Genomic DNA, 57,671 nt, shown 5'->3' with positions numbered 1-57,671 from the left:
CTCAGCCTCGCCATCATCGGCGCCAAGGAGGCCGGCAAGAGCCACTTCATCGCCGTGCTGGTGGAGTGGATCAAGCGCAGCCCCCAGTTCAACTGGCACATCCGCCCCCTCAATGATGAAACCATCGACCGGTACCGCAGTGAATTCTACGGCCGGGTCTTCAATGACAAGCTCGTCATCGACGGCACCCAGTCCGGCCGCACCCACGGCCCCACCACCCGCCCCCTTCTCTTCAAGCTCTCCGTCAAGCGGGGCAACCGCCGCCCGGAGGTAGTGATCCTCTCCTTCTACGACACCGCCGGGGAGGACCTGAATGCCGAGGACGTCATGAGCAGGGTCAACAAGTACATCTACAAGTCCGACGGCATCATCCTGCTCATGGATCCGCTGCAGCTCACCGGCGTCCGCGAGACCCTCCCCTCCTCCCTCCACCTCCCCCAGCAGAACGGCAACGTGGAGGACATTATTTCCAGAACCGCCAACCTCATTCACAAGGCCTGGGACCTGCCGGAACGCAAGGACATCCCCATCCCCCTTGCCGTCGCCTTCACCAAGATCGACACCCTCCTCCCCACCCTGCCCCCGGATTCCGCCCTGCGCCATCCCAGCAAGCACGTCGGCAGCTTCAGCCAGGCCGAGTTCGACGACCTCCACGGGGAAATGCAGGCCTGCCTCCACGACTGGAAGGCCCACGGCGTCCGCAGCCAGGTGGAGGGGAACTTCCCTGAGCACGGGTACTTCGGCATCTCCGCACTCGGTTGCAACCCCGGCTCCTCAAACCAGATCCCGGAGGTCAACCCCATCCGCATCCTCGACCCCCTCGTCTGGCACCTCGGCCGCCGCGGCATCGTCCCCACCCAAAAGTAAAGCCCCGACCCCCCATGTCCAAGCCCTGGCTCCCTTTTGTCTACACCTCCTGCCCCCAGCGCGGGTTTGAGATCCACAGCGCCTCCCCGGATCTCACCGCTCCCGAGTTGCAGGAACTAACCCAGCTGGTGGAGTACAAGCCGGCCAAGTCCGCCCCACCCGCCCCCACGGATGAGCAGCTCCGCACCTTCCCCACCAAGCACGTCTTCTTCAAGCTCGCCTCCGGCCGCTATGGCGTGATGAAGTCCCAGTACATCGGGAAGGACTACACCGGCCGCTACGGTAATTTCATCGCCCAGGCCTTCATCTGGCACCAGGGCCTCCTCCCCGGCCTCCCCGCCCTCTATCTGGACAGCCCCGCCTTCCGGGACCCGCTCACCTTCCGCGATGAGATAGCCAGGGAAACCGCCGGTGGCTGGCCCCTGCCCGCCGCCAACCTCGCCGAGGAGGAGGTCTCGCCCTCCCTGCCCGTCTCCGACGAGGACCGCGCCGAAGCCGTCAGAAATTGCCGGGAGGAGATCGGCGACATCCTGCGCCGCCTGCCTTTGGGTAAAAGCCTCGTGCTGCCAGACTCCTTCACCAAGGGCTGGCTCTTCTACATGCAGTACTGGCAAAGCCTGTACCCCCTGAGCATTGCCCACCAGCTCACGGGCATCTCCTACTGCAACGATCCCCGGCCCCATGCCAGATTCGCCCTGCAGGCCCTCGCAGAGCCGCTCCCCCCCTACATCCGCAGCGAGATGGATCGCGGCCAGCAGTTCAGTTTCCTCGAATCGGCCCCCCCTCCACCGGCCGACCTCTATGTGGACTGTGTCGAAACACTGGCCGAACTCCCGGCTCAAAACACCACCGACTTCTTCGCCTTCCTGGACACACTCGGCAGTCCGGCCCTCGATCAGCAACTCCAGGACGGCACCCTCCTCTGGCGTCTGTTGGGCAGCCTCGACCAACCTTGCACCCCCCAGGCATTCACCTCCGCCCTGAACCTGGGGATCAAGTCAGGCGCTCCCGGATTCTTCCAACCCGCATACGACACGCTCTCTGCCCCAGCGTCACTGCAAACCTTCTTCTCCACCCCTGACCTGGAGAAGACTCAGGCCCTCACCTCACTGCTTGTGCACAAGGAAATAACCACACGCGACGGAGACGCCACCCTCCGCAAGCGCTTCTTCTGGGAGAGCCTGGCCGCCTTCCTGCGCCAGGGCAGGCCGGCAGACATCGTCCAGGCCATCACCCCCCTCATCAACTCCGGCCACGGCCTGGGTGCCGCAATCCTGGGTGATGTCGGCCTGATCAAACAACAGGACGCCATCCTCCGTGCGTTCAAGGACCCCCAGCTGGCGCCGCCCCTGCTCCAGGCCCTCTCCGTGCTCCTCGCCTCTGTCCAGGAGCCCTGGGGCCTCCCCGGCACCAGGGAGCTCGCCAACGCCTGCACCCACCTCACCAGGCACCGCCTCACCCTGCCCGCCGGTCAGCAGCCAGATGCCCTGTACATCTTCCTCGCCCTCACCCTGCACCAGGCGGGAGACAAACCCCAGGGCGCCGTGTTGGAAGAGACCCTTGCCGCCATCTTTGATCCCCTGGATCAGGAGACGAAAAGCCGGGTTTTCTCCAAGCTGGAGACCCTCGGCCTGGGGGAGATCATCATCCGCCTCTCCGCCAGCCCCGCCCGCTTCGACTCTCCCGAAGCCCTGCTCGGCCTCCCCCCCTGGTCCCCCAGAAATCGCAACGCCATCCTGCAACTCCACGACTATGCCCGGCGGTCCAGGCTGTCCAACGGCACCCTCGCCCTCGCCTCCTTCCTCTCAGACCCCCAACAGTTCCTCCAGCCGCTGGACCGCCTCCCCGGCCTCACCACCTCGTTGCTGGAGTTGGAGAAACTCACCACATCCTACTCCGCCTACGCCAAATACTGGACCCGCTCCCTCTGGAGACGCATCCAGTCTGAGGACCACCTCCACATCGTGTGCAGCAACCTCTGCCAGCGCCGTCACACCGACTACGCCCAGGTCTTCTCAGAGCTGCTCGATGACGGCCTCCTGCAGGATCCCGAGCCGGAAAAGAGCATCCCCCGCGCCGTGCGCATCGCACACAGCGTCTTCCCCCTGGATGCCCTGCCCTCCACCACCACCGCCCGCTCCTCCCCACCCATCTGGCCCCGGCTGAGCCAGTCATTTGTCTGCGCCTTCGAGGACCTGGGCAGGTCATCCTATGAACGCGGCACCCAGCCCCTGCGCCACAAGCCCAACTACAGCACCACCCCCTGGCGGGAGATCCTGCAGGAAGCAGACACCGCCATCGCCCACAGCCCCGCCGCCCCACCCTCTGCCAAACGGGGGCTCTGGGACAGGCTTCTAGGCAACAACCAATAGCAGACCATGGCCAACGACAAAGATTCTGAAGCTGTCTTCGTCTGCATCGGCGTGGTCCTCGCCATCGCCGCGGCCCTTGCCGTGCTGTACGTCCTTTTTGTCTTCGTCCTGCCCGCCACCCTCGCCCTGGGTGGCGTGCTGGGCCTGGGCATCGCCGGGACCAACTACGCCCGGGCCTTTATCAACAACGTCCGCCCCGAGGGGGATCACGACGGCATGACCGCCAAGATCATCCTTGGCGTCCTCACCTTCGCGGCCCTGTCCCTCATCGTCATCGCTTACTTCCGCTCCTGAACACCTCATGCCTGCCATCGAACAACCGGCAAAAAAGAGCTATTTCTTTGGGAAAGGGTACCGCGACCTCTGGGCCACCATCACGGAAAGCTGGAACCTGAACCTGGAATCCCTCGGCACCTGGACCGCCCTGGCCGGCAAGTACTTCTCCGAGGGGTGGTGGATGTGGATCGTGGGCATCCTCTGCGGGTGGGCCGGCATTTGCGTGCTCATCTTCGGCACCGTCGGTTTCACACTCGCCAGCATCGTCCACCTCATCACCCTGGCGGTGTTCTTCCTCACCGTTTACGTGATCTTCACCGCCTTCTACCTGGCAGAGCGTCTGGTCATGCTCATCTACCGGGTCTTCGTCGCGTGCCCTCATTGCCACCGCAAGTTCGACATCCCCGTCTACATCTGCCCCAACTGCGGCGCCCACCACAGCCGCCTCGTCCCCGGCTCCCACGGCATCTTCCTCAGAACCTGCCAGTGCGGTCATAAACTCGTCACCAGCTTCTTCACCGGCCGCTCCCGCTATCAGGCCTGCTGCCCCCATGAGGACTGCGGGCGCCCCATTGAAAACGCAGAGACCACCCCCTTCTGCATTCCCGTCATCGGCACGCCCAACTCCGGCAAGACCTGCTTCATCTTCGCCGCCACAGACTCCGTCGCCGCCCGCGTCGCCCCCTCCCTGCGCTGGCAGGCCATCCCGGCCGATGACCGCACCAGCACCAGTCTCGACCTCCTGCGCTCAGAGACCGCCGCCGGCAGGTACCCCTTCAAGACCTCCTCCCACCACGCCCAGGCCTACACCCTCAAGGTCAACACCGGCTCCCGCATCCCCCAGCTCCTCCATCTCTATGACTCCGCCGGCGAGGTTTTCACCGGCGGCAACTCGCTCGATACCCACCACTTCTACGGCTACAGCCACGGCTTCGTCGTCGTCGTGGATGCCCTGGCCGTGCTCAACTCCCACACCGGAAGGTTCAGCCCCACCCATGACACAGAAGACGCCTTCTCACGGATGCTGAACAAGTTCCAGAAGAACCACGACATCCGGTCCGGCGCCAAGGTCAACCGGCCCATGGCCGTTATCCTGAACAAGATCGACTCCCCCACCCTCCACTCAGAATTCGGCGCCGGCATTGGCAACCCCGCCACCATCACCAGCGACCAGTGCGAAAAGTTCCTGGAGAAGCACGGAGGTCATAATTTCATCGAACTTGCCCGCGGCTCCTTTCAGAATGTGCGCTTCTTTGCCGCAAGCACCCTCACCCAGGAAGGCCGCAGCCTCAAGTCCAGGGGCATTGACGAAGTCATGCGCTGGCTCATCAGCGAGACCCGCCTCGGCAGTCACGTCAAGCAACGCTCCTACAGCGCCATTCTGGCCCTGTTGCTTGTCCTGGGCCTCATGTTCGGTGTCGGCACCCTCATCCTCCCCAAGATCCTCGGGGTCATCAAGACAAAGCACGAAGTGGTCTACACCCCACCCACGCCCCCCTCACCCGCCCCGTCCGGAAAACCACGCCCGGTGAAGCCTTCTCCAGCACCCGCGTACAAGCCAGCACCCACTCCCGCGCCGGCGCCGGCACCTGTGATCGTGACGCCCTCGCCCGCCCTCCCCGCCCTCCCCGTACCCGCTCCGGTTCCGGTTCCCGTTCCCACCCAGGAGGAGCTTCTGGGCGGCACCTTCTCCAAGATGGGCCGGCCCTCCAGGTTCGATGAAAAATTTGGCAGCACCGTTGCCGGCATCATCTGGCCCGCCACCTTCTTCCCGGCCGACATCACCGGCGTCACCAACTGGGGCAGGGCCAATCGCGCCGGGCTCATGAGCGACGATCAGATCGAGGAAATCGACGGCCACCTGACCAGAAAACTCAACGCTCTGGAACTGCAGCAGGTCGTCTCCAATGCCCTGACCAAGCCCAGCTTTCTCGTGGGGTTCTACCGCTGGGGTGACCACCACTACGTCACCCGCCAAGTACGTCGCACCTTCAACAGAGAGCAGGCCACCGGGCAGCCCTGGGGCGTCGGCATGGTGGTGACCCACATGGTGGACAAATGCTCCTATCCCATGGTACACAAGGTGATTCCCGGCGGCCCCGCCGCACTCAGCGGCATACATCAGGGCGACGTCATCATTTCAGTGAACCGGTCAGAACTGCCATCTCGCTGTCGAGCGCACCCCCGCAATGTTGGACCCTCGCACTTGTAGCGAAGAAGCCGACCGTCAACAGAGTGTGGCTCTCGACAAACTGATCTCAAGACTCAGCGGTCCTTACGGCTCCGGCGTCAGCCTCGTCATTTGCCCACTACAGGCTGTCACCGTCCACCGATAGCCGGGCCGCCACCTCTCTATCAGAGCATGCTTTCTTTGGCGCAATCGCGCCAAAGCATTTGCCATCAAATAAAACTGGGGAACTCAGGAAACCAGTAGTTCAGGCTGCCAAAAAGATGGGCTGTCACCGACGGATCAAGCTGGCACATCATCACCGCCCCCTCTTCTTGGCTGCCACTTTCTTGGCCGCCACTTTCTTGGCCGCCACTTTCTTGGCCGCCACTTTCTTGGCCTCCACAGCCTTCTTGGCCGCCACTTTCTTGGCCTCCACAGCCTTCTTGGCCGCCACTTTCTTGGCCTCCACAGCCTTCTTGGCCGCCACAGCCTTCTTGGCCGCCACAGCCTTCTTGGCCGCCACAGCCTTCTTGGCCGCCACAGCTTCGATGGGAACTTCTGGGCGATGCTCTCGATTAATCGCAACCTCGTCATCTCCGAACACCGCCAGGAGCTTGTCCAATGCGTTCAGTTTTTCTTCGGCATAGCCCCGATCCTGGGGACGCGTCTTGCTGGTGCGCATGAGCCCTTCCAGGATCAGTCTCCGGCTCTTCGGATCGATCTCCTGTCGACCTGTGATCAGACGGACCTCCCTATCTGAGTTCAAGTAGAGGGGCGAATTGTGAGGCGCATCTTCGCGGGAATTGACATCCGCATCCAGGAAACAAAGTGTAGTCACCAGCACATTCGCAATGGCACTCCGGGTCAGATCACCAGCGGGGAGCTTCAGCTCATGGATCGAAGCGATCGCAAGGTTCGCATTTTTCAGCGGCGTCCAGATGTAGAGGTCCTGCCACTGCCGATCGTCATGGACGTCCCGGCGTCCAATCAGCCGGAGCGACGTAATGCAGGCCAGATACTGCACAGCCAGCTTGCGCGGTACGTTCTCGAACCGCAGCCCCAGTTTGTCACAGTCCAGCTCCTTCCCTTGCTTGAGCAGGGAGTCGAAGGGCAGGGACAGATCGACCAGGGCAAAGAAGTAAACACACTGGGCTTCGTTGAGCCGCTGCAACGTGTCACGCAGTTCCGGAAGCTGGTAGGTCACGTCCCACACAGCGATGCGGATGCGGTCCTGCTGGGCGGCACGTTTCACAGCAGGCGTGATGAGGGGGGATGTCATACGGACCGGGGTGGTTGAGGTGATGACAGGGCGTTCCGCCAGGCGGGAGTGCGGATCTCCTGCATAGACCACCGGCACGGCCCAGTCGATCGTATCTCCCTGAATGAAGCACTTCACGGCCAGGCGCGCCTCCCGCGCCGCCTCACCCACCGTAAGACCATTCGTTAGAAACCAGTAGAAGTGCTGGGCAAACGTCGTGGCAGAGAAATCAAGCACCTTGAACTGGTTCGCCACCACGGCGGGAATCCCTGCCTCCACAAGACGAGATGCCAGGCCGCTGTTGAATCTGCGCCTCCCCGCGCGGCCTGTCTCACAGGCATTCAGAAAGATGAGACGGATGCCCCGGTTCGCCAGCATCAGTTTCACGTGCTCCTCATCCATCGGCCAGCTGTTGCCATCCACATCCTGAAAGATGAGCCCACCCTGCTCATCACCTGAATCAAACTCCCCGTGACCGATGAAGTGCACCACATCATAGCGGTCCACGGCCACATACTGCTGAAGCGTCTCCGGGGTGGCCCGCGGCAGCACCCGCACCACCGCCAGGCCTGCTTCAATGAGAGGTTCAAACCCACGCCTGATGAAGGAGATCTCCTCCTCAATGGACAGCTTCGCCTCATGCAACGGTTGCGCGGCCACCACCAAGATGCGCAACGCCCCCTGCCGGGCTGGCACCACAGAGGGCATGGGGGTCACCACATTGCGTATGAACAATACCTCTCCCGTCGCCAGATGGCCCTGCCCCTGGGGATCAAAGACAAACTCCCACGGCTTGTCCGCCACCCAGGGGATGGTGGAAGTGAAGTTCACATACAACGGCTCCCCCGCACGTCGTGAACGCGCCAAATCATAGAGGCGCAGCACCTTTTCAGGCAGAAGCGTGCGGAACAGAAGATCGCCGTATTTCTTGAGTTCTTCTTCGTCAGGCATCGTCGCGTCGGCCATGCCATCCACCGCATTCCGTATCCGCTCATGCACAGCAATGATTTCCTGGAATCTGTATCCAGCCCCCGACCCGGGTTCCTGATCGTTGCTCAGAGGGAAGTTCACCATCACGCGAGCGCTTCCGTAGCTGGCCAGCAACTTGGGCGGCAGTGACAAGCCACCGTGTCGGCCCCGATCTGCCTCATTCTCATACGATCCACCGAAGATCATGAGATCCAGTGTATCCGGCTCCTCACGGAACGGCCGGATCTGGAACTGCGGAGGAGCCGGAGGTTGGATGGGATTGCCTCCCGCACCATGAGGCGCACCGGGCAAAGGCCCGTCGGGAGACGCAACGCCACCGCCACCACGCCGGACCCCAATCCTGGAGAGCGCAATTTCCTCCAAAGGATGCGGTTCCCCAGCAAGCGCCCGCTTGAGGAATTTCACCGTCTCCTCCTCCTTGAAGAAAGTCACATGGTTCACCACATTGGGCCTGTCCTGCAGGAGATTTCCCGAGGCCCCAAAGCACCCGATCTTTCCCGCCGGGATCACGGGCGCGTCTTCAGAACCAACGGCCCAGCCGCCTTCCGTAGGCACAACCAGATCGTTCGGCCCCTGGAAGAACCTGTCGATCCCCAGATCGAGAAACCGCTGCCAGAGGGCATCGCCGATCTGATAGTCAGACACCAGCGCAGAGTAATCACGATCCACCCGGTCCGCATCCCGCAGATCCGCCATCTGGGGGGAGTTCTTGTTCATGGAGGCGATCCCGGGCAGATCCTCACCCACACGGGTGGCCAGCCAGACCAGACTTTCCGACACCCAACTGGCCGCCTCCGACCAGGGTCCAGGGAACAGTTCTGCGATGTTCGCGACCATGCCGATAGTTTCCTCGAATCGCCCCGGGGTTGCCAGAGGCGTGCCTTCATTGGGCGAGGCCACCAGCACGGCCCGCCCCAAAACGAACCGCGCCCACGCCCCACCTGAACCCAGAGCTTTCTGCCGCTCCACCAGCTGCCTCAGGACCAGCCCGCCCCGGGAGTGCGTGATCACATCGAACCGGTGCGTGCCAGCTGGCAACGCCTTCAGAAGTGCACGCGCGTTCTCTTCCGGCGTCTCGCTGATGGTGAAGTGGTTGTATGCAAAGATGCGTCCCTCGTAGCGCGCATCCGCCCATTTGAAAAAGTCTGACGACTCCAGTTCTTTGAAGGCGGAATGCGCATGGGAAAATGTGCCGTGAATGAAGAGCAGAGACGGCTTCTCCACCGGCTTGATGGAAGCCGCACTCACCGGCTGCACCTGCAGTACACCGCCGGCACCCAGGGTCATGCGATGCCATCCCTGCACACGCCCCGCCTTGTTCCAGGAGGAGGTCTCCCACTTGTTCGCCAGTATCGGCAAGGCAGCAGACACAATCTTGTTCACCACCTTCAGCACTATCACCTTCACCAGCTTCGTCACCAGGGAGCGGCGCTCTCCTCCGCGCCTCTCGGACAGCGGCTCCATGGAGGGGGTCAGGCGGATGTGATAGATCTGCCGGGTGCCGCCCGGCTTGCCACCCCGCCGGGTCCGGCCTTCTTCACGGGAAGGACGGTGGAAGACCAATGCGCCTGACTCATGCCGGATGGCCACCAGAGAGGTTTCACCGGGACCGCTCGCCACCTCAAACTCCAAGGCCGGAGGCGGCTCTCCGCGACGGACCCCGCCAGTTACGTCAAAAGTCTGCGCATCAGCCACCTCCACATCGTCCGAAAGAAAATCGGGAGGCACCCCCTTCAAACCTGCCGACGAACCTCCCGCCCGGCGCCCTCGTCTGGCAGCTGTCGCAGTCGTGATCCCTTTCCAGGGAGAACGGTCTTTCAAGACGATCTTCATAGGCTCCTTACCTCAAGCTCGATATTGGATGACTCCGCGGCACACCCCATGCTCACCCATTCACTGCATAAACCTCAATCATCTTAATCCTGTTTGTCCATATTTTATTGCATACACACAACTTTTTCCTTAGAACTGATGCTGAAACGGACCCTGTAGCCAAGGGGTCATCCTGAAGCGTGACCCCAAGCTCATGAAACCCAATCCCTCAAAAAAGGCTGGCAGCGGCGGAACGCCAAGACCAACCCCCGGCAAGATTGCCAAGAAGGCCTCTAAAAAGGCTGCCAAAAAGTCCACCAGCAAAGCCGCTGGGAAGACAGACAAGAAAGGGAAAACCGGGGCCGCCAAAAAAACTTCGGAAAAGAAGAAGAAAATCACGCTACAAGACCTCCGGCGTGCAGCTCTCACATCCCCCGCCACCGTCACGTCAGCAGAAGCCCGCCTTCCTCGAGACTTTGTCAGGTTTGGTGGCACCGGAGGCACTCCCATTGAAGTCGCAAATACCCAGCCCGTCCCCACCACCTCCCGGCGCACGCGCCGGAGCGGCTCCGGTGGCACGTCTCGTGTCGATTCACCTCACGGTCAAAGCTTGGTCGTCGTCAGGGACCGGTTGACAGGCGTCTTCCGATTGGCATACCCGGAATTTTCGGTCACAAGCAAGCAAACCATCGGCAAAGCGATTGCCGACACCCGTTCACTCGCCAAACACATCAATCAGGAATTCGCCCTCAAAGGGCGCATGCAAGTCTTGTCAAAGCAGATCCAGAATGCCACGTTCAACAACCTGGCGGACATGGTGCAGGCAAGCCTCTCGGCAGGCTCCGGTGGCACACCCATTGGCTGAGAAACCCGCTGCCCAGGTGCGCCCTCGGCACAAAATCTGGAGAAGGACAGACGACACCTGTGTGGACAGCGCGATGTCGTGCTTGCGACAGCCGTTTAACGCGCCGCCGGATCAAGCAGCGAGTGACTCGACGGTCTGCAATGCAGACAACCGCGCCGCGGGATCGCCAAAGATCATGTAATTCTCCGCATCGAACCGCGCAAACGCGCGCCACGGAAACTCCTCCTGAAAGGGGTGTCCCGCGAGGTCCTTGTAGGGAAACGCCTCCTGATACTGCTGCAGCGTCGCATGGCGCCAGGGGATCATCGATGCCTCAAACGATGGCCCAACCGGCCACCCTCGCATCAACCGGCTGATGAGCGCCTTGAAGTGACTGGCAAAGTCCCGGCCCTCCAGGGTCTGGAAGGAGAAGGAGAAGGCACTGTTCACATGAGCCACCACAAAAGTGGCCGCTCCCCCACCGTGCGAAAGCAGCCTCTTCACCAGCAGCGAGGTTTGATTGTGATGCGCACTGGAGCAGAACTCAGCAAACAACCCACCCGTGTCAGAGCCAGACTTCTGCGAGCCTCCAGAATGACACGCGAAGCAGATCAACCCACGCCCCTCCAGCGAGACGTCTTTTTCCAAACCCGTGAACAGGCCTGCCGGTGCCTTTTTCACATCCTTCAATGGCGGAGCATGCCGGATGGCAGAACCGTCCCGCATGACCAGTGCTCCCTGATACCTGAGGTTCGGGTTGTTACCAGACCACTCCATTCCGTGGCTGGATGAGAAATACAGGCTCAGATCTTCGCGCTGTAAAAACGCATGCCAGTCCCGTTGGCACGTCTCCTCGGGATCCACATCCACCACCTCGATCCGTCTCTTCCCGACCGGCCTCGCGCGCTCCAGAGAGAGCTTCAGCGGCAGCATGAAGTGCTCCCGCGCCAGCGCCGTGGCGGCATCCCGCGGTTCCACCACGGGAAAGAGCCCCACCCTTGGTGCCCGGTCTGGTGCAATCGATTCCGCACGCAGGATGCTCCGCACATACCGGTCATACGCCTCCAACGCATCAGCATCGTTGATGCTCTCAGGCCTGGCGGGATCGGTGGAAAAATCCAGCCGCCCCACCGCATTCTGGATGGCCAGCCCACGCTGGAAGTCCCAGTCAAGATCATCCGAGGGCGCGCCAACCAGCAGAAGGTAATACGTAAAGTGATCCGGATCCACTGCTGCGCCCCAGCCAGTCCTGTAGTGCCCCAGATACTCCACCACCGTTCGGCCCTCCCGCCCTTGCAACCCCCTTCCGCCACGATGCTCCACCAGCGGGCGGAGCTTCTCCTTCAATGCCTGCCCCACCGCAGCGCCATAGATCACACCCCAGCCCACATCACGCGGCTCCAGCCAGTTCCCATCCGCCGCCCCCGCGTTCGCGTCCGGAGCCGCCATCTCCTGTATTTCCATGGCCTTGAGCGCCCGAAATGGCGCGGGCTTTGCGCACTTCCGCAGCGCTTCGATCAGGTCCGGCCGGAGGATCATGGGAGTCATTGGGCGTTCGCACCTTCCCTGGTCGTAATTTCCTCGAGCGGCACCACCGGCCACTTCGCAGGCGCACGCACCAGCACGGCCTCCCGCTTCAGCTCCCTGTCCAGAGTCCGGACCACCACGGCGATCACCTCCCCCGCCTCTGAGTAGGCCACGGCCTTGACTTCGGGAGCCTCAATGTCGCGCAGTTGACTGAGCATCCTGGGTGGGTGGTAGAGCAACGGATAGTCACTCTCCATGGTGACCTTCTGCAGGGCCTCACTCCACACCCTTGCATCCCTCCCATCGAATGATGCCAGGCGGCAGGGATCCGTTGATATGAACAAGAGATTCCGGATCGGCTGCCGCTGGCTCATGCCCCCCACATGATCCAGTGTCAGTTCACCCGCTTGAACATCCCCCATTCTGAAGACGTTGACATCCCCTCGTTCGCTCCCCGTCGCCAGCATCTTGCCGTCTTTAGACACTGCCAGAGTCGTGATCGTCTGGGATGACAGTGAGGACAACCTGCGCACCCGCCATCCTTTTTCACCGGATTCGGATGCCACGTCATAGATACCGTCAGCACGTAGCACCAGCCATCTCTCCGCAGACAACCGTGAAATACTCGAAAACCTCTCGGATCTTTGCGGATTGGCGGATATTGTTTCTTCTGCTGCCGACTCTGCAACTGGGACCTTCGTTGCACTGAACGCAGCAGTCTTCGTATTCAACTCACACGCGTAGATGGCACCCACCGACGTTTGACACATCACACGAAGCACTTCTTCGTTGATGGCCTCCACCGAGAGGGAGACGATTTTTGTCGTCATGGTGTTGGAGACCCTGAATCTCACCTCATCTTTTGCCGCGGAACTCCACGCCTTTCCTATTCGCTTGTAGATCCGGATTTTGCCGTTATCTCCGCCAGCCACCAACCACTTCCCGGTCGGGTCAAATGAAAGGGAGTGAAGGCAAACGTCTGTTTCAAATTTCTCTGGAGGGCCATGCGTGGTCAGGGAGTCTCCCACGTAAACTGCGTGTCTCATTCCATATGGCTCTTCGTTCGCTAGTTTCGGCACCGCTACAGCCGCCCACGCGGCATCCGAAGAAAGCGCGAAAATCGGTTTGAGCACCTGTTTGCCCGGCGCAGTGAATGCAGTCTCCACAGGCTTCCATTGCACACGTACCACCGCGTAGTCAGACATCGCCTGTTTCAGCTCGTACTTGTAGAGGCCACTCGTGGGGGAACCCAGATAGAAGGTACCAGCCTCAGACTCCGCAATACTCGCATCAGCAGCGAGGGTGAAGACGCTGCTTGGACACCATTGGCGGCAAGTTGCTTGCAGACTCTCCGCCTTCCAGACCGGCATCAAACTCACATCTCCAAAATCGATTTTCCCGACCGGCCAGCGCACTCCCACATAGCGGCCGGAAGCGTGCAATAGAGTGGGCATCCAATACTTGGATCCGGCGAATGCCACAGGCGGGAAAGAAGGGGTGACGGTGTATTGCGCATTTGATCCTATCAACATCTCGCAAGTGTGCAGGCAGGGGTAAGATTCTGTACCCTGCGCTGTCTCCAGTCCCAGAACGGCATGAAGGATCTTGCCATCTTTCTGGTACGAAAGCAGATCAAGAGGCTCGAACGCAGCACTGGGAAATGGGCAATCCCTCACACTCCATCGGTCTCCGTTTTGAGTCACCTCCACCAGGAAGAACTCTTGCGGCTTGACTGGATTGGGATCGAACTGTCGATGAAGAAGCAAACTGAATGTGAACCGGGACGGAGTACTATGGGTGGGTTCGCTCTGAACTGGCGAGAACAACCTGATGCCGCGTGCTTTTACGGTGGGGTCATCGTCACAGCTCTTGATTATGCCGTGAGGATCAGATTCGTCATTCCCATAGCTGTGAAATTTGACCACGAGCTTTGAGTTTTTGGGTTGTGAAAAGTCAGTTTCGACAATCATCTCCTCCCCTACAAGCAAAGCTCTTTGGGGATCAATAAACGCAACTCCGCGAAATCTTTGATTCAGAAAGGACATCTGCCCAGGATTCAACTCCGCCACCGCAGGGCGATCAGCCGGATCTGCGGTGAGATCCTTCCAGAGCAATCGCGTGCAACGGTCCTGGTAAAGCCAGACCAACAGGAGTTTGCCGCCATCTGGAGAGAGCGCGGTGCTGTCCGGGGCAGAAAGCGGCAGGCCATGTGCTTCCAACTTCAATGACCGCTTGTTCCCACTGGCTGGATACAGATCCACGATCTGGGTTCGGGGATTATAGGTGACCAGATCACCGCGAGAGTTGAGCGACCAGCAAACACCAACGGCATTGCGCAGCGGCTCGACCTTCGCCTTTAGATTTCTCAGCCCCGCAGTCTGAAGCCTGGTATTGAAGTCGATGTCCTCCCTGGCCAGCTTCCAGTTGGGATCGATTCCTTTGTTGGGAGAGCGGGGCACTTCCAGCATCACTTGCTTTAGCCAGTCGTTTCCGTCATTTTCGCCCACTGCAGCTTCTGATTCCGAAATTTGTTGAAACTCCTTCGGACTTTGAAACACCTCATTATAAAGCATTGAAGCTTCGAATCGTTCAAACAACGGAGATGCCGCAGACTGCCGAACCCGCGCCGTGGCAGTAATTACTGCGTTAGAAGACCTGTTGAGATTATGCCAGCTCCGGGCAGAAATAAGATTGGCCAAAGCTATCGTCTGATTCGCCTTCGAAACAACCGCACCTACTCTTCTCTTCGCTTCTCCAAGGTCCTGGTTTGTCTTGTTCAACTCATTGTTTGTCTTGTTCAGCTCTTTCGCCTGGTTCCATATCAGCAGCGAAATCAACGCCAGCCCAAAGGCCACCCCCAAGGGCAGCACCACCTCCAGCAGAGCGCGGATGGTGGCCACCCTCTTGTACTTCTTCTCCACCGGCAGCAAGGCCGCCCCTGTTTGCCACACCCAGTTCAGCAGAAACCGCATGCAGAGCATCAGTCCGATGCCCCTCCGGTTGCCGCCACCGATGGCATACTCCCGGAGCCCCGGCCAGACATGGCCCTTCCTCCAGCCAGAGTGGGCCCGGAAGTAGCGGTCATTGGCTTCTTGAAGCGCCACAATCAACCTGCCGTGGGAGAGCCGCCAGCGAACTCTGTTGCCCACCATCAGCCGTGCGAGCACATTCTTCCGCTCCAGTTCATGCAACACCAGCACACCCTGGAGCGAGAGAGGTTCAGCCAGTTTCCCAAGACACCCCAGCCATTCGGCATCCCCCACATGCCCCAGGTCCACCAGGCTGCCAGATCCCTCATTCACATCGTGACGCAGGCCAGACCGTGAAGCAGGAAGGATCAGCGAGGACTCCATCCACAACCGGATCCCACGCTCCAGTCGCTGGTCAGATTGGGCAATCTTTGCAACGGCTTCCTGTAGACAGTCATCCATGAAACCATTCAACCACATGCGAAACTGTTCGCGGGTCACGTCGCTCTTGTTTCCGCGGCGCCTCATCTCCCACAGGTTCGAGCACAGAATCGACAGATGCTGCGGCTCAATCATTTGATCCGAGTCGGACGAATCAGGAATTTGTGAATCCTCCAGGACCGACGAAGCGAGTGGCCCTGACTTCGCCGCCTCATTGGCAAGGGTAAGATGCGTGATCACGTTGTCGATGTCCTGGTCAGACAAAAACCCCACGTTCTTCACTCCCTCCCCGCCTGCTTGGCCCAGCTCAATTTCATGCGCCTCTCCTCCACGGTCCGTGTCAGCACTACCCTCTGCCTTTGCGCCCACCTCCGCTTGACCACCAGCCGGGGCGTCGTTGTTTCTTGTCCGGATCGCATCCTCAGCCTGCTTGCGGTCCATGCGCTGCAGCTCCACACTGGCGGAGAACTCTCCTGGAATCCACCTTCTCCACGGCTCCAGATGCCCCATGTAACTGCTTCTCACCACGAACAGGGAACGCAGCTGCCCCCCTTCCGCACGCAAGTTGTTCCACCCGTCCTCACCCACAAAATCCGCCTCGGAGATCGATGCCCTGAAGATCCTGTCGAACATCCGGAACAGTGCGCTCAATTCATCCACGTTGCGCTTGTACACCAGCTCGAACCCGTCGAAAATCAAGAGCGGATGGCGCTTCTTGTCTGGAGTGACAGGGAGTGTTGCTTGAGTTGTCTTGCCCCCAGGTTCACCAGCTGCATTCCCACACTCCCGCAGACGATGGCAGGCAAACCATCCCAGGAACCTGGCGACCTCCCCCCCTTCCATCCCGTCAAACCAAGGGCCCAATGCCAGCGCCACACAGACCGGGCTCACAGCCTCCCAGCGTTCATCGCTCGGCAGGCAATTGGGTTTCACCAATTGAACCTTGTCCATGTGTCCTGAGTTTGCTCCAGTCCCCTTACCAGATGCTTCAAGACCTGCCTGGGTGGGCAGCATGGCCTCCAGACGAAAGATGGGATGATACACCGAATCCAGTTGCGGAATGAGCCCCGCATTCACCAGCGAGGTCTTCCCCGCACCTGACGGGCCATGCAACAGCGCGTGACGGAACGCATGAATGAATCCTGCAAGCCGCTGGGTCGCCTCCCTGCGTCCCCCAATGGGAAGCCCGTCACAGGGGAGGGGCCGCGGCCCGGGGAAGGGATTGCGCAGCCCGCAGGATGCCAGATCGGTTTCAGGTTGCATGAGCAGAGCGGAGTTTAAATCTGGAGGACGTTGTCAAAGAGCAGCCGCCTCTTTCCGGGCAGCCCTTCCATCGCCCTTGCCGTCTCGACAAAAAGGCTCCCGCAGTTGCTCGTGAAATTGACCTGGGGCGTCGGCTTCACAAGACTCCGGGGCAGACTCTCGGCCGAAGACAGCCATGCGATCAACCCCTCGCGCCCGCTTGACTTTCGATGATCCGTCTCAATGCCGCTGTCATCCGGATCGAGGAAAAAATGCAGACCCGCATCCCGCTCACCTTCGGAGACATGAGATGGCATATGCCGGACGATCTCGGCCAGTTTGGCCAGCGTCAACCACGTCTCGATCGAGGCGGGGCTGAAACCCATCAGCAAGCAGTGCCTGTTTGCCAGTGTCTCAAACAACTTCCCCTGCAGGTCCACACTTCCGTTGTCAAACTTCATCAGGTCCGCAAGCAAACTCGACATCGTGAAATTATTCACGCGCGGGCTCACCACCGTGCACTTGCTGGTTGAGCCCGGCCCCCGGGCCTCCGCCACTGTCCCCGGGCTCATTCCAGCCTCCACCTCGGCATGGCCAAAAATGTGCAGCACCACTGGGGTGAGAGGGTCCGATCGGTTGATGTATTCCAGCACCGTTTCCGCCGCACGTTGGGAATGATCGGGAAGGCTCGCGATCACCGGATGCCTGCCCCGCTTGATCAGCGCACAGGAGAGGAAGTGATCACGATTTGCCGTCAGAAACAGAGGAAACGGCAGGCGCGACAGATTGAAGTACACTCCGCAATGTTGACCGTTCTCAAGCTGATTGAAGTCAACCTCTTGAACCTTGGAGACTGCGGAATTCAGCGCCAGACTGGTGGTGAGGGCATCAATGGGCGTCCCAGCTTCACTGTGTGACTGGCGCGCAGCTTCAAACACGAACGAACTCACCAGATTCAGGTCCCCTCTGATGGCACCCGACAGGGGAAACTTATACCTGTCCGCAAGTCGGTTTGCCGTGCTCCGGATGTCGCCCAGCAACTGGCTGTTCATCCCCGGCCCCAACACAGGAAGCGCCTTCAAAACAAAGGCCACCCTCCTCTCCGACAGCTCTGCACCAATATCCACCGTCGGCACGATGGGTGCAGGTGGCCTGTACGTCAGGCACGAGATCATGCCGCAGGATCGCGAGTACTCCGCCCCGGCGTGAAAGTGGGAGGCGATCGGGTCCGCCGCGCGCTGTTGCTCCCGTGCCCCTGCATGGCGGTCGCGCAAGAAATTCAACGTGGCAGACACCACCTTCAACCCCTCCTCAATATTGATGCTGGAGTGCGCCGCAAAGACATAGGGAATGCCCAGTTGCGCCACCACCTGGCGGGGCACCAGATCGTTGGCATCAAACATCGCACCGTTTGCTGCATCACAAACCAGCAGAAACACGAGACTCGGCCGGTTGTTCGGGGTCACCTCGCCCAAAGCCCCAAGGAGCTTGTTCAACGACACCAGCTTGCAGGAAGCTCCCGTCCCCAGCATCACATTCAATTGTGAACGCGTGCCAGCGTCGTCATCAATGTCAACATTCACGCCATGCGCGAGCAAGACGAGGGTGTCAAAGGCCAGACCGGACGGGTCTGCCATGACATTGAAAATCTCCTTGAAGTCACTGATGCCCTGCAGACGGCGCTTGGGCAATTCCCCATTGGGAAAGGCCGCAAAGGCCTTGTCCGCAATCTCTCTTTGCTCCTCGGTAAGATTTCCGGTGGCGAAAAGCAGCCGACGGGCAAAGGACGAAGGCACGGAGGGCGTGGACAAGCCACCAGTCAGCCCCACCCTCCGCACGACCGTCACAAAGGGCGTCAATGCGCGGGGGTCGAGAACCGCCGTGAGATCGAGATCCCTGTCCATGGGGGTAAGCCCCAGCGACTCCCAGACGGGATGCTGGATGCTCTGCGCCTGCTCAGAGACGACATTGATACGCAGTGTTTCAACCGCCCCGGCGGATCTAAGAAAGTGCTCACCAAGCGTCACCGTCCAGGCATTCTCATCCAGATGGCCTTGCGCGCGCCACAAGGCGTCCCACAGCTTCCGCCCATATTCAACGGTGCCCGAAGCTGTCCTCCATTCCTCCTCGTGAGAAAACCTGACCTCCCCCTTCCAGCCAGCCATCATGGCGACTTCGCCGTTGGCTTCATTCGTGACGCGCAGGTTGAACGAGTCCCCTACAGGGTTTACACCTTCAATGGCAAATCTCAGCTGCATGACTTCGACAATGATGAATCCCCTTCGAGCAACCAACACTGCGCCCCCCAATCGCCTCCAATCCTGCCAGGACCCTCGGAACAGATGCCGTATTGGTTGAGGCAACGCCTCAGGACATCCAAGCACCATCGCAACAGCCGGGCTTGGTCAATCCCCTTCCCCACCGACGCCAGCGTTAATGGTGCCATGGAAACAAAATATCACATCGAATTAATGTTTGTCAACCTCATGTCGAATTACACCTGATCAATCCGCATGGGTTCATTAAAATATGCGCGCCTACAGATAGCATGCGGCGTCCAAATGAGAGTATTCTCGCATTCAGCCAGCCTCTCTTCGCAACTCTGACAGCAAAAAAACCTCCCGCTGCCCCAGCTTGTGTGCCCACTTGGGCAATCTGCTCAGCCCCAGGCCCATCGCTCACTCATTCCTCGCCTTCAGAAACTCGCCCCACCCGCCGCCCGCAAAGTCGAGCTTGGCATAAAGTGGTGACAGGGAGCCATTGGGAAGATAGATGGAGAGCCCGTGAGATCGGGCCACATCGGGGTGGATAGCGCTTGATGCGTACACACACGCGCCCACCGCATCGCGCACATTGCTGGTCAGTTTCTTCGACTCTGGCAGATTCACATCCAGGCAGTCGCAAAAATCCACGAGATCCACATAGTCCGGATGCTCATAACCCTGCGCGCGCCGCCGCGCATCTGAGATGACCCCCTGGCGGGCAAAATCAGGTGTCGTGTAAGCTTTCGCCAGCGCACTGCCCAGCGCGTTGGCGGCCTTCTGCACAGTTGCAAGCTTGCTCAGTTCGAATGCAGACTGAGTGACTGACTTGTGGGCCGGATATGAATCCACAAATTCCTCAACGATGATCTTGGTCAACTCCAGCCCATCCATCATGGTCGTCGCCGCCAGTTTCTCCAGGACTCGGTCATACGGCCATCCCTCTCCTGGCTCTACTTCCTGGGAGCCGCAGAAGTAACGTCCTGCCCCCTGCACCTGTATCGCCGTCTCCACCATGCTCATCAGGCACGCGTCCATGCCGATGACGTCGAACTTCCGCTTGCCCCCTTTCGTGACAGCATGGAAGACGTTCTTCATCTCCACGCTGTCCAGAAAGTCCTGCGCGTTGTCGTCAAAGGCGATCGCCCGCCGCTTTCCCGCCACGGTCTCCACTTGGAAGGCGGTTAGAAAAAATGGTCCGCGAAAACGCCGCCTCGCAACGCTACGGTGGATGAACCCGCCCGGCAGATTGAGCCTTCCCCGCGTGCCACTACGACGCACTCCCATTCCATGAGCAGGCCGCGCCTCCGGCGGGCGCAGACCACGCCGCCGCGCTTCTGCGTAGATGTCCGTATCATCCCAGCCAGAGCCGTGGTTCCAGAGCACAGCCATGGTACGTTTTGCGGGATACTCCTTCAATCCCCAGTCCAGGAACTCCTCCAACACTGCAGGATCTCCCGTGTTTGTCTCCCCGATCTCCTCCACCACGTCTGCTTCCACCGCTGTCCCCTGGCACAGGCGAAGCCGCTGCGTCATCACTCCTGCCGCAGCCGTGTCCCGCTGCACGATGATGTGCAGCTTGTCACTCGATCCCACCCGCTTCATCTCCTGAATGTCATCCCCGCCAAAGTCATCCAGATCATTGTCTCCTGCCATGTAAACCAGGATCGTCCAATCCGCCGACTTGGCCGCCGCCGCCGGGCGCGCAGCTTTTTTCGCGGCCTTCTTCACTGACTTCTTTGCTGCTTTGCGTGGAGCAGCAGCTGGGGACTTGATCGCCATATCATGCAGAGGGTAATAGATTTGAAAAACAGGCACTGTGTTCGCTCATCAGGGGAAATCCCCTAGAAGCAAAACTGCTGCGGGAATCCGCCACGCACTCTTTTCTAGAAGCGGACACTCAGGCTTAGCAGCAACGACTCCTGCTCCTGCAGCAGGATCGGCGTCACTCCGTTCACATACTCAATGCGAACCGCATAGTGGCCGAACTTGTCCACCTTCCATTCCACCCCCACCTTGAAGAGATGGAAGTCGTCCCCATCCCCCAACACCTCCGCGAGGTAGCCATACGAAGTGGTCAGTGAAACGCGACTCTCTGTCCCGAACGGCCAGATGGCAGCTTCCGCCATCGGCCCTACACGCAGATAGTCATCATCAGCTTGCGGCTTGCCTGGAAAGTCGTCCACCGTGCCGCCCCCTTCCACCCGTATATAGTTGCGTAACCCGACGGTGAAGGAGTCCGCAATAAAGCCACCTCCCACCGCATGCAGTCCCGTAAAGAGCTCATGCGACCACTGGGGCTCCACTTCCAGCTCCACTCCCAACAGCGCCCCATTAAAGTCAAAATTCGACGCATAGGAAACACCTCCTCTCCACTCAATCGCATCCAGGACATTCCCTTTCACATCGAATCCCCCGTCCGCCAACAGCTTGATGGCCAGTTCATCGACCTCCTTCGCTGTGGGAGAATTGCTGGACAGCCGGTTGAACTCCGCCCCCAGGCTGATCCCCGTGTGGTCAGTTTCCCAATACGCACCGACTGCACCTTTCACCGTCCAAGTATCGCTGTCCGAAGCGAAATCATGCGTGAATGCCGCCACTGCCGGATCCAGCTGTTCCAGCTTCTCCGTCACTTTTGAAAAGTCAGTCACCTTCCCCCGCACGCGGAGCCAATCTGGCGCCTCATCTTTGGGTGGCGTCCTTACCTTGGCGAGCTGGTTCACCGTCTCCGCCGGGATCGGCTTGTTGATGTTGATGTTCTTCTTCTTGGCCGCGTCATTGAAACCGGACATGACGATGTTCATTTCCTCCTCGGCTTCCGCATCGATGCCGGCCACCAATTTATCCCTTTCCTCGCCATCGATCTTGCCGTTCTTGTTCGTGTCGTATTTCCGAAAGATTGGATTGCGCTGATGAAGCAGATAGATCCTCCGCTCCCTGTCGCTCAGGCCGTTTCGATCTCGGTCAAATGCATCCGGAGAAAGCACCTCAATCTTGAGCTCAGCCAGCGCGGTGGAAGCGGCCAGAATCAAGACTGGCAGGCACAATGAGACAACGTTAGGTTTCATGGTACAACAGATAGATGCGTTGCGAATTCTTGCACGGCTCACACTTTGAGCTTGACGATCACGTTTCGCAGATTCTTCACCGTGTCCCCACCTTCTGCAGCAAGCAGCTTCTTGAGCTGCTTGCCCCCCAGATCCAGCTTGGGGAACTGCTCTTTGAGGTGCTTGATCAGCGCATTGTACTTGCCGGCAGAAATGCCGATGCTCGACAGCGTCGTCTCTGGCGTGATGATCGCATTTCCCGTCGTCGCATTGATGGCGACCAACACCTTGTCCATGACCGGATCCGAGCCCCGGGAGCCTGTGCGCAATCCTCCGTCGCTGCTGGAATAGCGGTCCAGCAGCTTCACGAAGGTGTTCATCGTGTCGTTCAGCTTCTCGATGTCCAGCGTACCTGGAGCCGGTGCAGGAGAGCTCAACGCCTCTGCCAACGGCACCACTGTCACCTCCGCATCGAGGTCGCCCCCCTCCACCACACGATCCCCCGCTGATCCCAGCAGCAGATGGCCCAGCCGGTCATCTGAGCAATTCAACTCCGGATCCTGATCCTCCACAGAGTCTGGGAAATCCTGGAGCACTGCCCCAATGAATTGCTCATGCGTCAGCTGTCCGGCGGATTGCAGCAGCAGTGGCACTGCGGTGATGGTGAAGTAGCCGTGGCCGTTGTACTCTTTCGCCTGCTGCTTTGGCGAGCAGGCCGCGAAGAGCACCTCCGGCTTGCCCTGATAGGTATGCCTTACCGGTTTGGTCGGGTTTGCCTCACGCGCCCTCACGTGCTTCACCATAATATCCGCCGGCACCTGCAAATAACGGGTGATCTCCCCCTCCCGGGCACTGGAACCCCCGCCAAACCCCATAAACCGCGTGTTCCCACCCGAGTGACAACAGTCCATGAAGCAGGTGATGGACACCCCCGCAGGAACCGTGTCCAAAATGTCGCCTATATCATCATCGATCAAGAAACTGCCACTCTCATAGTCAAACGGCACCAACGCCTCATCCTGGTTGTCATGCGGGTTTATTTCGTCCCGCTCATCACCATTCACGTCATCCACATGCGTGCCATGACCGGCGTATTGGAAGACCAGCTGATCCCCCGGCCGGCTGCCCCTTATCAAACCCCGCAATGCCGTCACGATGCCCGCATAAGTCGCCTTCTCATCGGTGAGCAACCTTGCCTCGAAGCCCAGGACCTTCAACGCGTCTTGCCACTGGCGAGCGTCGTTCACACAACCGGAGAGAGGCTTGGACTTGTACTTGTCGATGCCCACGCATATCGCCACCCGTCGGCTTCCTCTGGCCTCCTCCATCAGCCTGGGGACGACACCGGCAAACGGCGTCTCTTTGCTGCCAGTCATGAGCCTCACCATGCTATGCAGCGTCGCCACATCGTTGTCGAAGCCACCGTGAGTAGTGCTGTTGGTATTCCTGCCATCCGGAGACCAGAAGACCTGGCCAATGCGGCTCTCGTTCCCCACGCCAAAGAGATTCCGCAAATCCACGTCGCGGTAGATGTCCTCCTGCAGCCCGAGGATCGGCGTATTGTTCTTTTCCTCGCAGGCGCGGCTCACAAAGTACAGGAGACTCTTCCTGTAGATCGTGATGACGGTGTCCTCCCGCTCCGCCTTCTCCGTCATGGTAAACAGCGTGCAGTGGTCCACCCCACTTCCCGGTCCGATGCGCTTGATGAGCCGCGATTTGAAGTCTTCCACGTTGACGGCCGGCGCCAGGAGGAAAAGCTCCTTGAACCCCGGCACCCCTTCCTTCAGCGCTGCGGGTACGAACCACGAATGGAAGATGGCCCCGGCGCTGTGCCCCGCCGCATAGACCTCCACAGCCGCCTTCGCCGACTTCAGGAACACGACGAGTTCCCTCGCGGCGAAGAGTGCCCCGCCCTTGGTCTTCACAGAGTTCTCCGCGTAAGCCTTCATCTTGTTCCACAACGGTCTGCCCACAGCCTGTAGCGTGAACTCAAGGGTTGCGTCTGTGATCTCAGAGACCAGTGAGCGATCTCCCAAAACCCGGGCCTGAGGATCTTTTAGAAAGATGTCCCGCAACGCGGTGCCGTGGTCCGTCTCCCACACGAAGTAGATGGGATAGATCCCGGCTTTCAGCCAGCCCTGGTGGTAGGTGAGAACATGCTGCAGAGCCCCTGCTTCATCGTTAAGCCCGCCATGCGCCCAAAAGAGCAACCGCAGGGGACGGCCCGCGGCTTTGGCATCCGCCAGGGCCGCCGTCAGATGCACTGAGAAGATCCGCTTCACATCCTCTTCCGTCGTGGTGTAGTCACCACTCTCGATGAACTGGCCGTTGCGCAGGTTGATCACATGGCGCGCCAGCGTCGCCCGTTCTGCCGCGGTCCAGTGGCGCCGCTCTCCACCGCGAGACTCAGGCTGCACGTCGAGCCCCAACCTCGCCTCAACCTCGATTCCCCCATCCACTGCTGCCGTCTCCAGCGCGGGGAGCGCAGCTGACACCTCAACAACCACCGGTGCCGACTTCTTGCCCATGCCCCTACCGACACGCTTGCGACTGGATTGCCGGCTTGTATTCGAAGGAGTTCGAGTTTGTTTTGCCATAGATGTAAAATGTTTATTAATTTTGCATCGAAATAGAGTAACTTTCCGGCCCGGCGACCAGTTGTTTTTTCGATACAGTGAATTTTCCTTTCATAAAGAGGCAGGCCACACCCGCGGCTGGGGGCACTGCACCCTGGCCGCTCACTGAGCCATGATCCGGCAGGACATGGTTGGCAATCTTGACTGGCCCCTGTTCGACTACCGCTCGGAAGAGTCCAACCTCCAACTATGGCGGAGACAGTACGCCAGCCGGCCAGAAGTCGCTGAGAACCTGTTTGGATAAAAACATCCGGGTGTGGCAGGTTCTATTAAGGGAATGAGTTAAAAGCGGCTTCGCCGAGCCTGAGAACGACCCCCTCCGGGTTGCGGTCCTTTTGAGCCTGGACGGCGTTGCTCATCGGTTGTGAATCTCGATTCACGCCCTCTTCGCGCCTTGTCCAGACTCAAAATGCCTCGCAACACACCCAGCATTTTTATCCAAACAGGTTCTGACGAAATGGCAAACTCCAAACCCCTTGGTCGCATTGATGTCTTTCCCATGAGGGACGACATGATTCGCCTTCATAGTTGTATCAAGACAGCTATAATAACACCGACCGGACGGATTGCACCCAACGCATCCCATAAATGGGAACATTATTAATTTCCCTTGTCCGCACCATCCCTTCCTGCCTCGAATTAACACCCGACTACCCAAAAGGTTAGCACCTCCCTTCCTCACACCCTGTCCCTCACCTCAAGATTGAGTATCTTTTCATAAGTTCATCCAGCAAATAACTCCTAACTTATGCAACCCTTTGTAGCATTACCGCAACATAAAAATACATTGACGCCGTCACTTGCTTCGGAAAGTATTTCGCCATGCTTTCTAAAAAGCGGGTTAAGGTAAACCTCCCAAAAAATCTCCTTAGCGTCGCATGTGCCTCCTCTTTCGCCCTTGGCGGATCGGTCGCCTTTGCTGACTACGCGTCGTGGCAGTCCTCCAGCTTTCCTGGGCAGGCGGGCAACTACGCCGTGATCCACCAGGAAGCAGATCCCGATGCGGATGCTGTGGGCAACTTGTACGAATATGTCTTTGCCACAGACCCCAATGTCTCGGACGCGGGCAGCAGCACCATCACTTACTCCACCGTCTCTGACCATCCTGCCATTACCTTCCGGCGGCTCAAAGGGATGACGGACTACGCAGTGGTCCTTCAGACGTCGCCAGACGCCGTCAGCTGGACCACGATCCCGCCCCAGGTGGAGGCCACCGTGGACAACGGCACCTACGAGACCCTCACGTGGAGTGACCCCAACATTCTGATGTCCGTGGTGGGCACGCACCACCTGCGCATCGCCGTGCTGCCCACCGCCGGCATCACACAGTCGCTGTACACGCCGGAGAACGTCCGGCTCAAGCTGCTCACCTCCACCACGGCGCAGCTGGACTGGGAGGAGATGTCCCCCGCAGAGACCGGGTACGTCATTGAAAGACGCACCGGTGACTCCGGCAGCTGGTTGCCGCAAATCACCACCGCCGCCAATGTGACTACCTGGACGGACCCCTCCGTCCCGACGGCCTCCAATGTTTACTACCGTCTGCGCGCCAGAAACGCCTCTTCCAACTACTCTCCCTACTCGCGCAAGGTCCTCCTGATCAATCCGGGAGACAGCGACGGCGATGGCATCAGCGACAGCGCCGAGACCACTGCTGGACTCAATCCGTATGACTGGACGGACGCAACGGCGGACTTGGACGGCGACGGCGTGCCCAACCTCTGGGAGCAAGCCCTCGGCACCTCCATGACAAATGGAGCTGCGCGTCCAGCTGCCAACATCGTGGTAGATCCGACGTTTGCCTCCGAGAACGCCACTCAGAAAAAGACCATCAGTGCCGCCATCTCTGCGGCTCCTGGCAACACTACGCCCCCCTTCAGCATCATTGAGGTGCGGGCTGGCGTCTATGCAGAGACCATCACCTTTCCGTCCAACAAGCGTATCCTCCTGCTGGCTGCGGCGACGTCAGGAAACATCCCGGAGATCCGAACCTCCACGACCAGCGCCGTGGTCACTTTCAATGGCGAAAGCGTCATCGACGGCTTCCGCATCACCCGCTCCGCCACCAGTGATGCACGGGGTATCTATGTTGACATGTCCGCCGCCGACCGGTGGCTGGCCAGGATCGTGAACTGCGTCATTCACGGTCATATCACCGACAGCGAAGGCGCTGGGCTCTACGTTACAGACGGGCGAGTGGCGGTATCCCATTGCACCTTCTTTGGGAACTCCATGACAGGTTCAGGATCGGGTAATTCCATTGGCCTTGGTGGAGGTGGCGAATTGTCCGTGACAAACAGCATCCTCTGGAATCCCAACGGAGCCGCCGATGAAGAGGTCGAGCAGCTCAACAATGTGGTGTTTGGCTACGGCAACCTGGTTTATGATGGCTCCATCCCTGGTTCGATGCTTGAGAATCCTCTGCTGGGGTGGATGGGAGGCCTCTCCTCGACCTCTCCAGCTCGTCTGCAGGGGGCCACTGGCGTGCAAGCCCCGAAGGACATTCACCGTGAATCCCGACCAGGGACACCCGACATCGGTGCGGATCAGTTCATTGATACCGATGTAGATGACCTCGCCGACTGGTGGGAGGTCAAGTACTTCGGAAATCTCACCCCTACCGCCGCAGCCAACCCAGACAGCGATGGGTTGACGAATCTCCAGGAGTTCGGCATCGGTACCATTCCCAATGTGGCAGACTCTGATGCAGACGGTGCCAATGATGGCGCGGAAGTCACGGCGGGCAGTGATCCCCTGGACAGCGATACCGACAATGACCTCATGCCTGACGGTTATGAGATCACCCACGGGCTCAATCCTCTCGACTTGCGCGACGATCTCGATGACAAGGACGGAGACCGGATCCCCAACTACTACGAGTACGTCAGAGGCACCAGTGCATCGAGCGCAGCCAGCTTCCCCGCCAACGATTACACAGTAAACCCTGCGGGAGGGGGCACCCATACCACGATCGCTGCCGCCATCACCGCCGCCAAGGGCGCTGCCGGGGATTGCAAAATCGTATTCGTGAAGCGGGCCACCTACGCCGTCTCCGGCGCCACACTGGACGGAAAACGCATCCTCCTACTCGGTGAACAGGGAGTAACCCCTCCCGAAATTGTAAGCCCAGATACAGGTGCCTGCGTGAGACTCAACTACGATGGCGCTGTGGTGGATGGATTCCTCTTGAGAAACCAATCCTTCGTGAACGATGCCAAAGGCGTCAGCGTCAGCACCACCTCCATCAACGGACATGCCCGGATCACCAACAGCATCATCACGGGCAATTACTCCAACTTTGGTGGAGGGATCTATGTCACCAAAGGGCTGCTGACAGTCGATCACTGCACCATCTTTGGCAACGGAAGTGGCTTTACCAGCACCTCCACCCCCACCGGTATCGGCATCGGCGTGGCCAATGATGGCGACCTCAGATTGCGGAACTCCGTGGTTTGGAATCCGCACTCCAATCCCGGCACCATCCAGGTCTGGAAACAAAGCAGTTCCAATTCCGTCACCGTCAGCAACAGCATTATCCTGGGTGGGGAATTCTCCAGCATGAGTTCAGATCCGCTTCTGGATCGCTACGGCAATCTCCGCCCAGGCAGCCCCGCAATCAATCCCGCCGGCGGCGGTGCCCTCAATCCCGCCAAGGACATCCATGGCGAAACCCGCAGCAACCCCTCCGATTGGGGTGCTGATGAGTACATCGACTCCGACGGTGACGGCCTTCCAGATTCCTGGGAACTGCGCTTCTACGGCAACCTCGCCTCCAATGGCACCTCCAATGCGGACGCGGACGGCCTCACCGCCGCCCAGGAGTACACCTTTGGGAGCAATCCTGCCGTGGCCGACACCGATGCAGATGGCCTCAACGACGGCGGCGAGCTCACCGCGGGCACTGATCCCTGGGACACGGATTCCGATGACGATGGCATCGCCGACGGTTACGAGGTCTCCAAGGCCCTCAATCCTCTCAACTACCAGGACGCCCTGGAAGACAAGGACGGAGACCGCATCCCCAACCTCTATGAGTTCATCCGCGCCACCGACGCCAACAGCGCCGCCAGCAAGCCTGCCGCAGACTACACCGTGAATCCGGCCGGAGGAGGCACCCATACCACCATCACCGCCGCCATCACCGCCGCCAAGGCAGGCGTGAATGACTGCCGCATCATCCTGGTGAAACCTGGCACCTACACTGAGGCCATGCTGGATCTGAGCGGCAAACGCATCATGCTCATGGGTGAGCAGGGCGCATCCCCCCCCGTGATTTCCTCCAACTTGACGTCCTCCTGCATCACGGCCAAGATCAGCGGCGTGGTCATTGACGGCCTCGTCTTCACCCACAATGTCCTCTACTTCAGTGGTTGGAGCGGCATCCACGTCGATACCCCAGGCTATCGCTCCCAGGTACGGCTGGTCAACTGCGTCGTACGAGACAACCCTTGCGCCAGCGGAGGCGTCATTCTCGCAGGTGGGGAGGTGCTGGTAGATCATTGCACCGTGGTGAACAACCGGGGTGACGAAACCACCGGCGAAGGCGGTACCGGCCGCGGCTTCTACGTCTCAGATGACAGCTACCTGCGCCTGCGCAATTCCATTGTCTGGAATCCCACGTCCGGCCCCTCCGTTCCCCAGATCAACATCATCTCCGGTGGCCAGTGCTCGGTGAGCAACAGCATCGTCCTCGGCGGTGAGCAGGGCGGGACCAACCTCGATCCCCAGGTGGATCGCTTTGGCAACCTCAGGCCCACCAGCCCGGCCATCAACCCCGTGGGCGGTGTGACCCTGCCAGTTTCGCTGACAGACATTCACGGTGAAACGAGAACCAATCCGCCCGACCTCGGTGCAGACGAGTACCGCGATTCCGATGCGGACGGCCTGCCAGATGCCTGGGAAACCCGCTTCTTCGGCAACCTCGCCTCCAACGGCACCACCAACACGGACGCAGACGGACTTACCGCAGCTCAGGAGTATGCCTTCGGCAGCAATCCCGCCGTCGCAGACTCCGATGCTGACGGTGCCAATGACGGCGCCGAGTTCACTGCTGGCTCAGATCCCTGGGACACGGACACCGACGACGACACGATGCTGGATGGATATGAAATCTCCAAGGTGCTCAATCCGCTCGACTACCGCGACACCATGGAAGATCGCGACGGCGACCGCATCCCCAACCTGTATGAGTACTCACGCGGTACGGATGCCAACAGCGCAGCCAGCAAGCCAACGGTGGACTACACCGTGAATCCTGCTGGAGGCGCGGGCATCTACACCACCATCGGTGCCGCCCTCACGGCCGCCAAGGCCGCCGCCGGTGACTGGAAGATCATCGCCATCAAGCCCGGCACATACGCAGAAGGCGCCCTTGCGTTGACGACCAAGAAGATCCTTCTTCTTGGTGACCAGGGTCTCAATCTCCCGGTCATACAGTCAACTGCGGCCAATGATGTGATTGCCATGAACCTGCATGGTTCCGCCATCGACGGCCTGGTCATCAGCCACCTCTACCCCATGACGGGCAGCGGCATCCGGGTGTCCATTCCCACCCCGAACTACCGGACGCTCGTCCGTATCGCCAACTGCTTCATCAGAGGCAACAAGACCCAGTATGGGGCCGGCATCTACCTCAACAACGCAGAGATGGTGGTCGATCACTGCACCATTGTGGACAACACTGAGACGATGGCCGACTCCCTCACCGCGTCAGGCCTGGGACTCTATCTGAATTCCGGATCCATTTCCAGAATCAGAAACTCGATCATCTGGAATCCTCCCTATGACGTCACCAGCAAGCAGATCTACAAGGGCTCCACAGCGACCCTCACCCTCACCAATACCATCGTCAGGGGTGGTGAACAAGGCGGCATCAACCTGGATCCGAAGTTGACTCCTGAAGGCTGGCTTCGCTCCAACAGCCCCGCGATCAACCAACCCGGCGTCACCGCACTGTCCACCTCATCCACTGACATCCAGGGGGAAACTCGAACGTCCATCCCAGACCTGGGTGCCGACGAATTCGTGGATACCGACACCGATGGCATGGCCGACTGGTGGGAAATCTTCTACTTCACCAACCTGGCCCAAACCGCCACCGGTGACGTGGATCTGCCCGCCCCAGACGGCCTGAAGAACCTCGACGAGTACCTCTGCGGCCTGAACCCGAAGGTGGCTGACACCGATGGCGACGGCATGTCAGATCTCGCTGAGGCCATCGCCCTGGCCGGGGTACTCTATGACTCCCCCAGTGAGACAGCTGACGATGACGGAGATGGTCTCACCAATGCGCAGGAAGCTCTGCTGGGCACGCAAAACAACGTGACCGACAGCAACGGGGATGGGTTGCTCGACGGCTTATCGTGGAGCTCAGGCATCAATCCTGCCAGCCTCGACTCCGATGGCGACGGCGTCTCCAACCTTGATGAACTGGCCAAAGGCACCAGCCCCCTCTCCGCCGACAGCGATGGTGACGGTGTGGCGGATAATCTGGATGCCTTCCCGCTCGATCCATCCGCCAGCACACTGCCCACAGTGCCAGGGGACGTGACCTCACCGGTCATCACCCTGATCAAGCCGCCAGGCGCAGTGCTTGTTCCCTGAGTTACCACTCGCGGCGGGGCTTCTCCGGAAGCCCCGTTTGTTTTGCGATACCCCCCTCTATCTCGCAATCCCCATGCTTGCCCCCCAGTCCATTTTCTTTCGCACCACGTCAGCCATCCTCTTGACACTTCAGCCCATGGTGCTGCTCCCGCAAGACGTTGTGCAGAACTGTTGCGGTGGATCAGACGCTCCGCCGCCTCTCGAGATCAAACGTTACAGCGACTTGCCCGACACCTTCAAAGAAGACTGGGTGCCACCCGCCCCCGTCCTCAGCGCCAGGGACATCATCCTTAACAAAGCCGCTCCCGCCTCCGCCCCCGTCCTCGACCTCCCCCAGGGCAAGGTTCTATCCCAAACAGACATCGCCCAGGCCAAGGTCTTCTCCACCCCGTTGCGCGCCACCCAGCGCAAGCAGGCCGGCGAAACTGAACGCAAGCTCTTCTCTAGCCTCCTCCAGAGCCACGTCGCCGCCAGAAGCTTCCAGGACTTCCAGGCCGCTGGCCGCATCAAGGCCTTCCTCGCCGCCCATCCTGACAGCGGCTACGCCACCTCCCTCCTCCTCGAAGCCGCCGAGATCGAATGGCGTCACGGCTTCTTCATAGACGGCCTCGCCACCCTCCAGCAGGCCTGGGACCAGGGCAAACAGTTCACTGACATCGACGACCGCCGCCTCGCCGAGATGGCCCTCGGCCGCCTCCTCCAACGCCGCTCCCTCATGGGGCAAAAGGACGAACTGCGCCCCTTGATTGAAGAGGCCAAAACCCTGCCCCTAGGTGGTTATGCTGCCGATGCCCTCATCCGCGCCCGTGAAGTCCTCTGGTTCCTCGATCACAAGGCTGAGCGCAACGTCTTCTGCGGCTTCACCGCCGCCAATGCCATCTGCGTCCCCCTGGGTGAACGTCCCATCTTCCCCGATGTGCATGATGACAACGAGAAGGCCATTTTCATCAAAGACGGCCTCTCCGCCTTCGAGCTCAAGGCTCACAGCCATGAAGGGGGCGGCACCCTCAAGGTCATCAAGCGCACCAGCGGCCGCACCATCATCGCCCCCTCCGTCATCCACTTCAAGTTCAACCACTACTCCGCCCTCACCGAGACGCTCGAGGGCAAGTACCGCCTCACCGACGAGCACCTCTTCTATGACAGCTGGGTGCCACCCCAGGCTCTGGAGCAGCAGATGAGCGGCTATTTCCTCGTGCCCGCCACCACCGCCCTGCCCGCCGGGTATGTCGATGTGGGCGATGAAGAGGCCAAGACCGTCTTTGGCCGCCACTGCGTCCACGCCACCGATCCGGAGGGTCCCATGCCCAAGTGCGAGACCTGCCCCCCGCAGGATCCCGGCCCCATGGCCACCTACAGCTTCAACGCCATGAACCCGGGCCTGTTCGTCACCGACACTCCCGTCGTGCACACCCCGCCCTATGGCCCGGCCGTCAGCTTCAAGGTCACCTATGACCAGCGCAGCACCGTCATCGGCGACCTCCAGGTGACCGGCAACCTCGGCCCCCGCTGGACCCACTCCTACCAGGAGGGCGTGACCCTCAGCGGCACCGGCACCCCCAACACCCAGGTCAAGTGGGTCCAGGGCGACGGCAGTTATTTCCAATACACCTACAACACCTCCACCTCCTCCTACGCCCAGAAGTACAAGGAGCGCCCCCAGCTCACCTACCTCACCGCAGGCCTCGGCGGCCCGGGCTACCAGCTCACCTTCTCCGACGGCTCCAAGCGGCTCTTCAAACAGGCCGATGCCGTCACCCCCACCAAGTACCTGCTCACCCAGATCATCGACAGGGTCGGCAACACCCTCACCCTCCAGTATGACGGCTCCCTGCGCCTGACCACCCTCCTTGACGCCCTGGGCCAGGCCACCACGATCAGCTACACCCCAGACGTGGGAGACAACGTCAGCGGTGACACCACGAAGATCCGCAAGGTCACCGATCCGTTCTCCCGCTTCGCCAAGTTCAAGTACACCGCCACCGGCCAGCTTGAGAGGATCATCGATCCCATCGGCATCATCTCCCAGTTCAGCTATGGCACCGGGGACTTCATCAACCGTGTCACCACCCCTTATGGCCCCACCGAGTTCAGCCACGGGGAGATGCCCGGCATCAACAGCGAGACCGGACGCTGGATCGAGTCCAAAGACGCCGCGGGAGACCGCGAACGCGTGGAGCGCAATGACCTCGCCCTGCCCGACAACTACGTAGCCAGCCCACAGGCCCCCAGCAGCGTCAATGTCAACGGGACGAGCGTCCCCTTCCTGCCCAAGAACGACAACCTGTTTTACCGCAACACCTTCCACTGGAACCGCCAGCAGATGAAGAACTGGCCGGGGGATTACAGCAAGTGTCTCATCTACAACTGGCTCACCAGCACCAGTGACACCATCACCGGCGTGATCGGCAGCATCAAGCAACCACTGGAAGGAAGAGTCTGGTTCAACTATCCCAACCAGACCTCCTCCCATGCCGTGGGGGACGTAAGCGAGCCTTCCAAGGTCGTCAGAGCCGTGGAAAGCACGACCGGCACCACCGTTTGGAGCATGGAGCAAGCCAGTTTCAACGACCTGGGTCTGCCTACCAACAATGTGGACGCCATGGGCCGGGAAGTGAAGTATGAGTACTACCCCAACAACCAGGACGTTCAATACATGAAGGTCAAGAACGGGGCCAGTTGGGAGACGCTGCTCACCATCTCCCAGTACAAGACCATCGCAGGACAACCTGCCCATCTGCCCGAGATCATGACGGATGCGTCAGGCCTTCAGGTGCAGTACAGCTACAATGACAAGGGACAAGTCACCGAGAAGACAGTGTCGAAAGGTGGAAACACTGAGACCACCAAGTACATCTATGATGCCAACCTGGACGGCACCGCCGATGCCTATGGTTATCTGATCAGGACCGAGCAAACATCACCGTCTAATCCACTGGCGTTCGTCACCCTTCAGAGCCTCACCTACGACAGCACCAAACGCGTTCGGACCCTCACCAACTCGGAGGGCTACACCCTCACCTACGACTATGACAGCCTGGACCGGGTCACCCTGGTCACTCACCCCGACTCCACCACGGAGCAGGTGGTCTTTACGGATGGGGCCAAACAAACCCTGAGCCTCTGGGCCAGCAAGGACCGGGCAGGTCGGTGGACACGCATGCGCTACAACCAGCATCGTCAACTCCTCATGGAGCTCGACCCACTGCTGCGCCTTACCCAGTATGACTGGTGCAAGTGCGGCAGTCTGAGCAAGCTCATCGACCCCATGGGTAAAGTCACCACCTGGAAAACCGACGCCCAAGGGCGGCTGGTCGAAAAGCTCCTGTCGGATGGCAACAAGTATCTCTACACCTACCAGCCATTGAGCGGCCGTCCAGCTACGGTGGCCTATCCAAAGGACGTGCTCGAAGCCACCAGCACTTTTACTCTCCGTCATCATCTGGATGGCAGGCTCCAGAAAAAAGACTATACGAATGCCACCTTGGTCGATATCACCCTGGGTGCAGCGGACTTTGTGAATCGGTCCACTTCCATGACCGATCAATTCGGCACCACAAACTACGCCTACGTGCCCTTCAGCGGCACCGTGAACGGTGGTGGAAAACTGGCAACAGCCAATGGCCCCTGGGCCAACGACACGCTGCGTTACACCTATGACTGGAAGGGACGTCTCACAAAAAACGAGATTGTCGCCGATGACGGCGTCACGGTTACCAGATCCGAGGAAACAACTCATGACAGCCTGGGCCGCATCTCCCAACTGGTTAACAACCTGGGCACTTTCACCAGCACCTTCAACGCCGGAAACCTGACCGACCTGCCCGACCAGGTGGACCTGCCCGGCGGGTTCAACACCCTCTACAGTCGCTATGCCGCCAATGCCGGAGCCAACGCCCTCAGGTTGCAAACGATCCACCACCGGCAAGGAACCAGCACCGTGCAGAAGCATGACTACACTTATGAGCTGGCTGGCAACATCAAGAGTTGGGATCGCACGAATGCGAGCGCCAACGTAACCTCCTGGGCTCTGCGACATGATCAGGCCAACCAGCTCAGCGAGTTGGAGGAGAGCCTTGATGGCACGCCTCAAAAGAAGCAGGCCTGGCATTATGATCCCGCGGGCAACATCGACTCCACGGTGAACCTTCCGGCAGTTGGTTCGGGGACTCTGCAGATCCGCACGATAGAAGGCCGCAACCAACTGGCCACTTTGGGCGGGCCAGGCAAGACGACGGTAGAAGGTACGACCGACGAGGCCTCCCAAGTGAAGGTCAACGGGAGCGCAGCAACCGTCACCAAGCTGGGGCCGTCCGGCCCCTGGCAGTTCCAGAAGGAAGTGAGCATGGCGGCGGGAAGCAACGCAATCTCAGTGGAAGCCACAGATGCCAACAGTAACGTCAAGACCAACAACTATACCGTGACCGTTTCTGCAGGAGCAGACCAGGAACTCGACTACGATGCCAATGGCAATGTGGTGGAGCAGCGCGACGGGGCGGGCACGGTGACGCGGACACTCGAGTGGGATCCTGAGAATAAATTGATCGCAACACAGTCTGCCGCAACCCCTGCGCCGGGCGTTAAGAGGAGTGAGTTTTCCTACGATGGGTTCGGCCGGCGGGTACAGCAGGTTGAGAGAGAACACAACGGCACCACTTGGGTGACACTCAGCCAATGGCGCTACTTGTGGAACGGAACCGGCCTGGCTCAAAAACGTGAAACCACCAGTGGAACGCTTGCCACTAACTATTTCTCCAAGGGCGAACAGCAGCTAACCACGTCTCTGGTGTATCTGAGAGACCATCTCGGCAGCGCCAATAGCTGGTTCAGGACGAGCGACGGTGTACTGGGCGAAGCTTCCTACGGAGCATTCGGCGAACGCACACTTGTTACAGCTGGACCCGCCGACGTTGAGAGGGGTTTCACGGGACACTTGCGGCACACCGCGAGCGATCTGTTACTCGCGCCATTTCGGGCATACAACCCGGAACTCGGTCGCTGGATGTCGGAGGACCCCATCCAAGAAGCAGGAGGCATCAATCTGTTCGCCTACGTCACCAATAATGTCACAGCCAAGATCGATCCGCTCGGTCTGGTTGACGTAAACATGATTCCACCATCAGAGAAGGATCTTTACGATAGCGCAAACAAGGCTGGCAATGGCATACCGGATCTCATTACGGTGGCAATCCACGGGAACCAAGATTTCGTTAGAGATAACAACAAAAAGCAAATCAGCGCAGAGGACCTCGCCAAAATCATCAAACAGAATCCAAAATTTGATGGCAAACGTCCCGTGCTATTGGCCTCCTGCAACACGGGCGGCGACAACCTCGGCAAAAACTTCGGTCAAAAGTTGGCCGACGCTTTGGGTGTAACAGTGTATGCACCTGATAACTATGTTTGGTGGAAACCAAATGGATACACCTACCTTGCAGATAAAGTGGAAAAAGATGGAAAGATTGGCCCAGGAGAACCAAAGGGGAATTACCATCCATTCCGTCCCACCCCGCTACCGTAGCAATCATCAGACCTGGTAGATCGCATGAAACGCATTGTTTTTTTCATCAGCTTTTTCACCTTCATGATATTCTCTTGCAACTCATGCAAGAAGGACAAGTCTCTACTAGGAGTTAAATCCTATTATCTATCGAGTCAGGAACTGGAAGTGTTGAAAGAAAGTGCAAAAACAGAAACGAACGGCCAAGCCGCATACCGCTTGTCTGACTACTACTATTTTTACGAAAATGACCCGTCCACTGGTCGAAAGTGGCTGACCAAAGCCTCAAACCAAGGGCATCCAGAGGCCATCGAGACCTTGAAATCATTGGAAGCAGGCGAAACCTCCAAGTAAGCTTGCAACTACGCACGGGACCTTAAACCCAATAGAGGACTCAGATTCCATCTGAATTCGACATGTCTTGACGACGGTTCGCATCGTGAATCCAGGACTAGCTTGACTGGACTTCGGAATCCTCACGAGAGATAGCCCCAACCGCAGCCACTTGGATATTGGACCACGCCATGTTGCTCCAGACGCCGCCCCCAAACCTTGACGCACGTTTTAATAGTCGACCAACAACAACAAAAACTCGACGTCATGCAGGCGTATCGATCCATGCTGAAGTTCCTTGAAGGCTACCACGAAAATACTCATTCTGACGAAATTGCAGGTCTTCCTGGCTCCCTAATCCTTTCAAACGATGGATCCCGCTTGTTGGGAAGAGGGGCTGGAAGCCGTCGCGAAGACCACATCAAATCCATGGTACTTTGCGCAGGGTGCGAAACATACCAGCATGCTTGATGACGACCAATCTTACCCACCTAGCATGGATTAACCCTCACCTCCCCAAACGCTGCCGCCAGATGCAGCAAAACATCACTGGCCACCAGCGTCTCCTCTGACGCTGCACCCGACGCAATCGCTACCTCCGCCGCGCGGCCTGACAACCACGCGCCCAAGCAAGCGGCGTCATACACGCCCGTCCCCTGCCCGATCAAAGCAGCGCTGAGGCCGGTGAGGACATCGCCCATGCCGCCGCTGGCCATGCCGGGAGTCCCGGTGGTGTTGTAGGCGGTGGGGTGATCCTGGGCGGCGATGACGGTGCGGGAGCCTTTGAGCAGGAGGGTGGTTGCAGGAAACTTTTCCACGAACTCCCGGGCGGTCTGGACGCGACCTTGGGGAGACCAGCCGGGCATGGCTTCCACAAGGCGGGCCATCTCGCCGGGATGAGGAGTCAACAGGCTGGGTTCGCGACGTTCATTCAGTGCTGCCAATCCGGTGCGGGCAAGCATGTTGAGCGCATCCGCGTCCAGCACCACCGGGCATGGAGCCCGGCAGATGACCTCTAGAACCTCGACCTCATTGGCATGCCCCAAGCCTGGGCCGATGCCGAGACAGTCGTGCTTCTGCTCCAGCACCTCGTGATAGTCGGCCACGCATTTCACCATGACCTCCACCGGGGCTTTGACCGCGATCAGGGGATACACGTCCTCCTTCACATAGAGCGTCACCAGCCCCGCCCCACCGCGCAGGACCCCTTTCGCCGCCAGGATGGCGGCGCCGAGATAGCCTCGCGAACCCGCGATCAATCCCACGCGCCCGGCCTGCCCTTTGTGGAAATCGAACGAACGCCGCGGCAGGCGTGGCAGCAGCGTGGAGGCGGTGAGGACTTCCTCACTGGCATCGCCTTTGGCATCCTCCAGCTCCCTCAGAGGCACCACCGCCAGTCGTCCCACATGACCCACGGCGGCATCGGCCAGCAGCGGGGCTTTCACGTAGGCAATGGTCACTGTCAGATCCGCCTGCACCGTTGGCTCCTCCGGCACGCCCGTCTCCGGATTGAGCCCCGAGGGCAGATCCAGCGCCACCGTGAAGGCGTGCCGGCGCTGGCGCAGCTCGTTCATGGCGCGCACCGCACCGGCCAGCGGCTCACGCAGAGGCCCATGTGCGGCCCCGATGCCTACCAGGCCATCGACCAGCACGATGCGCCCTTGCCGTCGCGCGATCTCCGCCACGGACTGGCACACGGGCACCACCTCCTCCAGATCCGCCCAATGTTGGGCCGGGAGCGGCTTAAAGTCCTCCACAGGGTACGCGCACCACGCCATCACCTGCCACCCCGCCTGCAAGAGGTGCTTGGCCGTCACCAGGGCATCACCCGCGTTGTTCCCCTTCCCCAGGAACAGCATCGCCGTGCCGCCGTTGGGGTGAAATTGCAGGATCACCTCCGCGATGCCCAGGCCCGCTTCATCCATGAGGTCCGAAGCCTGCACGCCCCGGGCGAAGGCGGCGGCCTCGGCCTCCTGTATCTGGTGACAAGTGAGAATCATGAGAAGGGGGGAGTTGAGATGTGCCGCAAGCGGCACATTGAGACGTCCCGCATGCGGGACTGGTTGAGACGCTACGCTGGTTGAGGATAGGACGGAGCGCCGATCAAGATATAGACCAAAATGACCTTTGCTGCGACCCCTTCGGGGTCGGTCCGACTTTCCTGTCCACCGGAGGTGCCAGTCGCTACGCTCCTTCGACCTCCGGCTACCTTACCCGCTACGCGGGAGACACAAGACGAGAAGACTCAAGACGCAAGACCTGAGCTGATGGATGAGGCAACGGCTCCCGTCCGACCACCAACGGCGGTTGTGCAAGCACAAACCGCCGCTCCTTGGAGTGCATAGGCCTTTGTGTCTCGACGACGATGCGAACGAGGAGCTTCAGCGTCCCGCAGGCAACATCGAAGGGCGTTGGAGTTCCGCGTTTACGCGGTCAGGATGTCACACCCCATTGCAAGTCCGTTGCCAGCCGAGCACCAGAGCCCCCCAGGCTAAAGCCTGTACTCCGTACAACTTCACCCCCAACTCCTTGACGCACTGCCCACTGCCCACTGACGCACTACGATACGAAGCGCCCGACCGCAATCCAATCTCCATACACCCCTGACCCCGACGCACTTGGCTCAACGCGCTTGTTTAAAAGCCAGGATCCCCTTCACCACGCCCACGGCGATACGCTCGCGGTACAGACCGGTCATCATGCCCGTGCGTTCGGCCGAGTTGCTGACGAAGCCGCACTCCACCAGCACGGCGGGATTCTTCGTGGTGGCCCGAATGACGTGGAAGTTCGCGTGCTTCACCCCGCGGTTCTGCAGGCGGGTCTCCTGGATGAGATAAGCCTGAATGTACCCGGCCAACATGTAGCTGCGGTCGTGGCAATAGAAGGTCTCCAGGCCGTGGCCGGAGCCGGACTTGTTGTAGTTGTAGTGCAGGCTCACGAAGATGGCGTTGCCATCCCGGTTCCCGATGGCCGAGCGCCCTCCCAGAGGGATGAAGACATCCGTGCTACGAGTCATCACCACCTTCAGGCCCTGCTTGCGCAGCAACTGCTCCACCCGGCGGGCCGTATCCAGCGCCAGATGCTTTTCGAAGACATAGCCAATGGAGGCTCCTCGATCATGACCGCCGTGGCCGGGATCTAGGATCACCGTGTCGAACGCCTGGGCCAGGCTGCCCGTCGCCAGGAAAAACACGGCGCAGAGGCCCGCAATCAATCCCTTGTTCCCCGACACTTTGGTCCGTGGGAGGGTCTTCAAAGTGCTGAACGAAGGGAAGCGAAACATGCGGCTTGAACTCAACTGGTGAGGGATTTCACACAGGGGGTGGGCGGCCCCCTCCTTAGAGCCTATCCTCCGACGTAGCAACCCGAAAAAAAAGCCGCAGACCCGGAGGTCTGCGGCTTCTTATGAGTTGCGATAATCGAAGACGGATTAATTACCTGCGCCTTCCACCGGCAGAACCTTGAAGCCGGAATCTGCAAAGCGCGTGAACATATTGTCTGAGCCCGACTTCTTCAATGCAGTCGACTGGCTCGTCTTATCCTCCAGCTGCTGGAGGGCAACGCTTGAGTCGTTCTGGCCGATGATGATCTTACCACCGGACCAGGAGCGACCCTGAGCATTCGTACCAGCGGCCTTCGCATTCCACTGGGGATCCCATTCGGAAGTGCCAGCCGAATTCTCATACACCAACGGCACACTGCCGGATGCGGAGTCCGACGCGCCGCCGGTCATCATCCAGTGATTTTCCCTCGGTCCCAACGCCTCAGTGAAGCTGGGGGAGGTACCGATGTTGCCGTCGGGGTTGCCGACACTGCTCACTGGGCAGCCAAAGATCTGCTCCGAATCAAGGATCTGCTCAGTGAACAGAGCCCGGAACACACCGTTGGCGGTGGAATTGTCTGCTGGCGGATCCCCTGGAGCGGGAGCGGCACCCGTTGACACATCAGGATAGTTCCCGCTGTGGTCGGAGGAGTAAATACGCAGCGCCGTAATGATCTGACGGGCGTTGCTGATCCCCTTCGTGATGTTACCGCGCTCCTGGATTCTGCCGAAGGTCGGAACCGCCAGGCTCGCCAGAATGGCGATGATGGTGATCACGACCAACAACTCGATCAGGGTGAAGCCTTTTTTGAGGCCTTTTTGCATCTGTATTTTCATTTTTGTTATATAGGTATGTTATCAGTTATGCTCTGCAGGAAACTCCCTTGGTTATTTATTAGAGAGAATTTCCAAAGCAATTAGACCAAAAATGATGTGGGCTGCCTAGATATTTGTTTATGGCCATTTGACACTGATGCCCCGGGCCTAATCCGCTCTAAACCAAATGCTTAGGTAGGGTCGGGGGTGGATGGGAGCGGCAGTCCAGTGCGTCAGTGGGCAGTGGGCAGTGCGTCAAGGTGTTGGGGGCAAGGTTGTACGGAGTACAGGCTTCAGCCTGCGGGGCGGGAGCTGACGCTTTCGGTGGGAGATCCCAAGAGGCTCACCAGCGGGAAATACGCCCCCCTTGCCGAGTGCCACTCGGCGGCACAGCAGATTACCAATCTGCGCTACAGTTCCGCCCGGCCTCAACCAGCCGCAGCGCCTCAACCAGCGGCAGCGCCTCAACCAGCGCAGCGTCTCAACGTGCCGCTTGCGGCACTACCTCTGTCCCTCGGCCGACAACCGCGCCGCTTCCTTCTTCAGCAGGCGGCCCACGCGGTGCTTTGCCAGATAGACCTGGGCGGCATTCACCCCCAGCTCCTCTTTCACCCGCTCCGGCGTCCAGCCGTTGATCACGTAGCAGGAGAAAATCTGAAACTGCCGGGGGGACACCATGGTGCGCACGCGGCGCAGGGCGATCTCCATCACCTGGTCCTTCCACTCCCGGTCCCACAGCTTCTCCAGCGTCACCCCCTGGGGGTCGGCGCAGCGTTCGATCGGGGACGTGCGACGCTCCTCATCCTCGTCAAAGTGGATGTTCGCCTCCCGGTCCTGCTGCTTCTTGCGCCGGCGGAACTGGTCCAGGATACGCCAGCGTGCCTGATTCAGCAGGAAGCTCTTAAAGGAGCCCTGACTCGTGTCGAACTTCTTCTTCTGCAGGTTCTTCGCCACCCCGATAAAGGTCTCCTGCACCACGTCACTCGCCTCGTCATCGCTCAGGCCAGACTTGCGCGCCACATGGAAGACAAAGCCCGAGTACGTGCGGTAGAATTCATCCCAACTCGACCAGTCAGACCAGTTGTCGAGCTTCTCGATCAAGGTCTTTCGCGTCTGAGGAGAATTGCTGATCTTCTCCTCTTTGTCTACAGGCTCGGCCATGGGGCCTCCAGCTTAGGCATTCCGCCGGAAACTGGCAAAGCATCTTTGCCGAAAACCCTCGCCACTGAAAGAGGTCGGGACGGGGCGGCGTTAGTTTTCATCCCCAAAAATCCCGGCAAGCCGCCCGCAGCGCGGCTTGTTTGCTTCTGTGACATGGCTCCCTTTTCGCGACTTTCCATCTCTACTTCCAGCGTCTGCCTGGCCGCCCTGGCCCTGACGTGCTGCACCCCGGGCCAAATGCGGAAATCCGCGGACCGGGAGGTGTTTGGCATCCTCAAGAACAAGTCCGCCGGCGTGCCCAATGCCGGCACTGGCCTGCTGGATATCACCCCGCCCCCGCCCGTCTCCCTGGAGGAGTTGCGGAAGAACACCGACACCGCCGAGTTCCTGGGAGATCGCGCCCATGTGGAGAAGAACGGCCGCATCATCCCCCTGCATGAGGCCCTGAGCCTGGCCGTGAAACACAACCGCGACTACCAGGCCCGGAAGGAGCTCTTGTATCTACAAGCGCTGGACCTCACGCTGGTCAGGAACGAGTTCACCCCCCTCTTCACCGCCGTGGGGAGCGCCGACGTCACCCACACCCAAAAGCCCGTCACCCAGACGGTCAAGGTGCCCAATCCCGCATATGCCAAGGCCCAGGCCGCCGCGGCCAAAGCCGCAGCCGCAGCCGCCTCCTCAGGCACTACTGGCACTGGCACTGGCACCCCCACTGCCACGACGACTCCCACCACCCCGGTCGTCCCCCAGTTCATCGAGAAGCAGATCACCACGCTCGTCACCGACAACACTCTCACCGCCCAGGGGAATGTCGGCGTCAGCATCCTCACCCGCACCGGGGCCCGCATCGCTGCCGATTTCACCACGGATTTTCTCAAGTTCCTCTCGGGGAACATGACCAGCGCTGGCGATTCCTCCCTCGCCGTCACCCTCAGCCAGCCCCTCCTGCGCGGCGCTGGCTACCGGGCCACCATGGAGACCCTCACCCAGGCCGAGCGCGACCTCCTCTACGCCATCCGCGACTTCACCCAGTACCGGAAGACCTTCGCCGTCGATATCTCCTCCCGCTACTACCGCACGCTTGAGGCCCGCGACGCCGCACGGAACGCCTACCTCGCCTACAAGGCATTCGAGACCATCCTCACCAGCGAGCGCGCCCTGGCCAAGGAAGACCGCCGCACCTCCTCCCAGCTCGGCCTCATTGAGCAGGCCTCCCTCCGCTACAAGCGCATCTGGATCTCCTCCGTCCGCACGTATGAGAGCCTGCTGGATGACCTCAAGATCGCCCTCGCCATCCCCGTGAGCACCCCCGTCATCCTGGAGGACCAGGAGCTCACCAAGCTCGCCCTGGAAGAGCCCGAGCTCTCCGTGGACGACAGCCTCGAGACCGCCCTCGTCACCCGGCTGGACCTCTACAACTCCCGCAACTCCCTTGAGGACAGCGACCGCAAGATCAAGGTCGCCGGCCAGGACCTCCTGCCCCAGCTTGACTTCAACGGCCGCTACCAGGTGGACAGCGACCCCGGCAGCCGCAAGATCAACCTCAACTTCGACCGCCACCAGCTCAGCGGCGGGCTCGATCTCGACCTGCGTCTGGACAAGAAAGCCGACCGCAACGCCTACCGCTCCGCCCTCGTGGCCCAGCAGCGCGCCGCCCGGCAGCTCGACATTGCCGAGGAAAACGTCCGCCTCGCCCTGCGCGCCGACTGGCGCGACCTCGATACCGCCCGGAAGCAATATGAGATCGCCGCCACCGGCGTCGCCCTCAGCCAGCGCCGGCTCGAGGAGGAAGAACTCCTCCGCACTCTCGGCCGCGGTACCGCGCGTGACCTCATCGACGCCCAGCAAGACCTTATTGAGGCCAAAGATGACCTCACCTCCGCCCTCATCGCCCACACTCTCTCCCGGCTTCGCCTGTGGAAAGACATGGGAGTCCTCTATATCAAGAAAGACGGTTCATGGATTCGCGTACTAAAAAACGAAGCGGAGGTGGCTGGTGATGATTAAACTGATTCGCAGCAAAACCGGTATCATAGGCATGGCCACCCTGGCCGTCGCCCTCTGTGTGTGGTTCATCGTCGGCCGTGGCGATACCACAGGCGCAGACATCCCGCTCATCCCGGTGCAAAAAGGCACCATCCAGATCAACGTCCTCCAGGGCGGGGAGATTCGTGCCTTGCAGAACTTCGAAGTGAAGTCCGAGATCGAGCTCCCCACCAAGATCCTCAGCCTCATCCCGGAAGGCTACCGCATCAATGACAAGGACGTGAAGGACGGCAAGGTGCTCATCGAGCTCGACAGCGCCGACCTCAAAGACAAGATCACCAACCACGAGATCGAGTTCCAGACCACCGTCTCCACCTTCATCGAAGCGGACGAGCAGCGCGCCATCCAGACGAGCGACAACCAGAGCCTCGCCCGCGATGCGGAGCAGGCCATGCGTTTCGCCCTCATGGACTTCGAGCGCTACATGGGCAAGGGCAACGCCCAGACCGTGCTGAAGACCCGGAAGCTCCCTCACGATCTGGAGGCGCTGGAGTTCTACATCGGCAAGCTCAATGCCGAGAAACGCCGCACCCTGAACCTCGAGCTGGACGCAGAAAAGGCCGACAAGGCCGACGAAGACCCCCTCGCAGAAAAAGAAGGCAAGGTGGACCCCCTCAAGGCCTCCCAGGAGGTCGCCGATGCTGCCGCGCCCTCCGCCCTGGGAGCCGCCGCCCCGGATGAAGAGGCCGTCAAGCCCCTCGACTTCCTCACCTTCCTCAACCAGACCGAGATGGGCGATGGCGAGGCCGAGCAGAAGCTCCGCCAGCTCAGCAACGAGCTCCTCCTGCACAAGAGCGAGCTCGCCCTGGCCAAGCAGAACGTCGAGGCCAGTGAGCGCCTCGCCGCCAAAGAGTTCATCACCAAGACCACCCTGGAGAACGACCAGGTGAACTTCGAGAAGACCAAGCTCGCCGTGCAGACCGCCGAGACCCAGCTCGACCTCTTCAAGAAGTACGAGTTCCCCAAGCAGGCCGAGGTCGCCCTCTCCGCCTACCAGGAGGCGCTCAAGAAGCTCCAGCGCACCCTGCGCGCCAACCGCTCCCGCATGGCCCAGGTGGAGACGAAGTTCCGCACCGCCAAGCGCCGCTATGAGGTGGAGCTCTCCCGCAAGGAGGAGCTCGACCGCCAGCTCAAGGCCTGCGTCATCAAGGCCCCCGTCCCCGGCCTCGTCGCCTACGGCTCGCATACAGGAAACAACGGCATCCGCAGCAACGACGTCATTGAGGAGGGCGCCGGCGTCCGCTTCCGCCAGACCCTGCTCACCATCCCCAACATGTCCCGCATGGGCGTGTCCGTGAACATTCACGAATCCCAGCTCAAGAAGGTCCGCATCGGCCAGCACTGCCGCGTCACCGTGGATGCCGAGCAGGGCCGCACCCTGGAGGGCGTGGTTGCCGAGCTCGCCGTCCTGCCGGACTCCGGCAGCTCCCGTTACACCCCGAACCTCAAGGTCTATCCCGCCGTCGTCCACATCGATGGCACGCATGACTGGCTCAAGCCCGGCATGAACGCCAAGGTGGAGATCATCGTGAACCAGCTTGATGACATCCTCTACGTGCCCGTGCAGAGCATCGAGGTGGAGAACGACCACTACTTCACCTACGTGAACACCGGCGGCACCTTGGAGCGCCGCGAGGTGGAGACCGGCTCCTTCAACGACCAGTTCATCGAGATCAAGGGCGGGCTGAACCTCGGCGAGCAGGTCGCCCTCGCCATCCCCAAGCGCCAGGTCCTGGAGAGCAACCCCACCGCACTCCCCACCTCCCCGGCCACCAAGAAGCCCAAGGAAAAGACCCCCGCCCCCGAGAAAAAAGGGCTGGCTTTGAAATAACTTCCCCGCCGCGACCCGGCCCGGCCCCGGTCGCAATCCACCCCGCCTCCCCATCCCCGGCTCCGGGAGGCGGCCTCCCCTTCCGCATCATGACGCAGCCCATCATCGAACTCCGCGACATCCGCAAATCCTACCAGATGGGCGACACGGTCTCGCAGGTGCTCCAGGGCGTCAGCCTCACCATCTACCCCGGGGAGTACGTCTGCATCATGGGCCCCTCCGGGTGCGGGAAGTCCACCCTGCTCAACGTGCTCGGCTGCCTGGACCAGCCCTCCAGCGGCCATTATTTCCTCGGTGGGGAGGACGTCGCCTGCCTCAATGATGACGACCTCTCCAAGGCCCGCTGCCGGAACCTCGGCTTCATCTTCCAGAGCTACAACCTCATCCAGCAGCTTACCGTGCTGGAGAACATCGAGGTGCCCCTCTACTACAAGGGCGTGCCCGAGCAGGAGAGCCGGGAGATCGCCATCCGCCTCGCCTCCCAGGTCGGTCTCAGCCACCGGCTCCACCACCGCCCCACCGAGCTCAGCGGCGGCCAGCAGCAGCGCGTCGCCATCGCCCGCTCCCTCGCCAATGACCCCCTCGTCATCCTCGCGGATGAAGCCACCGGCAACCTCGACTCCAAGTCCGGCCAGGAGATCCTCGGCATCTTTGACGACCTCAACAAGGCCGGCAAGACCATGGTCTTCGTCACCCATGATGAGCGCATGGTCGGCCGCTGCACCCGCGTCATCCGCCTGAAGGACGGCGAGGTGGACCGCGATGAACGCGGGGCCGCCGCCGACCGCTACACCGGCATCACCGGCACCTCCGTCCGCCCCCACGCCGCAGACTCCAGCGCACCAGACCACACCGCTGAGGGGGTCGCCGCCGCCCTCGTGCACCAGCCCGTTCTTTCCTAGCACCAAGCTCAAGCCCAACTCCAGGCTCCAGACGCCCTCTCCCCGGCCCCGATGTTCTCCCTCGCCGCCCATCCCATCCTCAGGCTCGCCGTGTCCCCCCAGCACATGTGGCGGTCCATCGTGCTGGGGTCCAAGAGCATCTGGCTCCACAAGCTCCGCTCCATGCTCACCGCCCTGGGCGTCGTCTTCGGCGTTGCCTCCGTGGTCGCCATGCTCGCCATTGGCGAGGGGGCCAGCCATGAGGCCCAGGAGCAGATCCGCAAGCTCGGCTCGCAGAACATCATCCTGGAGAGCGTCAAACCTTCCGACAACCAGGGCCCCGCGCAGCAGACCCGCAGCATGGTCATCGAGTACGGCCTCACCACCCGGGACATCGACCAGATCCGCCAGACCATCCCCGGCGTCTCCGTCGTCGTCCCCAGCCGCATCATCAGCGAGTACCTCTGGAACGAGTCGCTCAATGTCGATGCCAGCATCGTCGGCGCCCTCCCCATCTACCCGCAGATGCGCAACCGCCGCATGCTCGCCGGCCGCTTCTTCTCAGAGCTCGAGCAGAACGAGCGCCTCCCCGTCTGCGTCATCAACCAGACCACCGCCGCCCGGTTGTTTCCTCTCGCCTCCCCGGTCGGCAAGTCCATCCGCGTCCGCGGCTTCTACTACCGTGTGCTCGGCATCATCGAGGATGAAAGCCAGCGCTCCACCGGGGAGAGCTCCGGCGGCAACAACAAATCCTCCAACAGCAACAGCCTCGCCCAGCTCATCATCCCGTTCTACACGCTGATGGACCAGTACGGCGACACCTTCTTCCGCTTCCGCAGCGGCAGCTTCGAGGCCGAGAAGGTCGAGTTCCACGACGCCATCGTCCGCGTGAATGACGTGAACGCCGTCGTCACCCGGGCCGACGCTATCCGCCACCTCCTCGCCAGGAACCACCCGAACGAGGACTACCGCGTCACCGTCCCCATCGAGCTCCTCCGCCAGGCCGAGCGCACCAAGCGCATCTTCAGCATCGTGCTCGGCAGCATCGCCGCCATCTCCCTCCTCGTCGGCGGCATCGGCATCATGAACATCATGCTCGCCAGCGTCACCGAGCGCACCCGTGAGATCGGCATCCGCCGCGCCCTCGGCGCGAGGCAGACTGACATCGTCCTCCAGTTCCTCATCGAGACCGTCCTCCTCGCCGGTGCCGGCGGCGTCATCGGCGTCATCCTTGGCCTCGGCATCCCCATCGCCATCAGCCACTTCGCCGGCGTCACCACCGTCATCAAAGCCTGGGCCCCCACCCTCGCCTTCTCCATCTCCGTCATCACCGGCATCGCCTTCGGCATCTACCCCGCCATGCGCGCCGCCAAGATGAACCCCGTGGAAGCCCTGCGGCATGAGTAGGCGGAGTTGAGGGACGAAGAGAGAGGCAGGTTTAACCACAGAGGCGCAGAGAGCACAGAGGAATACATTTTTGGACAGAATTAACAGAATTTACGGAATTTACGGAATTAGGGTTTAGGTGACAACCTACAGAGCCACATCCGCAGGCCGGGTTGGAGTACCGACTTCAGTCGGCTGTATTTCTTAGATCGCAGTCTCTTCACCCCAAGCCGGAGCAGCCCGGTGGTCCCAATCGGCCCAGTCGCCGGAGGGGGGGGGCGCCACCCCTTTGTACATAGACGTGTTCCTGCGGAAGGCATTCAGTCGAACGTCCCTCCGACTCCGCAAGCCCGCTGGTCGGACTTTAAAGAATCATCTCACGCCACCTGGACGCGAAGCGTCTTTGGAGTGCGCGCGGGAACCGCCGCTTTCGCGGCCCCCATCCGCTTCCTCGAACCTCGCGAGGCGAGCAGGGCACTACATGTCCAGCCAGCCGTAGACCCGACCCCCCTCATCATCCTGCCCCATCCGTCCGGCAGGACAAAGCGGCGCTTCACGCCGCACTCCATAGCCCCGCACGCGGGGCCAGGTGGAGAAGGTTCAGGCTCGCAATTCCCTTCCTCATCCTTGCTCCCCTCCACGCCTCTGCAGGCCCGGCGTCATTCAGGGGCGGGGAAGCGCGTCGTGGGCACGATGCCGATTGACCCGCCTAAAGGCGGAACTCCAACCACGGCTCGGATATTGAAGAGCGTATTGACGTCCATCTCGCTGCTCGAGATTTCACATCATCAGGGGCGAGGCGTCCCCAAAATACACCACAGCGTTCGAGGCAGGGTTGGAGTTCCGCCTTTAGGCGGTCCGGCACGCTCAAGACCACCAAACCCCACACCCATTTATTTCCTCACCCCCGATCACCCGTTCCCTTTCCCAATTCTGTAAATTCCGTCTAAACTCAATCTCAACCTCAATCCATCACCATCATCATTGGTGTTCCATCAGTGAACATAAGTGGTTCTCCCTTCCATCACTCCATTCCGCCCCCCTACCTCAATACACCTTCGTCCGCGCGTTCACTGGATTCACCAGCACCGTCCGGAAGTCAGGCGGCAGGGCATTCCCAGAGAGATCCTTGTCAAACATCAGCGTGATGGGATGCTTCAACGTCACATCCAGCGTGGTGCTGCCGTTCGGGCGGATCTGGTAGGAGTAGTACGTGTAGGTCTCCGTCACGCCCCCCAGCTGCCCGGCCTGCGGCGTCTTCGCCGTCTGGCTCATCAGGGAGGTGTAGGCCGTCTCCGTGGAGAACGCCACCCCGGAGGGCATTCGCTTGGGTTCGATGAGAAAACGGTACTTGGGCGCGCCGGTGTCCGTGAAGCCGTCCAGCACGCCGAACTGATAGGCCCGGATCGCGTTGGCCGCAGAAGGATCATCGGCGGGCACGAACTTGAAGAAAAGGATCTCCACCGGGCGGTTCTCCTTGCGCGCGAGCAGCGCCGCATAATCCAGGTCTGCCGCGAGCTGTCTCGCGGCGGCCCCCAGCGTCTGTGTCTGCAGCGATCCCTGGAAGGCGGCACCGCTCATGGCCAGCAGCAGCCCCATCACGGTCATGACAACCAGCAGTTCGATCAGCGTGAATCCACGCGTCGTCCTGGAGGCAGAAGCAATAGGAAAAAGTGATTTCATAGACTGCGTTCTTCAACGATCCACTTGGAGCCACGGATGGCGACATTGGTGGTGAAAACCCGGTGTTTAAGTTTCAGCACACTGAGCGCCTCCTCCACGGCATTCATGTCAGCCGTGAACTGGCTTTGCGTGGTGAACTTGTTGGCAAAGGCCGCATTGACCGCCTCAGCCAGCGCCTTCTCCCCCATGCGGATTTCCAGCTCTGCGTAGGAGCGCTCCTCCGCCGCCACCAGGGTCACCTGCACCACCGGAGGCAGCTGGTGCGCGGTGTTCCGCGACTTCTCCGTGGCCGTCGCGCCCCATTGAGACTCCCTGCTGTCGTAGTAGTAGTCCGCAGCCGGCTTGGTGTTGCTCAGCGTGTTCTCCTGGTTGCCGCCCGTCGAGCTCTCGCCGGTGGAGCCGGTGGTCGTGACCGCCACATAGCGCGGCACCAGGATGAGTGCCAGGATGTTCTCAGCCAGCACCGTGGAGTTCTGCAAGGTGGTGGTGTTGTCTGTAAACGGGCCACGGAACCACTTGAAGGCATTTTCGCGTGTGACGCCGGTACCGTTGATGTTCAGGCTCGTGGAGTAGAGGATGTTCTTCTCCGGCGGCAGTCGCAGCTCCATCAGGCGGAACCGGGAGCGCTCGGGGTTGAGGATCTTGTCCTTCGCGAGGAAATCGGGCCTGAGGTTCTCGTCGCTTTGATAGTCCACATAGTAGCCCATGCAGGTGATCAGATTGTAGGGATCCCCCAGGCCCGTCGTGGAATTGCCCAGCCTCGTCTGCCCGTCGGAGGACTGGAAGAACATCGCATGCCCGGGCGAGTTCTGATCCTTGCCACGCAAGATGGTGGCGGGTCCGGCCACGAAGTGCCCGTCAGACTGGCGGGTGTAGTTCACCTTCCCGCCCACGCTGGAGTCCCCGTAGGCCCAGTAGGAGTTGATCACCGTGCCGGAGAGCGACCGTGAGATGGCATCCATGGCGGCGCGTGCTTCCTTGAACTCCTCCGCCCGCGCCTGCTGGCGGGTGACGGTCTGCTGCGTGCGGTTGATCATCTCCATGATGATCACCATCAGCAGGGCCAGAACGGCCATGCTGACGAGCATCTCCACCAGGGTGAACCCGGCGCGGGAACGGCTGCGGATGAGTCGGGACATGATCTTGGTCTATTTGCGGATCGCGGTGTCGCTGTTGGTCTGCTCCATCAGGGCCACGGTGCTGCCGTAAGCCCGGTGCTGCGTCGCGTTCGTGAACGCCTGCTCAATGTTCTGACGGTCGGTCACCTTGATCTGCAAGCGGCGCAGGTACTTGTTCCCCGCGCTCGCCTCTCCCTGCAGGGTGACAAAGTTCGTGTCCACGGTGGCGCGGGCCGTGTAGTGCCGCCAGGGATCACTTGCCGGCACCTCCACACCCCGCTCGTCAAAGTAGTAGTCCTTGTCGGCCAGCTTCTGCCCGCTGGTGCGGCTGCCCCAGTCGCCCATCTGGTAGTCCGCAGACACCGCCTGGAGGATCTTCGCCTCCGCCACCTTGCTGGAGGACTGGCGCATGGAGTCAAGACCGCCAGGAATGAGACCGATGAGAGCCAGCATGCCCACGGAGGTGATGCCCACGGCAAGCGTCACTTCAGCAAGGGAAAAACCTTTGCACCGGGCCAGTTGGTTGAGGAGGGGATGGGTGGTTCTCATCATCGGGCGAACTGTTTGTTTTGAATCACGCGGAAGCGGAAGAAGGCGTCCCAGGAGTTGACGAACAGGTCGCCGCCGAGTCCGACAGCCCCCAGTTCCTTCTCATTGGGATCGAGGTAACGCTCCAGCATCGCGGACCCGCGATACTCGGCAGTGACGGCATCCTTGCCCTCCTCCCAGCCGGCGGCATCTGAGCTGCGGGCCTTCTTGAGCGTCTGCACTCTGTAGTGCACGGTGTAGGTGTTGGACTGGGTGGCCAGGCGGGGGTAGAGCTGGCCGTAGGGGGCCTCGCGCAGATTGTCTCCGGTGAGATCCATCGCATCAGCCGTATTGGCGCTGCCATTCCACCATTCATTCATGGCCTCATACGTGGTTGGCGGCACCGTGGCGCTCCCGTAGTCGCCCCCCGGGATCCGCTGCGGCACGAGGAAGATCTCGCAGATTTCCGATGGGGAGCGGTAGACGTCCCAGTTGGTGAAGCGCTGCTTGATGCCGGAAAGCGTGGCCGTCGTGTTCACGGTGTAGCGGAACTCCAGGTTGTTTCCTGGAGTCTCGTTGACCACATTCACGGGAGCTTTGTACCGGTTGACCTCAGACACCGGGATCGCCGTGATCCGCGTGCTCTTGAGCGCCGCATGCATGCCCGTGCTGCGCTCCACATAGGTGAAGGGCATCATCTGGTAGTTCATGTTGATCTTGCCCGCGGTGGAGAAGCTGTCGCTGATCGCGTAAGGCTCGATCACCGGCATGTAGAAGAGGTCCAGCAACAGGTGATCCCGCGGCGTGGCAAAGCCCAGGTGATCTGCAGCACTAGGCTCCGTCCCGGCCGGGGTCGTGCGAGCCGCCGGGTTCGGGCAGAAGAGAAGCGTCTGCCAGGGGTTGGTCGCAGCCGGGCTTTGTATGGCAATCCCCGTCGGCAGGGAGCCAAAGGCCACGGCAGAGGAAATCATCCGGTTGGGGGAGAAGGTGGTGCCATCTTCCGAGGCGAACTTGCCCCCACGGCTGAAGTAGCCCCCTAGAGGCAGAGCCCCCGTCCCCTCGTCAGGCTTGTTGACGTACGGCCCGTCTTCCACACCACCGATGCCTGTATCCCAGTCCCCGGGACGTCCATCCTTGTTGAAGGCACCGTCCACACCGCGGGTCACCGCCGGGATGGCATGGTCCGGGTAGTTCACTCCTTTGAGCAGATTGCCAGCGGTCTCACGGGTGGTCTTGCCGCCAATCTGAGGCTCCGTCATCCAGGCCCCGTCCCGCAGTCCGTGATTCTGTTTAATCGTTTTGTCAAAGTATCCGGGCGAGGGGGCAAAGTAATCTTCAGGCACAACCGCCAGGGCTGTGTTCACACGCAGATCCCCCTTGGCCGGACCGGCAGGATTGATCTCCACGGAACGGGAAACTTCATTGGGAAGAATGATGACATCCCGCATGTCTTCAGGTGCCTGGGTGGAGAACCTCGTGGCGAGAGTCATGACCGTGTTGGTCGGGATCGGCAGCGTGCACTTGGGAAACCGTATGTGGATGCGCTGCGTGGGGAGATGCTTGTCCTCGCCTGTCCAGCCAAGGTACATGGCGATCACCACCTCGCCGCCGGAGAACTCAAACTCTGTCTGCGCTGACGTATGGGTTATTTCTGCACCGTAAAAGGGGTAAAAATTGGCGTGCGCAGCATGGTTGTTCAGGCTCCAGTTGCCAGGGGTGTTGTTGTTGCCGGTTTTACCCAGCGGCACCGCATCAGGAGCGAGATTGTTCTGCTGCCACATGGCTTGTTTGAACTGCGACATCATGCCGGCGAACGGGGTCGTATTGCCTCCGTCAGCATTGACCTTGCTTTTGACAAAAAGGATGTCTGTGGGGAAGTTGACCATGCTCACGGGCCAGTTGTTCCGGATCTCATCGAACGTCGCATCCGGCTTTGCAGCATTTGCCGGCACTGGCAGACCCAGCGAAGTCACGACCCCGCTGGGGCTTTTGACCGTAAAAGAGTCGCCAACCGGGTTGAAAAGCACCCGGTAACGGTAGTTGGCAGTAAAGGCCGGCGGGCCGCAGCTCGGCACAAAGGGTTCAATGAGGAAGAAGGCCCGGAATTTGTTGGTTTGCGTTTTCTGAAACACAAAGGTGGCCTCCGAGATCGTGGGGAATCGACCGAAGCCCTTCGTGTTCTGCATATAGGAGGTGGAGACGCTTGAGTTGAAACCAGCAAACTCCCCGGTGCTGCGCACGATCAGAGGTGCTGCGGACGATTCCGCACGCCGGCTCGGGTTGTTTGTGGGATCCTGGTGGGGCGGCAGGTACTTGTAGTGCTCCTTGGCATCCTTGCCCGTCGTGTTTTCCGTGTTCACGCCCCAGCGGGTCAGGTCGAGCATCTCTGTCAGGATCTGGTCACGCCTGGCTTCTCCGTACTTCGCATTGTCGTCAAAGCTGAGCCCCGACGGCCCCCCGCCAAATCCCGGAAACAACTGCTTCTTGCCCACGGCTTTTTTACCGAGCGCCATCACGAGGTAGTTTCCAAATACCGACTCGTTTCTCCCCCCTTTGTAGAAGTCCTGCCAGGTGGTGTGGCCGGAGCCCACAATGCCGTCAATCACCTTGGCATTCTCCCGCCGCTGGATCATCCATCCTTCCGTCCGGGAGCCGCCCCCCTCCACCCCACCGCTCATGAGCATGACCATGAGGCGGTCCATCTCATTGCGCTCCTTGGTGTTTTGCGACACAGGCCAGAGGCCCACCTTGGGCTTGTTGAAGGGCGTCAGCTCAGGTGAACGGCTGTTCGTCGTGAGGAAGAACTTTCCGATGGCCAGATCACGACCATCAAGTTCACCTGCCGCGTTGAGCGCCCGGTTGCGGTCATACACCAGCTCATCCAGCGTCGCATAGAGGCGGTCCGTCTTGTTCTCCAGGATGGCCGTCGTCGCTTTCGTCGTGCCCGCGAGCGTGCCACCCCAGGCGTAGCGGGGGCTGATCCTGTGCAAATTCGCCATCCGCTCCGCCAGCGTTGCTGGCGCAAGGCTCGGTGAGATGATGAAACTCGGACCAAAGGCCTGAAACACCGTGCTCAAAGAGGTCTGCGCAGGGTGACCCGGGTACCGGCTGAACTCGTTGCGCGCCGGCATGTACTTGGCGTAGCTCACATCGCGGGGCGAGGTGGTATGAGGCGTTTCCCACGGCACCCCTTCCAGAGCAGTGTTGATGTTGACCTTGCTGGTTTCATCATCCGTCCAGAAGGCCACCCGGCCCACAATGGGGTTCAGCGCAGTAGGTGCCGCGGCGCCAAACGTCACCTTGCCCGAGGCCACTCCCGTGGGAGGGGCGATCGAGCCATCTTGCAGAATGTACAGCCATTTCACCGGCAGGGGCAGGCGGGCATTGGCATCTGTCCGGCTCGTAGGGAGAATCGCCCCCGGCACTCCGTTGGCAGCATAGGAAAATCCATCTACAGCCAGGGTTTGACCACCGGCCTCAGGTTGCATCGCCCGCGGGTCCACAATCGGGAACTCCCACTCCGGTGTGGTGCTTGTCGCACTCGTCACCGGCACCGGTTCGTTCAGATCCACGTACAGCCCGGCCTTTGTGTTCCAGTCCACCAGATCGCTCACATCAGATTCCAGAGCCCCCTTCACTTCGGCTGGCGTCAGGCCACCCGTCGTAGGAGTCGCCCCGGCTTTGGCCACCACCATCGTGTCATCAGAGTACAACTTGTAGAGGGCAGTCGCCTTCGACCGGAAGCCCGAGCCGTCATCCTCCACGCCGAACACTCGAATCATCCCCGGCTGCGAGGCCCAGGTCCTCTGGCCTCCCAACTGCTCCGTCGCCTTCCGGAGCTGCCCCACCGCAAGATTGATCGGTACTTCCGCCAGATTGCGCACCTGCGTGCTGTCCGCAAAGGCCGCCGAGGACTGCTGCTCCGTCCTGGCAGTGGAAAGGAACACCAGCACAAGGAGCGAGACCATTACGAGGCTGCTGAGCACCAGGACCAGCGCGACGCCAGAGGTCTGCATTTTCGCCCGGGTGGCTTTCAACAGATTCGGAAATGATTTCATATCGGAGTGAGGAGCAAAAGAGCGCTGGAGGTGGCTTCAGTGAGCCTCTTCCTTCTAGCCAGCATTTATTCGTAATTACATTGTATGTATAATGAATTTACAGTGAAGTGTCCATCCCATTTTCATTTGTGCCATCTGGCAACTAGAAATTGTGGGAAGACTTCAGAGCGATCGACCGGCCTCCGGGGTCACTGGCGGGCATTCAACTCAGGGTCCTTCAAATGAGGAGTTGTCTTGACGAAGCAGTGACAGCACAAAAGGTTGAAGAAATTTTTTCTGAGCTCCTTGTGATGTTCTGACGAGGTGAGAACAATCCTCCATTGGCAGTCCTTCTTTAAACACCCATGTCCAGCAACGAAGCCGACATCGAATCCCGCTTGATCCGGGCCGCGCAAGGCCGTGATCTGGCGGCGTTTGCGACGCTCGTGCAAAAGCATCACGCCGGCGTGCGGGCCTTTCTGGCCGTGCGCTCCAGCAGTTCTCATGATGCGGAAGATCTGGCGCAGGAAGTCTTTGTGACCGCATTCCGCAAGCTGGACGAATGCGATCCCGGCCGGCCGCTCGGCCCCTGGCTCCGCGGCATTGCCATGAATCTGCTGGCCAATCATCGGCGGAAATTCCGGGCGCTGCCCATCGGCCTCAATGAAGAGCTGCAAGAACTGCTGGATGCCGAACTGGCCCAGCGGTTCGAGAGCGGTGGCGAAGGCACCACCCTGGAAGCCCTCCGCGATTGTCTGGAGAATCTCGAGGGGCCGTCACAGCGGCTTTTGCAGGCCCGCTACACAGATTGCATGTCGCTGGAAGATCTGGCACATCAACTGCAACGAAAAGTCTCCGCCGTCTCCATGCAGCTCCATCGGCTGCGCGTGGTACTGGGGGATTGCATTGAGGCGAAACTAAGGGAAATTCCTAGGACAGGCGAAATTTAGTTTGAATTGATGAACACGATGCAATGGCAACAGCTGGCCTCCCGGGCCGCGGATGGAACGCTCTCGCAAGAGGAGGGCGCCCAGCTGCTTGTGCTGTGCCGGGAGAGTCATGAAGCCCGGGAAGCCCTCACCAAGGTGATGGCCGTGGAGCGCCTCCTGCCGCTGGCGCTGGGTGATCCCCGCGGGATGCTGGCCGCGAAGGAAGTGGTGCTGCGACTTGAAGATGGCACGGGCACCACAGATCAATCGATCGAAGTCGCCTGGCGGGCCGCCGAGAAAGCACGCAGCTGGCTGTGGGGGAAACGCCTCCGCAAGCTGGGCGCGGTCGCCGCCGCCCTGGCCCTGCTGGGCAGCGCGGGGTGGCTGGCCTTGGAGAACAGCAAGCCTGCCGTTTCCTATACCCGCTCCGAGGCCCTCACCTGGGCTGGTGCCCCGCCGTCCACGCACTCGACCGGACTGGCCCGCGGCACCCGCCTGCAGGCCAGCGCCGGGCTTCTGGAGCTCGGCTTCAGCAGCGGCGCCCGCATGGTGCTGGAGGCCCCGTTCGACGTGGAGCTCCGCGACGGGCTCACCGCCTACCTGCACTCCGGCCGCGTCACCGTGCGCTGCCCCTCCTCCGCCCACGGGTTCACGGTGTTAACACCGTATGGCAAGGTCGTGGACCGCGGCACCGAGTTCTGCGTGGATCTGAACCGCACCACCCGGAAGATGGAAGTGCACGTGCTGGAAGGCATGGTGGAGGCCACGGTGCCCAAGCAATCCCC

29 protein-coding genes (1 of these 29 running past the window's edge) are annotated in these 57,671 nt (G+C 60.5%); 14 read left to right on the top strand and 15 right to left on the bottom strand.

Annotated features, from left to right (window positions below; all coding sequences use genetic code 11):
- The 4 genes in view from BV034_RS05450 to BV034_RS05435 are tightly spaced (at most 14 nt apart) and all read left to right on the top strand, a layout consistent with a single transcriptional unit that may run on beyond the window.
- Positions 1-867, top strand: partial view of a hypothetical protein gene (locus BV034_RS05450; protein ID WP_050024925.1) — the 3' portion only. It extends 216 nt beyond the left edge of the window; the window shows 867 of its 1,083 coding nt (coding positions 217-1,083); the start codon falls outside the window, past its left edge; its stop codon occupies positions 865-867.
- A gap of 14 nt (positions 868-881) precedes the next feature.
- Positions 882-3,239, top strand: coding sequence for a hypothetical protein (locus BV034_RS05445; protein ID WP_050024924.1), 2,358 nt, complete (start codon positions 882-884; stop codon positions 3,237-3,239).
- 6 nt (positions 3,240-3,245) lie between these two features.
- The gene (locus tag BV034_RS05440) at positions 3,246-3,533 is read left to right on the top strand and encodes a hypothetical protein (RefSeq protein ID WP_050024921.1); all 288 of its coding nucleotides are present in this window, start codon (positions 3,246-3,248) and stop codon (positions 3,531-3,533) included.
- 7 nt (positions 3,534-3,540) lie between these two features.
- Positions 3,541-5,727 (top strand): PDZ domain-containing protein, encoded by a 2,187-nt coding sequence (locus BV034_RS05435; RefSeq protein WP_050024919.1) that lies wholly within the window; start codon positions 3,541-3,543, stop codon positions 5,725-5,727.
- A 274-nt stretch (positions 5,728-6,001) separates the two neighbouring features.
- On the opposite strand, the gene BV034_RS05430 is transcribed toward BV034_RS05435, so the two are convergent.
- Positions 6,002-9,766, bottom strand: a complete 3,765-nt coding sequence (locus BV034_RS05430; protein ID WP_081887589.1) for a CHAT domain-containing protein — start codon at positions 9,764-9,766, stop codon at positions 6,002-6,004.
- A 193-nt stretch (positions 9,767-9,959) separates the two neighbouring features.
- Between BV034_RS05430 and BV034_RS05425 the strand changes: the two genes are divergently transcribed.
- Positions 9,960-10,610 (top strand): hypothetical protein, encoded by a 651-nt coding sequence (locus BV034_RS05425; protein ID WP_050024916.1) that lies wholly within the window; start codon positions 9,960-9,962, stop codon positions 10,608-10,610.
- Between the two features lie 111 nt (positions 10,611-10,721).
- On the opposite strand, the gene BV034_RS05420 is transcribed toward BV034_RS05425, so the two are convergent.
- The 6 genes from BV034_RS05420 to BV034_RS05395 all read right to left on the bottom strand — a co-directional run bounded on the left by BV034_RS05420 (position 10,722) and on the right by BV034_RS05395 (position 24,604).
- Complete coding sequence (locus BV034_RS05420) at positions 10,722-12,137, bottom strand: hypothetical protein (protein ID WP_050024914.1); 1,416 nt, start codon at positions 12,135-12,137, stop codon at positions 10,722-10,724.
- Positions 12,134-16,789 carry an ATP-binding protein gene (locus tag BV034_RS05415; RefSeq protein ID WP_050024912.1) on the bottom strand — a complete coding sequence of 1,552 codons (4,656 nt, stop codon included), beginning with the start codon at positions 16,787-16,789 and terminating at the stop codon, positions 12,134-12,136. Before BV034_RS05415 ends, BV034_RS05420 begins: the two co-directional genes overlap by 4 nt.
- A 14-nt stretch (positions 16,790-16,803) precedes the next feature.
- Entirely contained in the window at positions 16,804-19,026 is a 2,223-nt protein-coding gene (locus BV034_RS05410; protein WP_050024910.1) for a hypothetical protein, read from the bottom strand.
- A 420-nt stretch (positions 19,027-19,446) separates the two neighbouring features.
- Positions 19,447-20,811, bottom strand: a complete 1,365-nt coding sequence (locus BV034_RS05405; RefSeq protein ID WP_050024907.1) for a clostripain-related cysteine peptidase — start codon at positions 20,809-20,811, stop codon at positions 19,447-19,449.
- A gap of 104 nt (positions 20,812-20,915) precedes the next feature.
- The gene (locus BV034_RS05400; RefSeq protein ID WP_265592656.1) at positions 20,916-22,097 is read right to left on the bottom strand and encodes a hypothetical protein; all 1,182 of its coding nucleotides are present in this window, start codon (positions 22,095-22,097) and stop codon (positions 20,916-20,918) included.
- A gap of 38 nt (positions 22,098-22,135) precedes the next feature.
- Positions 22,136-24,604 (bottom strand): caspase family protein, encoded by a 2,469-nt coding sequence (locus BV034_RS05395; RefSeq protein ID WP_050024903.1) that lies wholly within the window; start codon positions 24,602-24,604, stop codon positions 22,136-22,138.
- A gap of 930 nt (positions 24,605-25,534) precedes the next feature.
- Between BV034_RS05395 and BV034_RS05390 the strand changes: the two genes are divergently transcribed.
- From BV034_RS05390 to BV034_RS05380, 3 genes are all read left to right on the top strand, one after another.
- Positions 25,535-31,315, top strand: a complete 5,781-nt coding sequence (locus BV034_RS05390; protein ID WP_050024902.1) for a right-handed parallel beta-helix repeat-containing protein — start codon at positions 25,535-25,537, stop codon at positions 31,313-31,315.
- Between the two features lie 73 nt (positions 31,316-31,388).
- Positions 31,389-36,836 carry an RHS repeat-associated core domain-containing protein gene (locus BV034_RS05385; protein WP_050024900.1) on the top strand — a complete coding sequence of 1,816 codons (5,448 nt, stop codon included), beginning with the start codon at positions 31,389-31,391 and terminating at the stop codon, positions 36,834-36,836.
- A 24-nt stretch (positions 36,837-36,860) separates the two neighbouring features.
- Complete coding sequence (locus BV034_RS05380) at positions 36,861-37,169, top strand: SEL1-like repeat protein (RefSeq protein ID WP_050024899.1); 309 nt, start codon at positions 36,861-36,863, stop codon at positions 37,167-37,169.
- A gap of 470 nt (positions 37,170-37,639) precedes the next feature.
- On the opposite strand, the gene BV034_RS05375 is transcribed toward BV034_RS05380, so the two are convergent.
- The 4 genes from BV034_RS05375 to BV034_RS05360 form a co-directional block, all read right to left on the bottom strand.
- A complete protein-coding gene (locus tag BV034_RS05375) occupies positions 37,640-39,148 on the bottom strand; it encodes a bifunctional ADP-dependent NAD(P)H-hydrate dehydratase/NAD(P)H-hydrate epimerase (protein ID WP_050024897.1) in 1,509 nt (502 codons plus the stop codon).
- A gap of 623 nt (positions 39,149-39,771) precedes the next feature.
- On the bottom strand, positions 39,772-40,431 hold the full coding sequence (locus BV034_RS05370) for an N-acetylmuramoyl-L-alanine amidase (protein ID WP_265592655.1): 660 nt from the start codon (positions 40,429-40,431) through the stop codon (positions 39,772-39,774).
- A 147-nt stretch (positions 40,432-40,578) separates the two neighbouring features.
- Positions 40,579-41,295: a type II secretion system protein gene (locus BV034_RS05365; RefSeq protein WP_050024895.1), complete on the bottom strand. Its 717-nt coding sequence runs from the start codon at positions 41,293-41,295 to the stop codon at positions 40,579-40,581.
- 492 nt (positions 41,296-41,787) lie between these two features.
- Positions 41,788-42,447, bottom strand: a complete 660-nt coding sequence (locus BV034_RS05360; protein ID WP_050024893.1) for a sigma-70 family RNA polymerase sigma factor — start codon at positions 42,445-42,447, stop codon at positions 41,788-41,790.
- Between the two features lie 153 nt (positions 42,448-42,600).
- Between BV034_RS05360 and BV034_RS05355 the strand changes: the two genes are divergently transcribed.
- The 4 genes from BV034_RS05355 (at position 42,601) to BV034_RS05340 (ending at position 48,612) form a co-directional block, all read left to right on the top strand.
- Positions 42,601-44,454 (top strand): TolC family protein, encoded by a 1,854-nt coding sequence (locus tag BV034_RS05355; protein ID WP_050024891.1) that lies wholly within the window; start codon positions 42,601-42,603, stop codon positions 44,452-44,454.
- On the top strand, positions 44,447-46,324 hold the full coding sequence (locus BV034_RS05350; RefSeq protein WP_050024890.1) for an HlyD family efflux transporter periplasmic adaptor subunit: 1,878 nt from the start codon (positions 44,447-44,449) through the stop codon (positions 46,322-46,324). Before BV034_RS05355 ends, BV034_RS05350 begins: the two co-directional genes overlap by 8 nt.
- An 89-nt stretch (positions 46,325-46,413) precedes the next feature.
- Positions 46,414-47,226, top strand: a complete 813-nt coding sequence (locus BV034_RS05345; RefSeq protein WP_050024888.1) for an ABC transporter ATP-binding protein — start codon at positions 46,414-46,416, stop codon at positions 47,224-47,226.
- Between the two features lie 51 nt (positions 47,227-47,277).
- The gene (locus BV034_RS05340; protein WP_050024886.1) at positions 47,278-48,612 is read left to right on the top strand and encodes an ABC transporter permease; all 1,335 of its coding nucleotides are present in this window, start codon (positions 47,278-47,280) and stop codon (positions 48,610-48,612) included.
- Positions 48,613-49,638: 1,026 nt separating this feature from the next.
- Here the strand turns inward: BV034_RS05340 and vccD are convergent.
- The 4 genes from vccD to vccA are packed head-to-tail and all read right to left on the bottom strand — an operon-like array spanning position 49,639 to position 55,978.
- Positions 49,639-50,274, bottom strand: a complete 636-nt coding sequence (gene vccD / locus BV034_RS05335) for a Verru_Chthon cassette protein D (protein WP_050024884.1) — start codon at positions 50,272-50,274, stop codon at positions 49,639-49,641.
- Complete coding sequence (gene vccC / locus BV034_RS05330) at positions 50,271-51,413, bottom strand: Verru_Chthon cassette protein C (RefSeq protein WP_050024883.1); 1,143 nt, start codon at positions 51,411-51,413, stop codon at positions 50,271-50,273. Before vccC ends, vccD begins: the two co-directional genes overlap by 4 nt.
- 9 nt (positions 51,414-51,422) lie before the next feature.
- Complete coding sequence (vccB, locus tag BV034_RS05325) at positions 51,423-51,944, bottom strand: Verru_Chthon cassette protein B (protein ID WP_050024881.1); 522 nt, start codon at positions 51,942-51,944, stop codon at positions 51,423-51,425.
- Entirely contained in the window at positions 51,941-55,978 is a 4,038-nt protein-coding gene (gene vccA, locus BV034_RS05320; protein ID WP_050024879.1) for a Verru_Chthon cassette protein A, read from the bottom strand. The genes vccB and vccA overlap by 4 nt, the downstream gene beginning before the upstream one ends.
- Before the next feature lie 344 nt (positions 55,979-56,322).
- Between vccA and BV034_RS05315 the strand changes: the two genes are divergently transcribed.
- Both BV034_RS05315 and BV034_RS05310 read left to right on the top strand, forming a co-directional pair.
- On the top strand, positions 56,323-56,907 hold the full coding sequence (locus tag BV034_RS05315) for a sigma-70 family RNA polymerase sigma factor (protein ID WP_050024877.1): 585 nt from the start codon (positions 56,323-56,325) through the stop codon (positions 56,905-56,907).
- A gap of 9 nt (positions 56,908-56,916) precedes the next feature.
- Positions 56,917-57,671, top strand: a 755-nt coding sequence (locus BV034_RS05310) for a FecR domain-containing protein (protein ID WP_265592654.1), incomplete at its 3' end; no start/stop codon positions are given.

It is taken from the genome of Verrucomicrobium sp. BvORR034 (assembly GCF_000739635.1).
In the GTDB taxonomy this organism is placed as follows: domain Bacteria; phylum Verrucomicrobiota; class Verrucomicrobiia; order Verrucomicrobiales; family Verrucomicrobiaceae; genus Verrucomicrobium.
This window is presented reverse-complemented; position numbering and strand designations above follow the sequence as displayed.

What these genes read in the sequence shown, in the direction of transcription:
- BV034_RS05445 (WP_050024924.1), top strand. Translation starts at nt 882, where the DNA reads ATGTCCAAGCCCTGGCTCCCTTTTGTCTACACCTCCTGCCCCCAGCGC.
- BV034_RS05440 (WP_050024921.1), top strand. Translation starts at nt 3,246, where the DNA reads ATGGCCAACGACAAAGATTCTGAAGCTGTCTTCGTCTGCATCGGCGTG.
- BV034_RS05435 (WP_050024919.1), top strand. Translation starts at nt 3,541, where the DNA reads ATGCCTGCCATCGAACAACCGGCAAAAAAGAGCTATTTCTTTGGGAAA.
- BV034_RS05430 (WP_081887589.1), bottom strand. Translation starts at nt 9,766, where the DNA reads ATGAAGATCGTCTTGAAAGACCGTTCTCCCTGGAAAGGGATCACGACT.
- BV034_RS05425 (WP_050024916.1), top strand. Translation starts at nt 9,960, where the DNA reads ATGAAACCCAATCCCTCAAAAAAGGCTGGCAGCGGCGGAACGCCAAGA.
- BV034_RS05420 (WP_050024914.1), bottom strand. Translation starts at nt 12,137, where the DNA reads ATGACTCCCATGATCCTCCGGCCGGACCTGATCGAAGCGCTGCGGAAG.
- BV034_RS05415 (WP_050024912.1), bottom strand. Translation starts at nt 16,789, where the DNA reads ATGCAACCTGAAACCGATCTGGCATCCTGCGGGCTGCGCAATCCCTTC.
- BV034_RS05410 (WP_050024910.1), bottom strand. Translation starts at nt 19,026, where the DNA reads ATGCAGCTGAGATTTGCCATTGAAGGTGTAAACCCTGTAGGGGACTCG.
- BV034_RS05405 (WP_050024907.1), bottom strand. Translation starts at nt 20,811, where the DNA reads ATGGCGATCAAGTCCCCAGCTGCTGCTCCACGCAAAGCAGCAAAGAAG.
- BV034_RS05400 (WP_265592656.1), bottom strand. Translation starts at nt 22,097, where the DNA reads ATGAAACCTAACGTTGTCTCATTGTGCCTGCCAGTCTTGATTCTGGCC.
- BV034_RS05395 (WP_050024903.1), bottom strand. Translation starts at nt 24,604, where the DNA reads ATGGGCAAGAAGTCGGCACCGGTGGTTGTTGAGGTGTCAGCTGCGCTC.
- BV034_RS05390 (WP_050024902.1), top strand. Translation starts at nt 25,535, where the DNA reads ATGCTTTCTAAAAAGCGGGTTAAGGTAAACCTCCCAAAAAATCTCCTT.
- BV034_RS05385 (WP_050024900.1), top strand. Translation starts at nt 31,389, where the DNA reads ATGCTTGCCCCCCAGTCCATTTTCTTTCGCACCACGTCAGCCATCCTC.
- BV034_RS05380 (WP_050024899.1), top strand. Translation starts at nt 36,861, where the DNA reads ATGAAACGCATTGTTTTTTTCATCAGCTTTTTCACCTTCATGATATTC.
- BV034_RS05375 (WP_050024897.1), bottom strand. Translation starts at nt 39,148, where the DNA reads ATGATTCTCACTTGTCACCAGATACAGGAGGCCGAGGCCGCCGCCTTC.
- BV034_RS05370 (WP_265592655.1), bottom strand. Translation starts at nt 40,431, where the DNA reads ATGTTTCGCTTCCCTTCGTTCAGCACTTTGAAGACCCTCCCACGGACC.
- BV034_RS05365 (WP_050024895.1), bottom strand. Translation starts at nt 41,295, where the DNA reads ATGCAAAAAGGCCTCAAAAAAGGCTTCACCCTGATCGAGTTGTTGGTC.
- BV034_RS05360 (WP_050024893.1), bottom strand. Translation starts at nt 42,447, where the DNA reads ATGGCCGAGCCTGTAGACAAAGAGGAGAAGATCAGCAATTCTCCTCAG.
- BV034_RS05355 (WP_050024891.1), top strand. Translation starts at nt 42,601, where the DNA reads ATGGCTCCCTTTTCGCGACTTTCCATCTCTACTTCCAGCGTCTGCCTG.
- BV034_RS05350 (WP_050024890.1), top strand. Translation starts at nt 44,447, where the DNA reads ATGATTAAACTGATTCGCAGCAAAACCGGTATCATAGGCATGGCCACC.
- BV034_RS05345 (WP_050024888.1), top strand. Translation starts at nt 46,414, where the DNA reads ATGACGCAGCCCATCATCGAACTCCGCGACATCCGCAAATCCTACCAG.
- BV034_RS05340 (WP_050024886.1), top strand. Translation starts at nt 47,278, where the DNA reads ATGTTCTCCCTCGCCGCCCATCCCATCCTCAGGCTCGCCGTGTCCCCC.
- vccD (WP_050024884.1), bottom strand. Translation starts at nt 50,274, where the DNA reads ATGAAATCACTTTTTCCTATTGCTTCTGCCTCCAGGACGACGCGTGGA.
- vccC (WP_050024883.1), bottom strand. Translation starts at nt 51,413, where the DNA reads ATGTCCCGACTCATCCGCAGCCGTTCCCGCGCCGGGTTCACCCTGGTG.
- vccB (WP_050024881.1), bottom strand. Translation starts at nt 51,944, where the DNA reads ATGATGAGAACCACCCATCCCCTCCTCAACCAACTGGCCCGGTGCAAA.
- vccA (WP_050024879.1), bottom strand. Translation starts at nt 55,978, where the DNA reads ATGAAATCATTTCCGAATCTGTTGAAAGCCACCCGGGCGAAAATGCAG.
- BV034_RS05315 (WP_050024877.1), top strand. Translation starts at nt 56,323, where the DNA reads ATGTCCAGCAACGAAGCCGACATCGAATCCCGCTTGATCCGGGCCGCG.